General features: G+C 67.7%; 56 protein-coding genes and 1 tRNA gene (1 of these 57 running past the window's edge). 36 read left to right on the top strand and 21 right to left on the bottom strand.

The genetic code is table 11. From position 1 onward, the window contains the following. Nucleotides 1-97, bottom strand: partial view of a protease HtpX gene (gene htpX / locus ADE01S_RS25645; protein WP_062684566.1) — the beginning only. It extends 785 nt beyond the left edge of the window; 97 of the gene's 882 nt are visible here — the first part of the coding sequence; the start codon lies at nt 95-97; its stop codon lies off the left edge, out of view. Nucleotides 98-249: 152 nt separating this feature from the next. Here htpX and ADE01S_RS25640 point away from each other — a divergent pair, with 152 nt between their 5' ends. Together ADE01S_RS25640 and ADE01S_RS25635 are read left to right on the top strand one after the other, a co-directional pair. Beyond that, nucleotides 250-1,104, top strand: a complete 855-nt coding sequence (locus tag ADE01S_RS25640; protein WP_062684565.1) for a DMT family transporter — start codon at nt 250-252, stop codon at nt 1,102-1,104. Between the two features lie 37 nt (nt 1,105-1,141). Next, complete coding sequence (locus ADE01S_RS25635) at nt 1,142-1,993, top strand: sulfurtransferase (RefSeq protein ID WP_062684564.1); 852 nt, start codon at nt 1,142-1,144, stop codon at nt 1,991-1,993. Nucleotides 1,994-2,060: 67 nt separating this feature from the next. Here the strand turns inward: ADE01S_RS25635 and ADE01S_RS25630 are convergent, their stop codons facing one another. Beyond that, a complete protein-coding gene (locus ADE01S_RS25630) occupies nt 2,061-2,984 on the bottom strand; it encodes a LysR family transcriptional regulator (RefSeq protein WP_062684563.1) in 924 nt (307 codons plus the stop codon). A 114-nt stretch (nt 2,985-3,098) separates the two neighbouring features. Here ADE01S_RS25630 and ADE01S_RS25625 point away from each other — a divergent pair, with 114 nt between their 5' ends. Continuing rightward, nucleotides 3,099-4,331 (top strand): MFS transporter, encoded by a 1,233-nt coding sequence (locus ADE01S_RS25625; RefSeq protein WP_062684562.1) that lies wholly within the window; start codon nt 3,099-3,101, stop codon nt 4,329-4,331. On the opposite strand, the gene ADE01S_RS25620 is transcribed toward ADE01S_RS25625, so the two are convergent. Continuing rightward, the gene (locus tag ADE01S_RS25620) at nt 4,309-4,878 is read right to left on the bottom strand and encodes a phosphonate degradation HD-domain oxygenase (protein WP_062684561.1); all 570 of its coding nucleotides are present in this window, start codon (nt 4,876-4,878) and stop codon (nt 4,309-4,311) included. The two genes, ADE01S_RS25625 and ADE01S_RS25620, sit on opposite strands and share 23 nt — an antisense overlap. 52 nt (nt 4,879-4,930) lie before the next feature. Further along, nucleotides 4,931-5,794, bottom strand: coding sequence for a LysR family transcriptional regulator (locus tag ADE01S_RS25615; protein ID WP_062684560.1), 864 nt, complete (start codon nt 5,792-5,794; stop codon nt 4,931-4,933). A gap of 148 nt (nt 5,795-5,942) precedes the next feature. On the opposite strand from ADE01S_RS25615, the gene ADE01S_RS25610 reads away from it, so the two are divergent. The 5 genes from ADE01S_RS25610 (at nt 5,943) to ADE01S_RS25590 (ending at nt 11,966) form a co-directional block, all read left to right on the top strand. Then, the gene (locus ADE01S_RS25610) at nt 5,943-7,016 is read left to right on the top strand and encodes a putative 2-aminoethylphosphonate ABC transporter ATP-binding protein (protein ID WP_062684559.1); all 1,074 of its coding nucleotides are present in this window, start codon (nt 5,943-5,945) and stop codon (nt 7,014-7,016) included. Nucleotides 7,017-7,023: 7 nt separating this feature from the next. Continuing rightward, a complete protein-coding gene (locus ADE01S_RS25605) occupies nt 7,024-8,781 on the top strand; it encodes a putative 2-aminoethylphosphonate ABC transporter permease subunit (protein WP_167543428.1) in 1,758 nt (585 codons plus the stop codon). Nucleotides 8,782-8,808: 27 nt separating this feature from the next. Next, nucleotides 8,809-9,630: a phosphonoacetaldehyde hydrolase gene (gene phnX, locus ADE01S_RS25600; RefSeq protein ID WP_062684557.1), complete on the top strand. Its 822-nt coding sequence runs from the start codon at nt 8,809-8,811 to the stop codon at nt 9,628-9,630. A gap of 94 nt (nt 9,631-9,724) precedes the next feature. After that, nucleotides 9,725-10,747 carry a putative 2-aminoethylphosphonate ABC transporter substrate-binding protein gene (locus tag ADE01S_RS25595; RefSeq protein WP_062684556.1) on the top strand — a complete coding sequence of 341 codons (1,023 nt, stop codon included), beginning with the start codon at nt 9,725-9,727 and terminating at the stop codon, nt 10,745-10,747. Nucleotides 10,748-10,835: 88 nt separating this feature from the next. Beyond that, complete coding sequence (locus ADE01S_RS25590; protein WP_062684555.1) at nt 10,836-11,966, top strand: TIGR03364 family FAD-dependent oxidoreductase; 1,131 nt, start codon at nt 10,836-10,838, stop codon at nt 11,964-11,966. 79 nt (nt 11,967-12,045) lie between these two features. Here ADE01S_RS25590 and ADE01S_RS25585 read toward each other — a convergent pair whose 3' ends face one another. The 3 genes from ADE01S_RS25585 to ADE01S_RS25575 all read right to left on the bottom strand — a co-directional run bounded on the left by ADE01S_RS25585 (nt 12,046) and on the right by ADE01S_RS25575 (nt 15,684). Continuing rightward, complete coding sequence (locus ADE01S_RS25585; protein ID WP_062684554.1) at nt 12,046-13,194, bottom strand: aromatic ring-hydroxylating oxygenase subunit alpha; 1,149 nt, start codon at nt 13,192-13,194, stop codon at nt 12,046-12,048. A 389-nt stretch (nt 13,195-13,583) separates the two neighbouring features. Continuing rightward, nucleotides 13,584-14,594, bottom strand: coding sequence for an acyltransferase (locus ADE01S_RS25580; RefSeq protein WP_062684553.1), 1,011 nt, complete (start codon nt 14,592-14,594; stop codon nt 13,584-13,586). A gap of 121 nt (nt 14,595-14,715) precedes the next feature. After that, nucleotides 14,716-15,684 carry a Bug family tripartite tricarboxylate transporter substrate binding protein gene (locus ADE01S_RS25575; protein WP_062684552.1) on the bottom strand — a complete coding sequence of 323 codons (969 nt, stop codon included), beginning with the start codon at nt 15,682-15,684 and terminating at the stop codon, nt 14,716-14,718. 170 nt (nt 15,685-15,854) lie between these two features. Between ADE01S_RS25575 and ADE01S_RS25570 the strand changes: the two genes are divergently transcribed. The 12 genes from ADE01S_RS25570 to ADE01S_RS25515 all read left to right on the top strand — a co-directional run bounded on the left by ADE01S_RS25570 (nt 15,855) and on the right by ADE01S_RS25515 (nt 25,924). Continuing rightward, nucleotides 15,855-16,709: an IclR family transcriptional regulator gene (locus tag ADE01S_RS25570; RefSeq protein WP_062684551.1), complete on the top strand. Its 855-nt coding sequence runs from the start codon at nt 15,855-15,857 to the stop codon at nt 16,707-16,709. Between the two features lie 82 nt (nt 16,710-16,791). Continuing rightward, nucleotides 16,792-17,058 carry an exodeoxyribonuclease VII small subunit gene (locus ADE01S_RS25565; RefSeq protein ID WP_062684550.1) on the top strand — a complete coding sequence of 89 codons (267 nt, stop codon included), beginning with the start codon at nt 16,792-16,794 and terminating at the stop codon, nt 17,056-17,058. A gap of 7 nt (nt 17,059-17,065) precedes the next feature. Beyond that, nucleotides 17,066-17,977: a polyprenyl synthetase family protein gene (locus ADE01S_RS25560; protein ID WP_062684549.1), complete on the top strand. Its 912-nt coding sequence runs from the start codon at nt 17,066-17,068 to the stop codon at nt 17,975-17,977. A 53-nt stretch (nt 17,978-18,030) separates the two neighbouring features. Beyond that, nucleotides 18,031-19,893 carry a 1-deoxy-D-xylulose-5-phosphate synthase gene (gene dxs / locus ADE01S_RS25555; RefSeq protein ID WP_062684548.1) on the top strand — a complete coding sequence of 621 codons (1,863 nt, stop codon included), beginning with the start codon at nt 18,031-18,033 and terminating at the stop codon, nt 19,891-19,893. A gap of 183 nt (nt 19,894-20,076) precedes the next feature. Beyond that, nucleotides 20,077-20,874 (top strand): GTP cyclohydrolase FolE2, encoded by a 798-nt coding sequence (folE2, locus tag ADE01S_RS25550; protein ID WP_062684547.1) that lies wholly within the window; start codon nt 20,077-20,079, stop codon nt 20,872-20,874. 7 nt (nt 20,875-20,881) lie between these two features. Next, nucleotides 20,882-21,796: a DUF817 domain-containing protein gene (locus ADE01S_RS25545; RefSeq protein WP_062684546.1), complete on the top strand. Its 915-nt coding sequence runs from the start codon at nt 20,882-20,884 to the stop codon at nt 21,794-21,796. A 210-nt stretch (nt 21,797-22,006) separates the two neighbouring features. Beyond that, a complete protein-coding gene (gene rpsF, locus ADE01S_RS25540) occupies nt 22,007-22,381 on the top strand; it encodes a 30S ribosomal protein S6 (RefSeq protein WP_062684545.1) in 375 nt (124 codons plus the stop codon). A 51-nt stretch (nt 22,382-22,432) separates the two neighbouring features. Further along, complete coding sequence (priB, locus tag ADE01S_RS25535) at nt 22,433-22,756, top strand: primosomal replication protein N (RefSeq protein WP_062684544.1); 324 nt, start codon at nt 22,433-22,435, stop codon at nt 22,754-22,756. A gap of 108 nt (nt 22,757-22,864) precedes the next feature. After that, nucleotides 22,865-23,137: a 30S ribosomal protein S18 gene (gene rpsR / locus ADE01S_RS25530; RefSeq protein WP_006218308.1), complete on the top strand. Its 273-nt coding sequence runs from the start codon at nt 22,865-22,867 to the stop codon at nt 23,135-23,137. Between the two features lie 14 nt (nt 23,138-23,151). Continuing rightward, complete coding sequence (gene rplI / locus ADE01S_RS25525; protein ID WP_062684543.1) at nt 23,152-23,607, top strand: 50S ribosomal protein L9; 456 nt, start codon at nt 23,152-23,154, stop codon at nt 23,605-23,607. Nucleotides 23,608-23,705: 98 nt separating this feature from the next. Continuing rightward, complete coding sequence (locus tag ADE01S_RS25520) at nt 23,706-24,545, top strand: BUD32 family EKC/KEOPS complex subunit (protein WP_062684542.1); 840 nt, start codon at nt 23,706-23,708, stop codon at nt 24,543-24,545. Beyond that, nucleotides 24,542-25,924 (top strand): replicative DNA helicase, encoded by a 1,383-nt coding sequence (locus ADE01S_RS25515; RefSeq protein ID WP_062684541.1) that lies wholly within the window; start codon nt 24,542-24,544, stop codon nt 25,922-25,924. The genes ADE01S_RS25520 and ADE01S_RS25515 overlap by 4 nt, the downstream gene beginning before the upstream one ends. Before the next feature lie 63 nt (nt 25,925-25,987). On the opposite strand, the gene ADE01S_RS25510 is transcribed toward ADE01S_RS25515, so the two are convergent. The 5 genes from ADE01S_RS25510 to ADE01S_RS25490 all read right to left on the bottom strand — a co-directional run bounded on the left by ADE01S_RS25510 (nt 25,988) and on the right by ADE01S_RS25490 (nt 29,656). Next, the gene (locus ADE01S_RS25510) at nt 25,988-26,965 is read right to left on the bottom strand and encodes a bile acid:sodium symporter family protein (protein WP_062684540.1); all 978 of its coding nucleotides are present in this window, start codon (nt 26,963-26,965) and stop codon (nt 25,988-25,990) included. A 144-nt stretch (nt 26,966-27,109) separates the two neighbouring features. Next, entirely contained in the window at nt 27,110-28,090 is a 981-nt protein-coding gene (gene pdxA, locus ADE01S_RS25505; protein ID WP_082775897.1) for a 4-hydroxythreonine-4-phosphate dehydrogenase PdxA, read from the bottom strand. Between the two features lie 75 nt (nt 28,091-28,165). Further along, nucleotides 28,166-28,474: a hypothetical protein gene (locus tag ADE01S_RS25500; protein WP_062684570.1), complete on the bottom strand. Its 309-nt coding sequence runs from the start codon at nt 28,472-28,474 to the stop codon at nt 28,166-28,168. 42 nt (nt 28,475-28,516) lie between these two features. After that, nucleotides 28,517-28,975 (bottom strand): Lrp/AsnC family transcriptional regulator, encoded by a 459-nt coding sequence (locus ADE01S_RS25495; protein ID WP_062684538.1) that lies wholly within the window; start codon nt 28,973-28,975, stop codon nt 28,517-28,519. 75 nt (nt 28,976-29,050) lie between these two features. Beyond that, nucleotides 29,051-29,656 carry a hypothetical protein gene (locus tag ADE01S_RS25490; protein WP_062684537.1) on the bottom strand — a complete coding sequence of 202 codons (606 nt, stop codon included), beginning with the start codon at nt 29,654-29,656 and terminating at the stop codon, nt 29,051-29,053. Between the two features lie 169 nt (nt 29,657-29,825). Here ADE01S_RS25490 and ADE01S_RS25485 point away from each other — a divergent pair, with 169 nt between their 5' ends. Next, on the top strand, nt 29,826-30,071 hold the full coding sequence (locus ADE01S_RS25485; RefSeq protein WP_062684536.1) for a hypothetical protein: 246 nt from the start codon (nt 29,826-29,828) through the stop codon (nt 30,069-30,071). A gap of 227 nt (nt 30,072-30,298) precedes the next feature. Further along, nucleotides 30,299-30,532, top strand: coding sequence for a hypothetical protein (locus ADE01S_RS25480; RefSeq protein WP_062684535.1), 234 nt, complete (start codon nt 30,299-30,301; stop codon nt 30,530-30,532). A 12-nt stretch (nt 30,533-30,544) separates the two neighbouring features. Here ADE01S_RS25480 and ADE01S_RS25475 read toward each other — a convergent pair whose 3' ends face one another. Continuing rightward, a complete protein-coding gene (locus ADE01S_RS25475) occupies nt 30,545-31,117 on the bottom strand; it encodes a DedA family protein (protein WP_062684534.1) in 573 nt (190 codons plus the stop codon). Further along, nucleotides 31,114-32,556, bottom strand: coding sequence for an aminotransferase-like domain-containing protein (locus tag ADE01S_RS25470; RefSeq protein WP_062684533.1), 1,443 nt, complete (start codon nt 32,554-32,556; stop codon nt 31,114-31,116). The genes ADE01S_RS25475 and ADE01S_RS25470 overlap by 4 nt, the downstream gene beginning before the upstream one ends. 169 nt (nt 32,557-32,725) lie before the next feature. On the opposite strand from ADE01S_RS25470, the gene ADE01S_RS25465 reads away from it, so the two are divergent. The 4 genes from ADE01S_RS25465 (at nt 32,726) to ADE01S_RS25450 (ending at nt 35,405) form a co-directional block, all read left to right on the top strand. Next, entirely contained in the window at nt 32,726-33,106 is a 381-nt protein-coding gene (locus ADE01S_RS25465; protein WP_062684532.1) for a hypothetical protein, read from the top strand. A gap of 20 nt (nt 33,107-33,126) precedes the next feature. Continuing rightward, nucleotides 33,127-33,203 (top strand) — tRNA-Met (locus ADE01S_RS25460). Nucleotides 33,204-33,510: 307 nt separating this feature from the next. Next, a complete protein-coding gene (locus ADE01S_RS25455) occupies nt 33,511-33,855 on the top strand; it encodes a hypothetical protein (protein ID WP_062684531.1) in 345 nt (114 codons plus the stop codon). A gap of 272 nt (nt 33,856-34,127) precedes the next feature. Beyond that, complete coding sequence (locus ADE01S_RS25450) at nt 34,128-35,405, top strand: TIGR03862 family flavoprotein (protein ID WP_075873467.1); 1,278 nt, start codon at nt 34,128-34,130, stop codon at nt 35,403-35,405. Here the strand turns inward: ADE01S_RS25450 and ADE01S_RS25445 are convergent. Together ADE01S_RS25445 and ADE01S_RS25440 are read right to left on the bottom strand one after the other, a co-directional pair. After that, a complete protein-coding gene (locus tag ADE01S_RS25445) occupies nt 35,387-35,791 on the bottom strand; it encodes a hypothetical protein (protein WP_062684530.1) in 405 nt (134 codons plus the stop codon). The two genes, ADE01S_RS25450 and ADE01S_RS25445, sit on opposite strands and share 19 nt — an antisense overlap. A 56-nt stretch (nt 35,792-35,847) precedes the next feature. Then, complete coding sequence (locus ADE01S_RS25440) at nt 35,848-36,204, bottom strand: hypothetical protein (RefSeq protein WP_062684529.1); 357 nt, start codon at nt 36,202-36,204, stop codon at nt 35,848-35,850. Between the two features lie 189 nt (nt 36,205-36,393). On the opposite strand from ADE01S_RS25440, the gene ADE01S_RS25435 reads away from it, so the two are divergent. The 5 genes from ADE01S_RS25435 (at nt 36,394) to ADE01S_RS25415 (ending at nt 40,561) form a co-directional block, all read left to right on the top strand. Further along, nucleotides 36,394-36,525, top strand: a complete 132-nt coding sequence (locus ADE01S_RS25435) for an entericidin A/B family lipoprotein (RefSeq protein ID WP_062684528.1) — start codon at nt 36,394-36,396, stop codon at nt 36,523-36,525. Nucleotides 36,526-36,737: 212 nt separating this feature from the next. Next, nucleotides 36,738-37,169, top strand: a complete 432-nt coding sequence (locus tag ADE01S_RS25430) for a BPTD_2524 family lipoprotein (protein WP_062684527.1) — start codon at nt 36,738-36,740, stop codon at nt 37,167-37,169. 3 nt (nt 37,170-37,172) lie between these two features. Continuing rightward, nucleotides 37,173-37,586: a hypothetical protein gene (locus tag ADE01S_RS25425; RefSeq protein ID WP_062684526.1), complete on the top strand. Its 414-nt coding sequence runs from the start codon at nt 37,173-37,175 to the stop codon at nt 37,584-37,586. Nucleotides 37,587-37,684: 98 nt separating this feature from the next. After that, on the top strand, nt 37,685-38,977 hold the full coding sequence (locus ADE01S_RS25420; RefSeq protein WP_062684525.1) for an aspartate carbamoyltransferase: 1,293 nt from the start codon (nt 37,685-37,687) through the stop codon (nt 38,975-38,977). Nucleotides 38,978-39,124: 147 nt separating this feature from the next. Next, complete coding sequence (locus ADE01S_RS25415; RefSeq protein ID WP_062684524.1) at nt 39,125-40,561, top strand: diguanylate cyclase; 1,437 nt, start codon at nt 39,125-39,127, stop codon at nt 40,559-40,561. A 94-nt stretch (nt 40,562-40,655) separates the two neighbouring features. Here ADE01S_RS25415 and ADE01S_RS25410 read toward each other — a convergent pair whose 3' ends face one another. Next, nucleotides 40,656-41,555, bottom strand: a complete 900-nt coding sequence (locus ADE01S_RS25410; protein ID WP_062684523.1) for a recombination-associated protein RdgC — start codon at nt 41,553-41,555, stop codon at nt 40,656-40,658. Between the two features lie 150 nt (nt 41,556-41,705). On the opposite strand from ADE01S_RS25410, the gene ADE01S_RS25405 reads away from it, so the two are divergent. Beyond that, nucleotides 41,706-41,915 carry a hypothetical protein gene (locus tag ADE01S_RS25405; RefSeq protein ID WP_062684522.1) on the top strand — a complete coding sequence of 70 codons (210 nt, stop codon included), beginning with the start codon at nt 41,706-41,708 and terminating at the stop codon, nt 41,913-41,915. Nucleotides 41,916-42,384: 469 nt separating this feature from the next. Here ADE01S_RS25405 and ADE01S_RS25400 read toward each other — a convergent pair whose 3' ends face one another. The 3 genes from ADE01S_RS25400 to ADE01S_RS25390 all read right to left on the bottom strand — a co-directional run bounded on the left by ADE01S_RS25400 (nt 42,385) and on the right by ADE01S_RS25390 (nt 46,425). After that, nucleotides 42,385-44,046 (bottom strand): MFS transporter, encoded by a 1,662-nt coding sequence (locus tag ADE01S_RS25400; protein WP_062684521.1) that lies wholly within the window; start codon nt 44,044-44,046, stop codon nt 42,385-42,387. A gap of 197 nt (nt 44,047-44,243) precedes the next feature. Then, nucleotides 44,244-45,620: a sensor histidine kinase gene (locus ADE01S_RS25395; protein ID WP_087881479.1), complete on the bottom strand. Its 1,377-nt coding sequence runs from the start codon at nt 45,618-45,620 to the stop codon at nt 44,244-44,246. Between the two features lie 115 nt (nt 45,621-45,735). After that, a complete protein-coding gene (locus ADE01S_RS25390) occupies nt 45,736-46,425 on the bottom strand; it encodes a response regulator transcription factor (protein ID WP_062684519.1) in 690 nt (229 codons plus the stop codon). 317 nt (nt 46,426-46,742) lie between these two features. Between ADE01S_RS25390 and recA the strand changes: the two genes are divergently transcribed. Beyond that, nucleotides 46,743-47,804 (top strand): recombinase RecA, encoded by a 1,062-nt coding sequence (recA, locus tag ADE01S_RS25385; RefSeq protein ID WP_056322539.1) that lies wholly within the window; start codon nt 46,743-46,745, stop codon nt 47,802-47,804. A gap of 127 nt (nt 47,805-47,931) precedes the next feature. Beyond that, on the top strand, nt 47,932-48,636 hold the full coding sequence (gene recX / locus ADE01S_RS25380) for a recombination regulator RecX (protein WP_062684518.1): 705 nt from the start codon (nt 47,932-47,934) through the stop codon (nt 48,634-48,636). Between the two features lie 21 nt (nt 48,637-48,657). Here the strand turns inward: recX and ADE01S_RS25375 are convergent, their stop codons facing one another. Further along, the gene (locus tag ADE01S_RS25375) at nt 48,658-49,575 is read right to left on the bottom strand and encodes a LysR family transcriptional regulator (protein WP_062684517.1); all 918 of its coding nucleotides are present in this window, start codon (nt 49,573-49,575) and stop codon (nt 48,658-48,660) included. Between the two features lie 141 nt (nt 49,576-49,716). Between ADE01S_RS25375 and metE the strand changes: the two genes are divergently transcribed. Continuing rightward, the gene (gene metE, locus ADE01S_RS25370) at nt 49,717-52,014 is read left to right on the top strand and encodes a 5-methyltetrahydropteroyltriglutamate--homocysteine S-methyltransferase (protein WP_062684516.1); all 2,298 of its coding nucleotides are present in this window, start codon (nt 49,717-49,719) and stop codon (nt 52,012-52,014) included. A gap of 143 nt (nt 52,015-52,157) precedes the next feature. Beyond that, the coding region (locus ADE01S_RS25365; RefSeq protein WP_156494264.1) for a non-ribosomal peptide synthetase at nt 52,158-54,695 on the top strand (2,538 nt) is incomplete at its 3' end.

The following is a 54,695-nucleotide window of genomic DNA, read 5'->3' as shown; positions in this document are numbered from 1 at the left end:
CGGTGATGTAGCGGTCTACGCCCAGGATGCGCAGCGTGGCCGACAGCACGAGCATGACGGCCAGGTTGGTGATGACGAACAGGATGATGCGTTTCATGTTTTTTTGTTCCTCTGCGAGCGGGAATTGCCGGAGTTCGACATGGCGCAGGGCCGCCAGTTCCCCGAGCCGGCGGCACCCACTCCGGTGACGGAGAGTATAGTATCGCTTTCCCTTAGTCCTACCCACTTTCCCTTAGCGTAGATCCCCCCATGCAGGCTCTCTGGATGTTATTGGCGTCCGCCATGTTCGCCATCATGGGATCGTTCGTGAAGCTCGGTACCGAGCATGGCGCGTCGTTGCCGCAAGTCGTGCTGTTCCGCGGCCTTCCCTCGGTCATCCTGCTGCTGATCTGGGCCCGCGCCGGGCGCCAGTCCATCATCCCGACCAGCTGGAAGCTGCACCTGTGGCGCAACCTGTCCGGCGTCACCTCGATGTGGCTGGGCTTTTTCGCGATTTCGCACCTGCCCCTGGCCACCGCGACCAGCCTGAACTACACGGCGCCGCTCTTCATCGCCTGCTGGATGCTGGGCTGGGGCGGCGCGCAGCGCGATCCCGTGCGCATCGTGGCCGTGGCCCTGGGCTTCCTGGGCGTGATCGCCGTGCTGCGCCCCAGCATCAACGAGGACCAGTGGCTGGCCGCCTTGCTGGGCATGGGGGCGGGCGCCATGTCGGCGATCGCCATGATGCAGATCCGCCAGCTGGGCCGCATCGGCGAGCCCGAATGGCGCACCGTGCTGTTTTTCTCCGTGGCAGTGTGCGTGTCCAGCCTTGCCGGCCTGGCCTTCGAAGGCTGGGGTCATGCCGACTGGACGGGCTACCTCTCGCTGGTGGGCGTGGGCGTGGCGGGCCTGTTCGGCCAACTGGCCATGACCCGGGCCTTCGGCATGGGCTCGGCGCTGCTGACGGCGGCCCTGCAATACAGCACCATTATTTTCGCGGCCCTGCTGGGCATGGGCCTGTGGGGGGACCATCTCGACGCCCTGGCCTGGGCCGGCATGGGCCTGATCATTTTCGCGGGCCTGCTGTCGGTGTGGCGCACCATGCGCGACCCCAAGGCGGCATGAGCCGCGGCCGCCTTTATCCCATACAGGAGCACACCGAATGACGATGACACTGATTTCCGCGGCCGCCCTGGCCGAGCGCCTCGACGCGCCCGACGTCCGCGTGTTCGATGTGCGCCACGACCTGACCAACCACGCCGCCGGGCGGCAAGCTTACGAGGCCGACCATATCCCCGGCGCCCGCTACCTGGACCACGAAACCGAACTGGCCGCCGCCCGCACGGGCACGAACGGCCGCCATCCGCTGCCGTCCCGCGGGGCCTTCGGCGCGCTGATGGCCGCGCACGGCGTCACGCCGCGCACGCTGGTGGTGGCCTACGACGCCAGCGGCGGCATGTACGCCGCGCACCTGTGGTGGATGCTGCGCTGGCTCGGGCACGACCAGGTGGCGGTGCTGGACGGCGGCTGGCAGGCCTGGACGGCCGCCGGCCTGCCGACCACGACCGCGGCGCCCGCTCCCGTGCGCGCGGGCGAGCCGGTGGCGCCGGGGGCCTCGCTGGCCGGAACGGTGGACGCCGGGGCGGTGCTGGACAATATCTCCCGCCCGGCCTTCACCGTGGTCGATGCGCGCGCGGCCAACCGCTACCGCGGCGAGGTCGAGCCCATGGACCCGGTGGCCGGCCACATCCCGGGCGCCTTGAACCGCCCCAACGGCGAGAACCTCCAGGCCGACGGCCGGTTCAAGCCGGCCGCGCAGCTGCGCGAGGAATTCGCCCGCCTGCTGGACGGCCGCGATCCCGCGGCCATCGTGCACCAGTGCGGCTCGGGCATCACCGCCTGCCACAATCTGCTGTCCATGGAGATCGCGGGCCTGTCCGGTTCGCGCCTGTACCCAGGCTCCTGGAGCGAGTGGTGCAGCGACCCGTCCCGTCCGGTGGCCACGGGCGCGTAGTCCGGCAAGCCCGGGCGCCATGCCCGGGGGCGGATGGCGCGGCGCGGCGGCTGGATGCCGCGCCCGTTCAGCGGCCGGATCGGCCGGCGGCCTTGGGCGCCTTGGCCGGGGCGAAGACCCTTGCGCACAGAAAGTCCACCAGCGCCCGCACTTTCGGCGAGGCGTGCTTGCTCGCGGGCCAGAGCACGTGGAAGACGTTGGTTCGCTCCACCTGGCCCGCCAGGACCTGGACCAGGCGGCCGTCCGCCAGGGGTTCGCGGATGGCGAAGTCCGGCAGGCAGGCGATACCCAGCCCTTGCAGCGCGAAGCAGGAGCGCGTCTCGATGTTGTTGCAGATCATCGAGACAGGCAGCTGGAGTTCAGGCTCGCCGGCCGCCTGGGGCAGCGCCCAGGACTCCAGCTTGCCGCTGCTGGGAAAGCGGTAGTGCAGGCAGCTGTGCTGCAACAGATCGGCCGGCACCTTGGGCGTGCCCCGGGTGGCCAGGTAGGCGGGCGAGGCCACCAGCAGGATGCGGAAGGTGCCCAGGCGGCGCGCCGACAGCCGGGAGTCCGCCGGCTCGCCCGTGCGCACCACGGCATCGAAGCCTTCCTCGATGACGTCGACCATGCGGTCGGTGAAGTCCAGGTCGAGTTCGATTTCCGGATATTCGCGCATGAATTCGCCCAGCACCGGCAACACCAGCCCGCTGACCAGCGGCAGGCTGACGCGCAGGCGCCCGCGCGGCGCGGCGGCGGCGCGAGACAGCTCCAGTTCGGCCGCCTCGATCTCGGCCAGGATGCGGCGGCTGCGCTCCAGGAACAGCATGCCCTCGGCCGTCAGGGTGACGCTGCGCGTGCTGCGGTGGAACAGGCGCACGCCCAGCTTTTCCTCCAGCCGCGCCACGCTCTTGCCGACGGCGGATGCCGACACGCCGAGCAGGCGGCCGGCGGCGACGAAGCTGCGCGTTTCGGCCACCTGCACAAACACGACAAAACCGTTCAGGCTGTCCATTCTGGTCCTCGATTGCGGACATCCAGTTCCGCATAAGAAGGAAATGTAGCCTACTTTTTCTTTAATGCCGGGGCTTTTATCGTGGGCACCCAAGATGCAACGTAGGTGCAAACGATGACGGATTCCACGCTTTCCCCGCGGCAGGGCGCTACGCCCGCGCCGCATCCCGCCGACCGCGGCCGCCTGCCGCTGGCCTCGCTGCTGGCGCTGGCCATGGCGGCCTTCATCACGATCCTGACCGAGGCGCTGCCGGCCGGGCTACTGCCGCAGATGGCGCAGGGCCTGAACGTGTCCGAGGCCGCCATCGGCCAGACCGTCACGATTTACGCGCTCGGGTCGCTGGTGGCGGCGATTCCGTTGGTCGCCGCCACCCGGGGGGTGCGGAGGCGTCCGCTGCTGCTGGCGGCGATCGCTGGCTTCGCGCTGTCCAACACGGTGACGGCGCTGTCATCCGTCTATGCGCTGACCCTGGCCGCGCGTTTCCTGGCCGGCGTGTCCGCGGGGCTGCTGTGGGCGCTGCTGGCCGGCTACGCCGCGCGCTTGGTGCCGGCGCACCAGCAAGGCCGCGCGATCGCGGTGGCGATGGTGGGCGCGCCGCTGGCGTTGTCGCTGGGCGTGCCGGCAGGAACCTTCCTGGGCGCGTTCCTGGGCTGGCGCATCGGCTTCGGCATCATGAGCGTGCTGGCGCTGGCGCTGGTGGCCTGGGTGCGCCTGCGGGTGCCGGACTACGCGGGGGTGGCGAAAGGCCGGCAATTGCCGCTGCGGCGCGTCTTCCTGCTGCCCGGCGTGCGCGCGGTGCTGTTCGCGGTGCTGGCGTTCGTGCTGGCGCACAACATCCTCTACATCTACATCGCGCCATTTCTAGCCTCGGTGGGGATGGCGGGAAGCACGGACCGGGTGTTGCTGGTGTTCGGCCTGAGTTCGCTGCTCGGCATCTGGGGGGTCGGGACGCTGATCGACCGCCATCTGCGGGCGCTGACCCTGGCCAGCATCGTCTTGTTCGGCCTGGCGGTGCTGGCGCTGGGAATCGCGGGCCGGATGCCGGCCATGGTCTACCTGGCCGTCGGCATCTGGGGCGTGGCCTTCGGCGGCACGCCGACGCTGTTCCAGACCGCGCTGGCCCAGACGGCGGGCGATGCCGCGGACGTGGCGCAGTCCATGCTGGTCACCGCCTGGAATACGGCCATCGCCGCGGGCGGCTTCGTCGGAGGCACGCTGCTCGAACGCCTGGGCGTGGCGGCATTCTCGCCGGTGCTGCTGGCGCTGCTGGCGGCGACGCTGGCGGTCGTCTGGGCCGCCCGGCGGCATGGGTTTCCCGCTAGTCCTACCAGACGGCGGCCAGCTTGACCCGTCCCGATACGCTCTCGGCGATTTCCAGGAAATGATCCAGGGAGGGCGTGGCCAGGCCCGGCACCTTGGCCATGTCGTCCCAGCGCCTCAGGCGTATCGCGTCCGGCGCGCCCGGCATGCTCGCGAAATCCACCGCCTGGCCCGCATCGAAACTCCCGCCCTGCAACGCCAGGCTGCGCTTCGAATCCTCCGACAGCGACGCTTCATATTGCGGTTCCATATAGCAGAGGTAGCGCTTGGCCTCCACGTGCAGCCGGATCGGGTCCAGCACGGCGGGGCTGAACAGGCCGCGCAGGAAGGGCAGTACGAAGTACTGGTGCTTGTCGTCGATGCCGCGCAGGGTGGGCGTGCCCGGCCGGTCGGCGATGAGGTGGCCCAGGTCGTGCAGCAGGCAGGCCGTGATCAAGTGGGGGCCGGCGCCGTTGCGCTCGGCGAGCGCCGCCGTCTGCAGCGCGTGCCGCAGGTGGCTGACGGACTCGCCATGATAGGAGCGGTGTCCGCGCTCCAGGAAGATCTGTTCGATGTCTTGCAGGGTCAAGGCCATGGTCGTCTCCAGGGTGGCCGCAAAGGGGAGGGGGCGGGCAGGGACCTTGCGGTCAGTCCGCAGCCGGCGCCATCTCCAGAAAGCGCGCGATGAGCTGCACCGGTTGGCGCTCGCGCAGGCAATACAGGTATTCGTGCATCACGATGCCGGCGCCCTGGATGTCCAGGGCCGCCAGGTCGGGATGCGAGGGGATTTCGCGCGAGGGGATCAGGCTGATCCCGAGCCCGCACAGAATGGCTTGCCGGATCGATTCCCGGCTGCCGATCTCCAGCGTCCGGCGCACGGTGACGCCGGCCGCCTGCAAGGCGTCTTCCGTCAGCTGCCGGGTCATGGAGCCCGGCTCGCGCAGCAGCAGGGCGTGCTCGGCCAGGTCGTCCAGGCCGATCTGGCCGCGGCGGGCCAGGGGGTGGTCGCGATGCGTCACCACGCGGATGGGGTCGGCGGCGATCATCCGCCGGTAGAGATGCTTGTCATCCATCAGAAAGGAAGAGGTGGCAATCTCGATGCGGTAATCGTGCAGCGCCTGCAGCATGCTTTGCGAATTGCCGATGGTGAGCGTCAGGTCGATGCCCGGGTAGCGCTGGTTGTAGCTGCGCACCGTGTCCATGATGTAGTAGGGGCCGGTGGCGCCGATGCGCAGGTTGCCCTCGCGCAGGTCGCTGGCGTCGCGCAGGCGGAAGTCGATCTCGGTTTCCTGCTGGACCAGTTTCTCCACCATGGGCATCAGGCTGTGGCCGGCGTCCGACAGCCGCATGCCGCGCCCCTGCCGATGGAACAGCTCCACGCCGTAGCGGGACTCCAGCTGGCGCAATTGTCCCGTCACCGTGGGCTGGCTGACGCCCAGCTGGGCGGCGGCCTTGGTGACGGTGCCGCAGCGGGCCACGGCGTAGAAGGATTTGAGTTCGGCGACGAGCACGGTGTTCGGGGGCGGATAAAGGACGCAATGCGCAAGACCGCCAGTACACCAAAATAATTTGATGTTTTTATTACTGCATTTGCGCGAAGTGTCATAAACACTCAATACGCGCCTTCCATACTGCGTGCGTTCCCCAACCGGAGGCCCCATGGCCGAACGCGATAACGCATTTCTCTCTGCCAGGCATCTCGTGAAGCGGTTCGGCAGCCACACCGCGCTGTCGGACGTGTCGCTCGACATCCGCGCCGGAGAGCTGGTGTGCCTGCTGGGCCCCTCGGGCTGCGGCAAGACCACCTTGCTGCGCGCCATCGCCGGCCTGGAGCGCCAGGACAGCGGCACCATCGTCCTGTCCGGACGCGATATTTCGCATGCCGAGCCGCAAGCGCGCGACTACGGCATCCTGTTCCAGTCCTATGCGCTGTTCCCCAACCTGACCGTGGCCCAGAACGTGGCCTACGGCCTGAGCGGCAAGCGCGCCCACCGCAGCCACGTGGCCAGCCGCGTCGAGGAAATGCTGACGCTGGTGGGCCTGGCGGGCGCGGCGGACAAGTATCCGGGGCAGATATCCGGCGGGCAGCAGCAGCGCGTGGCCCTGGCGCGCGCGCTGGCGCCGTCGCCCTCGCTGCTGTTGCTGGACGAGCCGATGTCGGCCCTGGACGCCCGCGTGCGCGAGCACCTACGCATCGAACTGCGCGCGCTGCAGAAGCGCCTGTCGATTACTACGCTGATGGTGACGCACGACCAGGAAGAGGCCATGGTGATGGCCGACCGCATCGCGGTCATGAATGGCGGCATCATCGAACAGTTCGGCACCCCGCGAGAGCTCTACCGCCAGCCCGGGTCGGCCTTCATCGCGGACTTCGTGGGCGAGGCGAACTGGCTGCCGTTCGAGCGCGTGGATGCCCACCGTGCCCGCGTCGGCCGCCAGGAGCTGGCCGTGGACGAGGCGCTGGAAACCGGCAGCGGCAAGCTTTTCGTGCGGCCGGAAGCGGTGCGCGTGAGCACCGCCCGTCCGGAGCAGCCCAACGCCATGCTGGCCGACGTGCTGGACGGCGTGTTCCTGGGCCGGGGCTACCGCCTGGCCCTGCGCCTGGAAGGCGTGCCCGGCGCCACCGTGCACTCCGTCGTATCCCCTGAAATCGGAGACGCCCTGCTGGGCCCTCACGCCGCCAGCCGCTGCTGGGTGGAGCTGCCGCGCCATGCGATACGCGCCTACGCTTGACCCGGCCATGACCCGCTCCTCAAACCCGCCCCTGCAGGCGGCGGCCGCCGCCGCGCCCGCGCCGTCGCTGGGCCGGCGCCCCTTGCCCGCGTGGGTCGGCGCCGCCGGCCTGGCGGGCGGGCAGGGCGCGCTGGCGCTGTGCCTGCTGGTCTTTCTGGCCCTGCCGCTGGCGGCCATCCTGATCAAGTCCGTGACCGACGGAAACGGCGATTGGGCCGGGCTGTCGGTGGTCGCCGGCATCATCGGCGGCGACGGCTTCCTGGGCATGGTCGCGCGCAGCCTGGCGGTCGGCGCCGTGACGACGCTGCTGGTCGTGCCCTGCGCCTACGGCTTCGCCTATGGCCTGACGCGCACCCGCCTGCCGGGCAAGGGGCTGCTGCGCACCGTGGCCCTGCTGCCGTTGCTCGCGCCTTCGCTCCTGCCGGGCATCGCCCTGGTGTATCTGCTGGGCAACCAGGGGCTGCTCAAGGGGCTGACCGGCGGCGCCACCATCTACGGATTCTGGGGCATCGTCGCGGGCGAGGCGTTCTACACCTTCCCCCACGCCCTCATGATCCTGCTGACCGGCCTGGCCCTGGCCGACGGCCGCCTCTACGACGCCGCCCGCGCGATGGGCGCCGGCCCCTGGCGCACCTTCCTGACCGTGACCCTGCCGGGCACCCGCTATGCCGTCTTTTCCGCGTGCTGCGTGGTGTTCACGCTGACGGTGACCGACTTCGGCGTGCCCAAGGTCGTCGGCGGCGACTACAACGTGCTGGCGATGGAGGCCTACAAGGCCGTGGTCGGCCAGCAGAACTTCCCCAAGGGCGCGGCCATCGGCATCCTGCTGCTCCTGCCCGCCGTCCTGACGTTCGCGCTGGACCGCCGGCTGCGCGCCCGCCAGGGCGCCCAGATGAGCGGGCGGGCCCAACCCTACGCCGCGGGCGTCCACCGCCGCCGCGACGCCGCCTTCCTGACGCTGGCGCTCGTGCTGGCCGCGTTCCTGCTGCTGATCATCGGCGTGGCGGTGTGGGCGTCGTTCGTGAAGATGTGGCCGTACAACCTGTCCATGTCGCTGCGTTCCTACGACTTCGACAACATGGACGGCGGCGGCTGGCTGGCCTGGCGCAACAGCCTGCAGCTGGCGTTCTTCACCGCCCTGGTGGGCACGGCCGTGGTCTTCGCCGGCGCCTGGATGATGGAGAAAGTGCCGGCCCGCGGCGCGGCGGCGCGCGGCCTGCGCGGCATGGTCGGCATGCTGGCGCTGATGCCCATGGCCGTTCCCGGCCTGGTGCTGGGGCTGGGCTACATCTTCTTCTTCAACAGCCCGATGAATCCCCTGAACACCCTGTACGGCACCATGCCGCTGCTGGTGCTGTGCACGGTGGTCCATTTCTACACCAGCGCGCACCTGACGGCGTCCACCGCGCTCAATGCGCTGGATCCGGAGTTCGAAGCCGCCTCCGCCTCGCTGAAAGTGCCCCGCCTGACCACCTTCCTGCGCGTGACCCTGCCGATGTGCCTGCCGGCCGCGCTGGACGTCGCCCGCTACCTGTTCGTGTCCGCCATGACGACGGTGTCCGCCGTGGTGTTCCTGTACAGCCCGTCCACGGTGCTGGCGGCGGTTGCGGTGCTGAACATGGACGACGCCGGCTTCATCGGCCCCGCCGCCGCCATGTGCACGGTGATCATGGCCAGTTCGGCCGTCGCGGCGCTGGTCCTGCACCTGGCGAGCCGCGCCCTGGTGGCGCGCAGCCAGGCCTGGCGCCGCCCGGCGGCCCATTGATCGATTATTTTCTGAAGGATGACCCTCATGACTGTTTCGCCTTTGCCCGTCCGCCTGGAAGCGGTGATCTTCGACTGGGCCGGAACGCTGGTCGATTTCGGTTCCTTCGCGCCCACCAAGGTATTCGTCGACGCGTTCGCGCAATTCGGCATGAACGTGTCGCTGCAGGAGGCCCGGGGCCCGATGGGCATGGGCAAGTGGGACCACATCCGCGCGCTGTGCGACGAACCCGCCATCGCCAGCCAGTACCAGGCCCGGTTCGGCCGCGTCCCCACGGACGACGACGTGACCGCCATCTATGAACGCTTCCTGCCGATGCAGCTGGAGAAGGTCGCCCAGTATTCGGCGGCGATTCCCGGCGCGGCCGAGCTGCTGCGCGCGCTGCGCCAGCGCGGCCTGCGGATCGGGTCCTGCTCCGGCTATCCCGGCAGCGTCATGCGCCGCGTGGTCGAGCGCGCGGCCGCGGAAGGCCTGGAACCCGATTGCATCGTGGCCAGCGACGACGTGCCGCGCGCGCGCCCGGCGCCGGCGATGGCCCTGAAGAACGTGGTGGAGCTGGGCCTCTCGGACGTGGCCGCCTGCGTCAAGGTCGACGATACCGCGCCCGGCATCGAGGAAGGTCGCCGCGCGGGCATGTGGACGGTGGGGCTGCTGCTCTCCGGCAACGCCGCGGGCCTGACGCTGGACGAATACCTTGCCCTGGACGAGGCGGGCCGCCAGGAGGCGCGTTCCCGCGCCAGCGCCGAACTGTCGCCGGCCGCCCCGCATTACCTGATCGACACCGTTGCCGACCTGCCCGCCGTGATCGCCGACATCGAATCCCGCTTGTCCGCGGGCCAGCGCCCCTAAGCGCGCCACCCTTTATCCGCCCCATACGGGACTGGCCCGCGCCAGCCCCGGAGGACTTTTTCAGCCTTTTTTCCGCCTACCACGGAGTAACTCCATGAATCGCTACAAGCTGCTTGCACTGGCCGCCGCCCTGACGGGCGTGATGGGCGCCGCTTCCGCCGAGACCACGCTGACCGTCTACACGGCGTTGGAAGCCGACCAGATCAAGGCCTACCAGGCCGCGTTCGAGAAGGCCAATCCCGACATCAGGATCCAGTGGGTGCGCGACTCCACCGGCATCATCGCCGCCAAGCTGCTGGCCGAAAAGAGCAACCCCAAGGCCGACGTGATCTGGGGCCTGGCCGGCACGGCCCTGGGCCTGATGGACAAGGAAGGCATGCTGCAGCCCTACGCGCCCAAGGGCCTGGACCAGATCGCCGCCAACATGCGCGACGCCAAGGCCGAGCCGTCGTGGGTCGGCATGGACGGCTACGCCGCCGCCATCTGCTTCAACACCATCGAGGCCGAAAAGCAGAAGCTGCCCAAGCCCACTTCGTGGGAAGACCTGACCAAGCCCGTGTACGCCGGCAAGATCGTGATGCCGAACCCGGCCTCGTCGGGCACGGGCTTCCTGGACGTGAGCGCCTGGCTGCAGATCTTCGGCGAAGAGAAGGGCTGGGCCTACATGGACGCCCTGCACAAGAACATCGGCTCGTACACCCATTCCGGCTCCAAGCCCTGCAACATGGCTGCCGCCGGCGAGTTCCCGATCGGGGTGTCGTTCGACTACCGCGCGGCCAAGCTGAAGGCCGACGGCGCGCCCGTCGAGGCCGTGTTCCCGTCGGAAGGCCTGGGCTGGGAAGTCGAAGCCACCGCCATCATGAAGGGCACCAAGAACCTGGAAGCCGCCCGCAAGCTGGCCGACTTCTCGGCCAGCCGCGAGGCCAACGAGCTGTACAAGGCCAACTTCGCCGTGCTGGCGATCCCCTCGGTCGCGACCGTCAATCCCAACCTGCCCGCGGACCTGACGAAGCGCATGATCAAGAACGATTTCACGTGGGCCGCCACGAATCGCGAACGCATCATCGCCGAATGGACCAAGCGCTACGACGGCAAGTCCGAGCCGAAGAAGAAGTAAGCAGCGTCGACGCGGCGGCTACGGCCGCCGCTCGCCGGGGCGCCCTGGGGGGCGGCCCCGCCGCAATCCCTATCGCAATATTCCAGAGATGAAAAAATTCGACGTAGTCGTGGTGGGCGCGGGCATGCTCGGCATCGCGCATGCCTGGGCCGCCGCCAAGCGCGGCCTGTCCGTGGCCGTGATCGAGCGCAGTCGCCAGGCGCACGGCGCCACGATCCGCAATTTCGGCCAGGTCATCGTCACGGGCCAGGCGCCCGGCACGATGCTGTCGCACGCCCAGCAGGCCCGCGAGCTGTGGCTGGACCTGGCGGCCAAGGCGGGCTTTCATGTGCGGGCCAACGGCGCCCTGGTGCTGGCGCGCGACGCCGACGAGGCGGACGTGCTGCAAGAGTTCGCCGACACGCGCATGCGCCAGGAAGGCTACCGCGCCGAACTGCTGTCGGGCCGCGACGTCGCGCGCCTGTACGGCGGCCGGCTGGCGCACCACTGCGCGGCCCTGCAGGGCCATGACGACCTGCAGATCTATTCGCGCGAAGCGCTGCCGGCCATCACGCGTTACCTGGCCGAGTCGCTGGGCGTCACTTTCATTACCGGCACGCTGGCGCGCGCCGCGGAAGGCGGACGGGTCTGCACCTCGGCCGGCGAATTCCAGGGCGGGCACGTATTCGTCTGCCCGGGCCACGATTACCTGACCTTGATGCCCGAGCTGTTCGCGCCGCTGAACCTGGAGGTCACGCGCCTGCAGATGCTGCGCGCCGCGTTCGAGACCGACCCCATCGCGCTGGATCGCCCGCTGCTCACGGGCCTGTCCTGCGTGCACTACGGCGCGTTCTCCGACCTGCCGTCGGCGCTGGCGCTGCGCGACGTGATCCAGACGCGCACGCCGATGCTGCTGGAGAACGGCATCCATCTGCTGATCAGCCCCACGCCCTACGGCGAGCTGATCATCGGCGATTCACATCGCTACGGCCAGGACGCTCCGCCCTTCAACGACGAAGCGGTGGACGACGCGATGCTGGACCTGGCCTCGCGGGCCCTGGGCGCGCGCCTGCGCGTGCTGGAGCGCTGGCAAGGCGTGTACGGCGCGCATGGCCCGGCGCCGTTCTCGGTGATGCCGGTGGATGCGGCCACGACGGTGGCGGTAATGCACTCGGGCGTGGGCATGACGGTGGGGCTGGCCATCGGCGAACGCGTCGCGGCCGGCGCGCTCGGACGCTGATCCGCGCCGGGGCGGCAAGAAAAAAGGCCTCGCTTTCGCGAGGCCTTTGCGCTTGGGAGCGGGCGCCAGAGCCAGGGCTTCAGAGCTGCTCCTGCATGATGCGGCGATACCATTCGTGGAAGTGCTGCATGCCGTCTTCCATGGGCGACTGGTACGGGCCCGTCTCGTTCACGCCGCGCTGCATCAGGGCCTTGCGGCCGGCATCCATGCGTTCGGCGATCTCGTCGTCCTCGATGGCCGTTTCCATGTAGGCGGCGCGCTGCGCCTCGACGAACTCGCGCTCGAAGGCGGCGATTTCCTCGGGGTAGTAGAACTCGACCACGTTGACCGTTTCCTGCGGGCTCTTGGGGTACAGCGTGGAGAGCACCAGCACGTGCGGATACAGCTCGATCATGTGGGTTGGGAAATAGGTGACCCAGACCGCGCCGAAATCGGGGGCGTCGCCGTCGCGGAAGGACAGCAGGCGGTCATGCCACTGCTTGTAGACGTCCGAGCCGGGCTGCGCCAGCGCATTGTGCACGCCGACCTTCTGCAGGCTGTACCAGTCGTTGAACTCCCAGGTCAGGTCGTCGCAGGTGACGAAGCGGCCCAGGCCGGGGTGGAACGGCCCGACGTGGTAGTCCTCCAGGTAGACCTCGATGAAGGTCTTCCAGTTGTAGTTGCACTGGTGCACTTCGACGTGGTCCAGCACGTAGTCGCCGAAGTCGAACTCGGGCCGCGAGAACAGCGGCGCCATGTCCGAGGCCGGATCGCGCGGGCCTTCGAACAGCAGGCCGTGGCAATCGCGCAGGCGGAACTTCTGCAGGTTCATGCAGGGCGTGGTGTCGAACTGCGGCGCGCCCAACAACTCGCCCTGGTTGTTGTACGTCCAACGGTGCAGCGGACACACGATGTTGCCGCCGGTAGCCTTCAGATTGCCGTTCGTATTGCAATTGCCGGCCACATTGCCGGCCTCGCCGCCAAGCATCAATGCCTGCCGGTGGCGGCAGACATTTGAGATGAGTTCGACGCCTTGCTGGTTGCGAACCAGCACGCGCCCTCCGTTTTCCTGGACCAGCGTACGCCAGTCCCCGATTTCGGGCACCAATTTCTGGTGGCCGACGTATTGCGAGGATTGCTTGAAAATGAGTTCTTGCTCGCGGGCAAAGAGGGCTTCGTCAAAATACGCGCTGACGGGTAGCTGGGTGCGAGCTGGCACTACATGTGCCATCCGACCGATGTCGGTCATGATTCCCTCCGCTCGGATAAAAAAGCCAGGACGGTTGAGCTTTTGCCTAGCAGCTTTGGCTGGCGGCCTTGCCCGGCGTGCATGGCGGACCTGTCCGGCCGGGCCTGTAGGCCTGGCCAAATCCGCCGCTGGAATTCCGCTGGGCAAATCCGCCAAGTGAAATCCGCTGGGTGAATTCCGTTCTGGCGCGAAGAAAAATCGGTGTCTGGCCGATCAAATAAGCCGTGAATTGTACCCCAAGCCCTTCCCCCGCGCCCGCGAAGATCCGCGACCTTCGGCCGGGCAGGGGAGGAGCCGTTACGGCCGATGCCGCAAGCCGGTTTTCTTCGGTAGGACCCGCGTTCGGAGGGCGTGGTTCCCGGGGCCGCCAACCGGGCGGCGCGGGCCGTTCAGACCAGCCTGCGGGTGGCCGGATGGCGCCGCAGCAACCAGCTGCTCGCGGCCGACAGCGCGAAGACGGCGGCGGCCAGCAGGGGCAGGGTCCAGGCATCGTTGCGCGAGCCCGTCATGGCGCCGGCCCGTCGCGCCACGTCCAGGAACACCGGATGGATCAGGTAGACGCCGAAAGTCAGCGGCGCCAGCGACGCCAGCCGCGGCAGGCGCGGCGACGACACGATCCACTGGAACGCGGCCAGCGACATGAACGGCACGGTCACGCTGAAGTAGTCGTAGAAATACGTGTCCAGGGTGCGGCTGCTGGACATGGCATACACGCCGAGCGCGGTGGCAACCACGCTGGCCGCCAGCATCAGGCCGGGCCGCGGCACCCGCAACTGGCCGTCGAAGATCAGGCGGCCGGCCACGAAGTAGCCCAGATAGGGGAGGAACCAGGTGAGGAAAAAGCCGGGAGGCGCGCCCAGCGCGCGGCGGTACAGCGCGTCCAGGATGGCCAGGCCCAGGATGCCCACCACCCACAGCCCGCGCGCCCGGGGCGTGCTGCGCGCATACAGCAGCCGGGTCAGTGGGGCGAACAGGTACAGCCCCACGATCATGTACAGGTACCACAGGTGGTAATAGGGTTCGCCCTGCACGACCTTGCGCGGCCAGAACGAGAAATCGATGCGCCCGTCGTCCCACCAGTCCAGCGCGGTGCGCCACGCCAGGTAGAACAGCGTCCAGAACAGGAGCGGCGCGCAGATGCGCGCCATGCGCCGGCTGTAGAACTGGCGCGCATCCTGGGGCTTGTCGGGATCCAGCAGCAGGGCGCCGCTGACCATCACGAAGACGGGCACGCACCAGCGGGCCGCCGAATCGTACAGATTGGCGGCCAGCCAGGCTCCGCCGCCATAGGCGGCGGGATTGCTCACGATCACGGCCGCGCTGTGCAGCAGGACGACGGCCAGCGCCGCCAGCCAGCGCGCCGCGTCCAGGCGCGCGTATTTCTCTTCCAGGTACGGCATCGGACTCCCGGTTCGGTGTTTCCTTCACCTTAGCAGCCGGGAGCGCGGGGCTTGTGTATCCAGGGGTTAGGGCCTGTTAGCGCCGTTTTGCGCGCATTGGGTCACGAAATGGCGCGGCCCCTCATTGCAGGACGATGTTGGCCTGCTGGATCAGCTGCGAAACGATGGGCTGTTCGGTCTTGATCTGCTTGTCCAGTTCGGCCGGGGTGCCGGACCGCGGATCGATGCCCATGTCCAGCATGCGCTTCTTCACCGCTTCGTCCTGCAGCGTTTCGGCCAGGGCCTGCTGCAGCTTCGCCAGCGCCGGCGCCGGCGTGCCCTTGGGCGCGACGAAGCTGAACCAGGCGGTCATGTCGAATGCGGGATAGCCCTGCTCGGACAGCGTTTCCAGCTTGGGCTGCGTGGCCAGGCGGTTGGGGCTGGTGATGGCGAACACCTTGACCTTGCCCGCGTCGGCTTGCGGCATGCCGGTGGCCACCATGTCGAAGAACAGGTCCACGTCGCCGCTGATGAGGGCGGGCAGGGCCTGGGTCGCGCCCTTGAACGGCACGTGCAGGATGTCGATGCCGGCGCGCTTCTTGAAGAGTTCGCCCGCCAGGTGCGAGGACGTGCCCGGCCCGAACGTGGCGAAAGTCAGCTTGCCGGGGTTCTGCTTGGCGTACGCGACGAGGTCCTGCGTGTTGTTGAACGGCCGCTTGGGGCTGGACAGCAGGACCAGGGGGCCCACGCCCACCATGCCGATCCGGGCGAAGCCGTCCGGATCGTAGGGCAATTCCTTGTACAGGTAGCGGTTCGTCACCAGGGTGGAGTTGGTGGCCATCAGGATGGTGTAGCCGTCCGGCGCTTCGCGCGAGACGAAGGCCGCGCCGATCGAGGTGCCGGCGCCGGCCTTGTTTTCCACGATCATGGGCTGGCCCAGCGTCTTGGCCATGCGCTCGGCCAGGACGCGCGTCAGCACGTCGGTGGCGCCGCCGGCGGGGAAGGGCGAGACGACCTTGATCGGTCGGGACGGGAAGGTGTCGGCCTGGGCGCCCAGCGCCGCGGCGCCGAGGACCAGGGTGGCCAGCAGTTTGAAGCTCGTGCGTATCATGAGTTCCCCTTGATGTCGCTATAGGTGTGGATCGCCGGTCCTGGCCTTGCGCCGGGGCGTCCCGGAATGGGACATCTGCGCTTGCCAGTTCATCGAGGATGTTTTAAATTCCGTAAAATGGAATTTAATTTTGTTATTCGAAATAAACTATAAAAACGAAGCGAATAGAAATGCAATCTTTTTCTGACGCCAAGCGCATCGTCCATCCCGCCGCCAAGCCGGACGGCAAGGTCGAACTGAGCCTGCCGGCGCGCCGCAAGCGCGCCGCGGGCAGCGGGGAGGGGGCCAATTCGCCCGACTTCATCACGGCGCTGGCCCGCGGCCTGGACGTGCTGCGCTGCTTCCGGCACGGCGTCACCGCGCTGGGCAACCTCGACCTGGCTCGCCTGACCGGCCTGCCCAAGCCCACGATCAGCCGCATCACCTACACGCTGACCGAGCTGGGCTATCTGCGCTATCACCCCGATACCGGCAAGTATTCGCCCGGCTACGGGGTGCTGGCCCTGGGTTTCGGCCTGCTGGCCGGGCTGGAGGTGCGGGAGCTGGCCAAGGCGTCCATGACCGAACTGGCCCGCGCCACGGGCGGCGCGGTGGCGCTGGGCGCCTTCGACGGCGACGCCATGACCTACGTCGAGGCCATCCACGGATCCTCCGCCCTCTACCTTCGCCTGCCGGTCGGCTACCGCGCGAGCCTGGACAGCGCCATGGGCCGCGCCTACCTGGCAAGCCTGCCGGGCGCGGCCTGCGCCGACGCGCTGGCGCGCCTGGGCGAGGCGGCGCCGGCCGCGGCCGCCATCGACCGGGCCCGCGCGGAACTGGGCGAGTCCGGCTGCTGCTTCGCCATCGGGGAATGGCAATCGGGAATCCATGCGGCGGCGGTGCCGTTTACCTCCGTCACGGGCGAGGGCGTATTCGTGATGAGCTGCGGCGGGCCCGCGAGCCTGTTGCCCGAGGCGGACCTGCGCGAGCGCGTGGCGCCTTTGTTGCGGGCGGCGGTCGCCGGGCTGGCGGGGGCGCCCGCCTGAGACGCGCGGCGCATCGGGACAGGGCTTGGGTATCTCGTACAATTCACGGATTGATCCACCCCTAGCGTCCTCGGAGACCCGTTTGGCCAAACCCTCACAAGCCGACCCGCAGGCTGATGACCGTCCCTTGCCCCAGGATTTCGAAACGGCGCTGGCCGAGCTCGAATCGCTGGTCGCGGCCATGGAAGACGGATCGTTGCCGCTTGAGCAATCGCTGGCCGCCTACCGGCGCGGCGTGGCGCTCACGCGAGTCTGCCAGGATCGCCTGGCGCAGGCCGAACAGCAGGTGAAGGTCCTGGAGGGCGACTTGCTGCGCCCGTTGGATCCGGCGGCGCTGGATGACGAATAAGAATCCGATGAAGCAAATCCAACTCCCCTTCCCGGAGTGGCTGCAGGGGCGCGTGCGGCATGTCGAGGACGTCCTGGACGATCTCCTGCCTCCCGCGGACGCCTTGCCCTCCCGTCTGCATGAAGCGATGCGGTACGCCGTGCTGGGCGGCGGCAAGCGGGTGCGCGCCGCCCTGGTCTACGCGGCCGGGCAGGCCTGCCCGGTCAGCGGCAGCGTCCTGGCCATCGAGGCCTCGCTCGACCGCGCCGCGGCTGCCGTGGAACTGATCCACGCCTACTCGCTGGTGCACGACGACCTGCCTTGCATGGATGACGACACGCTGCGCCGCGGCCGGCCCACCACGCACGTGCAGTTCGACGAAGCCACCGCCATGCTGGCGGGCGACGCGCTGCAGCCGCTGGCCTTCGACCTGCTGGCCTCCATGCCGATCGCGCCCGCGCTCATCGTGCAGGCGACCCAGTCGCTGGCGCGCGCCGCGGGCAGCCAGGGCATGGCGGGCGGGCAGGCCATCGATCTCTTCAGCGTCGGCCGCGCGCTGTCGCGCGATGAACTGCAGACCATGCACAGCATGAAGACGGGCGCCATGCTCGCCTGCAGCGTGGCCCTGGGCGGGATCGTCGCGGGCGCCAGCTCGGCCTCGCGCCAGGCGCTGGACGCCTACGCGCAGGCCGTGGGCCTGGCGTTCCAGGTCGTGGACGACATCCTCGACGTGACCGCCGACACCGCCAGCCTGGGCAAGACGCCGGGCAAGGACGCGGCGGAGAACAAGCCCACGTACGTGTCGCTGCTCGGGCTTTCCGAGGCTCGGGCATTTGCCGAAGAATTGCGCGAAGATGCGCTGGCCGCGCTGGCGCCCCTGGGCGACGCGGGCTCGCGCCTGGCCGAACTGGCCAATTTCATCGTCCTCCGGGACCGCTGAGCCGAGACAAGCCCGGGCTGGAAACAGGCCGGGCCAACGAACCATATAAAAGCATGACGACAGATTTATTGGACCGCATTCAATCCCCGGCAGACCTCAAGCGCCTGGATCGCCGCGAGCTCAAGAGGCTCGCCGACGAGCTGCGAGGCTTCGTGCTGGAATCGGTATCCAAAACGGGCGGGCACCTGTCGTCCAACCTGGGCACCGTCGAGCTCACGCTGGCCCTGCACCAGGTCTTCGATACGCCCCATGACCGCATCGTCTGGGACGTGGGCCACCAGTCCTATCCCCACAAGATCCTGACCGGCCGCCGCGCCGGCATGGCGCAGCTGCGGCAGCAGGGCGGCATTTCGGGCTTCCCCAAGCGCAGCGAATCCGAGTACGACGCCTTCGGCACCGCGCACTCGTCCACGTCCATCTCGGCCGCGCTCGGCATGGCGGTGGCCTCGCGCAATGCCGGCGTGCAGCGCCAGCACATCGCCGTCATCGGCGACGGCGCGATGTCCGCGGGCATGGCGTTCGAGGCCATGAACAATGCCGGCGTCACGCCCAACATCAACCTGCTGGTGATCCTGAACGACAACGACATGTCGATCTCGCCGCCGGTCGGGGCGCTGAACCGCTATCTCGCGCGCCTGATGTCGGGCCGTTTCTACGCCGCGGCCAAGAACGTCGGCCGCGCCGTGCTGCAGCATGTGCCGCCGGTGCTGGAACTGGCGCGCCGGTTCGAAGAGCACGCCAAGGGCATGGTCACGCCGGCCACGCTGTTCGAGGAGTTCGGCTTCAACTACGTCGGCCCCATCGACGGCCACGACCTGGACGCCCTGGTGCCGACCCTGCAGAACCTCAAGGCCCTGGAAGGCCTGCAGTTCCTGCACGTCGTGACCAGGAAAGGGCAGGGCTACAAGCTGGCCGAAGCGGATCCCGTCCTCTACCACGGTCCGGGCAAGTTCGACCCGGCGGTCGGCATCCAGCAATCCAAGGCGCCGGGCAAGCGCACGTTCACCCAGGTGTTCGGCCAATGGCTGTGCGACATGGCCGAGCAGGACCCGCGCCTGGTCGCCATCACGCCCGCCATGCGCGAAGGCAGCGGCCTGGTCGAGTTCGAAAAGCGCTTCCCGCAACGGTATTTCGACGTGGGCATCGCCGAGCAGCATGCCGTGACCTTCGCCGCGGGCGTCGCCTGCGAAGGGCAGAAGCCCGTCGTGGCGATCTACTCCACCTTCCTGCAGCGCGGCTACGACCAGCTCATCCACGACGTCGCCCTGCAGAACCTGGACGTCACCTTCGCGCTGGATCGCGCCGGCATCGTGGGCGCGGACGGCGCCACGCACGCCGGCAACTACGACATCGCCTTCCTGCGCTGCGTGCCCAATATGGTGGTGGCGACGCCGTCGGACGAAAACGAAACGCGCCTGCTGCTCTCGACCTGTTATCAGTACCCCGGCCCCGCGTCGGTGCGCTATCCCCGCGGCGCCGGCTGCGGCGCGGCGGAGGCGCCGGGCCTGGAGACCGCCGAGCTTGGCCGCGGCGTGGTGCGCCGCGAAGGCGCCCGCATCGCCATCCTGGGCTTCGGCACCCTGGTGCAGGCTGCCCTCGGCGCCGCCGAAAAACTGGATGCGACGGTGGCCGACATGCGCTTCGTCAAGCCGATCGACCGCGAGCTGGTGCTGGACCTGGCCGCCCGGCACGATGCCCTGGTCACGCTGGAGGACGCCTCCATCATGGGCGGGGCGGGCAGCGCCGTGCTCGAAACGCTGAGCGCCGCCGGCGTGCAGGTCCCGGTGCTGCAGCTGGGCCTGCCCGACGAGTTCATCGACCACGGCGAACAATCGGCCCTGCTGGCCGGCGTCGGCCTGGATGCCGCCGGCATCGAGCGCTCGATCCGGGCACGCTACGCCGACCTGCTGGGCTGAGGCGCCTGCCCGCGGGTCCGCGTAGCCGGACCCGCGCGGATGCAACACACTGTTCCGGCCCCGCTAACCTACGAAGAAAAGGGTTTTCCCTGGCGATTGCCGGAGTATGGGCGATAATGGCCCCCTTCTCTAGATTCCTAGGCCCGTGCGTATCCACGACCAACGCCTAGACAGGTAAGCGAAATGAATTCTCCGATCGACCCCGCCATCGTGATGCCCGACGTCCAGAGTTCGGCGGACACCCGGCACATCCCGATTCAGCGCGTGGGCATCCGTGGCGTGCGCCACCCCATGCTGGTTGAAAGCGGCGACGGCTCGCCCCAGGGCACCGTGGCCAACTGGACGCTGACGGTGGCGCTGCCCCCCGAAGAAAAGGGGACGCACATGTCCCGCTTCGTGGCGTTGCTGGAAAAGTACCGCAGCACCCCCATGACGCCGGCCCTGTTCCGCGCCATGGCGTCGGACATGCTGCCGCTGTTGCACGCCGAGCGCGGCGACATCACGGCATCGTTCCCGTACTTCATCAACAAGTCCGCCCCGATCTCCGGCGTGCAGAGCCTGCTGGACTACGAAGTCCAGTGGATCGCCCGCGCGCAGGGCGAGGCGGTCGAGTTCGAACTGATCGTGCAGGTGCCCGTCACCAGCCTCTGTCCCTGCTCCAAGGCCATCTCCGAGTACGGCGCGCACAACCAGCGCTCGCACGTGACCGTGTCCGCCATCCTGAACGGCGACATCGGCATGGACAGCGTCATCCGCCTGATCGAAGAGGAAGGTTCGTGCGAGCTGTGGGGCCTGTTGAAGCGCCCCGACGAAAAGTACGTCACCGAGCGCGCCTACGACAATCCCAAGTTCGTCGAAGACCTGGTGCGCGACGTGGCGGCTCGCCTGAACGCGCACCCCGGCATCGCCCGCTACCGCGTGGAAGCCGAGAACTTCGAATCGATCCACAACCACTCGGCCTACGCCGTCGTGGAAGGCTGAGCCTCCCGTGCGTCATCCGGCGGCCAGCGACTGGCCGCTCATCGCCAGGCTGCAGGACAGGGAATCGCGGCTGGCCAGTCATCTGGCCGGCCGCGGCCGTTTCGGCGTGGCGCTGTACGAGTTCCTGCGCTTCGGGGTGAAGCAGGCCTGGGTCTGCCTGTTCGGCGGCCTGATGTGCGCGCTGCTCCTGGGCACCCACTGGTGGTATCCGAAGGACGTTTTCCTCGCCCGCTACGATTTCCTGACCCTGGCGGCGCTGGGCATCCAGGCGCTTTTGCTGGCGCTGCGCATGGAGACCTGGAGCGAGGCTCGCGTGATCCTCATGTTCCACGTGGTGGGCACGGGGATGGAATTGTTCAAGACGGCGGCGGGTTCCTGGATCTATCCCGAGACCAGCGTGCTGCGCATTGGCGGGGTGCCGCTCTTCACGGGCTTCATGTACGCGGCGGTGGGCAGTTATCTGGCGCGGGTCTGGCGGCTGTTCGACTTCCGCTTCCGGGCGCACCCGCCGCTGGCGGCCACGGTGCTCCTGTCCGTGCTGATCTACGTGAACTTCTTCGCCCACCACTTCATCGTGGATTTCAGGGTGGCGCTGTTCGCGCTGACGGCCTTGCTGTTCGCCCGGACCTGGGTGTACTTCCGGATCTGGCGCGACTACCGCCGCATGCCGCTCCTGCTGGGCTTCGTCCTGGTGGCGTTGTTCATCTGGTTCGCCGAGAACATCGGCACCTTCGCCAACGCCTGGCGCTACCCCAGCCAGTCCGGCGGCTGGGAGTGGGTGTCGGTCGCCAAGCTGGGCTCGTGGTTCCTGCTCATGATCATTAGCTACGTGATGGTCAGCGTGGTCAACCGGCCCCGCGACATCGAGCCCGCCGATCTCGCCCAGGGCCCGGCTCCGGCGGGGGAAATGGCACGTCCCTGATTATTCAGGGGATTGCGGCTTGCGTCGAACCGCCCGATCGGCGATAATCGAGAGCTTTCTTGCTCGACCGCCCATGGTTTTTGGGTAGCGGGCTGCCCCTTGCGGGCCGGCGTCACCTCCAATAGCGCGTGAAAACGCAGCGTACATCCGTGATGGAAAGCGCGGATGCGGGACGCCAGGCCGGCGAGACATCCTCAAGGAGTTTTACTCATGCGTCACTACGAAGTGGTGTTTATCGTTCACCCCGACCAAAGCGAGCAAGTGCCCGCCATGGTCGAGCGTTACCAAGCGCTGGTCACGGGCCAAGGCGGCTCGGTTCATCGCCTGGAAGACTGGGGCCGCCGTCAACTGGCCTACCCGATCCAGAAGCTCGTCAAGGCTCACTACGTCTGCCTGAACATCGAGTGCGGCCAAGCCACGCTGGATGAGCTGGAACACTCGTTCCGCTACAACGACGCCGTTCTGCGCCACCTGGTCATCAAGACCAAGAAGGCCCAGACCGCTCCCTCGATCATGATGAAGTCGGTCGAGCGCGAAGAAGCCCGCAAGGCTTCGGCGGAAGCAGCCGCGGCTCAGGCCGAGTAAGCAGGGCTCACGCAGAGCTCATTCCATGTGGTCCCCTCGGTGCCTGGCAGGATGAACAAGCTGGAACTCAGCGCCCGCGTTCTCGAATGCGAGCCTTTGCGCCACACTCCCGCCGGACTGCCAGCGCTGGAAATGCTGCTGGCCCACGAGTCGGAAGTCATCGAAGCAGGCCTTCCGCGCCGCGTCGAACTGACCATCACGGCCGTGGCGTTGGGCGATCTGGCGCTGTTGTTGAAGAACACCGCTTTAGGGTCTGAATTGCTGGTGCAGGGGTTTTTGGCTCCCGTCCGCAAAGACTCGGTGAAGATCAAGCTGCATCTGCAGCAGGCGCGCAAGATCGGCGGCAGCGCGGGACGCGATCCGCAGGTGGCCTGAAGGGAATGAGCAAGAGGTGCGAAAGCGCCTTCTGAATACGGATAGGTTATGGGGATTCGGGCCCGATTCGGGTAAAACCCAGTCCCCTCAAACAAAGAGGCACATATCATGGCTTTCTTCGGAAAACGCAAGGAAAAACGCAAATTCACGCAGCAGAACCCGCTCTTCAAGCGTCGTAAGTTCTGCCGCTTCACCGCTGCCGGCGTGGAAGAGATCGACTACAAGGATCTGGACACCCTGCGCGACTTCGTGCAAGAAAACGGCAAGATCATCCCGGCTCGCCTGACCGGCACCAAGGCAATCTACCAGCGCCAGCTGGACACCGCCATCAAGCGCGCGCGCTTCCTGGCTCTGTTGCCTTACACCGACAACCACAACTAATCCGGGGCACTGAAATGCAAGTTATTCTGCTCGAAAAAGTCGTCAACCTGGGTAACCTCGGTGAAGTCGTCCGCGTGCGTGATGGCTACGCCCGCAACTTCCTGATCCCCCAGAAGAAGGCCCGTCGCGCAACCGACGCCGCCATGAAGGAATTCGAAGCTCGCCGCGCCGAGCTGGAAAAGGCCCAGGCTGAAAAGCTGGCCGCTGCCCAAGCCCTGGGCGAGCGCCTGTCCGGCTTCCAGCTGAAGGTCGTCCAGAAGGCTGGTGTCGACGGCCGCCTGTTCGGCTCGGTCACCAACGCCGACGTCGCCGACGGCCTGCGCAAGGCTGGTTTCGAAGCCGTGGAAAAGGCCCAGGTGCGCATGCCCACCGGCCAACTGAAGTCGGTTGGCGAGTTCCCGGTCCAGGTCGCCCTGCACGCCGACGTGCTGGTCGACATCACGGTTCTGGTCGAAGGCGAACTGTCCTAAGCCGGTACCGGCAGTAAAAAGAAGCCGGCCCGCGCGCCGGCTTTTTTTTGCCTGGTTTTTTGCCTAGTATCAGGCGCGGCGTATCTTCAGAGGACCCCTTGACCCAGCCCCCCGTTCATCAAAACGCCCCGGCCGGCCTGCGCGCCTGGCTCGACAGCGTGGACGCGCCGCGTGAACCGTCGGTGCGGGATGTGACGATAGATGGCGTGCGCTGCATCATCAAGCGGCGGCGCCCGAGCATCGGCCGGGGCATCAGCTACGTCATGCGCTATGCGCGCGCGCTGTTCCTGGGCATGGGCTGCAAGGTTTTCCTGGGTGAGTTCCCGAGGCCCGGCGTGCTGTTGCGCAACGGCCTCGCGCATGAATCGCAGCGGCTGGAACAGCTGCTGGAGGCCGGTTGCCGCGTGCCCGAGGTCTGGTGGCAGGAGCAGGGCCTGCTCGTGCTGGAATACGTGGGCGAGGACCTCGCCGACCTGATCCGGAACGAGGACTCCACCTCCCGGCTGTGGCTGGCGCGCGCCGCCGCGGCCGACCTGGCCGCCTTCCATGTCCGCGGCATGTGGCATGGCGGCGCCCAGATCCGCAACGTCACGCTGCGCGACGGCGAGCTGTGGCGCATCGATTTCGAAGAGAACATCGGCTCGACCCTGTCGCGCCCGCTCGCCCAGGCCTATGATCTGTTCCAGATGCTGGCCTCCCTGGCATCCCTGCGCAAATTGCCGGACGACGCCGCCCGGAGCCTGGGTAAACTGGCGCTTGATGTCTATTTCGAGCACAACCCGGATCCCGAGGTCCGGGCCCGCCTCACGCGCCTGGCGCGGCTCCTGTGCAATACCGCCGCTCCCCTGCGCGCCGTGCTGGGGCGCCTGCCCTCGCGCGATATCCAAGGGTTCTTCCGCGTCGCGGATATCCTGCAGCCGTTACTATTGAAGCCATGACCACACCTGCCGATCCCCAACTCGAATACCTGCGCGTTCCCCCCCATTCCATCGAGGCGGAGCAGTCGGTTCTGGGGGGCCTGCTGCTGGACAACGCGGCCTGGGACCGCATCGCCGACGTGCTGGTGGAAGAAGACTTCTACCGCCACGACCACCGGCTGATTTGGCACCACATCGCCCGCCTGATCGGTCTGGCGCGCCCGGCCGACGTCATCACCGTCCACGAATCGCTGGTCAGCGCCGGCAAGGTCGAGGATTCCGGCGGCCTGGCCTACCTGAACGCGCTGGCGCACAACACGCCGTCTGCCGCCAACATCCGCCGCTACGGCGAGATCGTGCGCGAGCGGGCCATGCTGCGCAAGCTGGTGTCCATCGCCGACGAGATCTCCTCGGCCGCCATGAACCCGCAGGGCAAGGAAGCGCGCCAGCTGCTGGACGAGGCCGAATCCAAGGTGTTCCAGATCGCCCAGGAGGGCGCGCGCGGCGCCGCCGGCTTCCAGGAGATCCAGCCGCTTCTGACCCAGGTGGTCGAGCGCATCGACGAGCTCTATCACCGCGAGAGCACCTCCGACGTGACGGGCGTGCCCACGGGCTTCACCGACCTCGACAAGATGACCTCCGGCATGCAGGGCGGGGACCTGATCATCGTGGCCGGCCGCCCGTCCATGGGCAAAACCTCGTTCTCCATGAACATCGGCGAGCACGTGGCCATCGAGGAAGGGCTGCCGGTGGCGGTGTTCTCCATGGAAATGGGCGCGGTGCAGCTGGCCATGCGTATGCTGGGCTCGGTCGGCCTGCTGGACCAGCACCGCATGCGTACCGGCAAGCTGATCGCCGAAGATTGGCCGCGCGTGACCCACGCGGTGCAGCTGATGCAGGATGCGCAGGTCTACATCGACGAATCGCCCGCGCTCAGCCCCATGGAAGTGCGCGCCCGCGCGCGCCGGCTGGCGCGCCAGTGCGGCCAGCTCGGCCTGATCATCATCGACTACCTCCAGCTCATGTCGGGCAACGGCTCGGGCGAGAACCGCGCCACCGAAGTGTCGGAAATCAGCCGTTCCCTCAAGGGCCTGGCCAAGGAACTCAACTGCCCGCTGATCGCGCTGTCGCAGTTGAACCGAAGCCTGGAACAGCGTCCCAACAAGCGGCCCGTGATGAGCGACCTGCGGGAATCGGGCGCCATCGAACAGGACGCGGACGTGATCCTCTTCATCTATCGCGACGAGGTCTACAACCCCGATTCGCCGGACAAGGGCACGGCCGAGATCATCATCGGCAAGCAGCGTAACGGCCCGATCGGTTCGGTGCGCCTGACGTTCCAGGGCTCCAGCACGCGCTTCCTGAACTTCTCCGGCGCGCAGCCGCGGGACATGTACTGATCCGCGTCGCGAAAGAAAACCGCGCCATCGGGCGCGGATTTTTTTCGGGCGGCGCGAACGGCTTCAGGCCTGCGCTTCGGGCCGTTTGCCGAACTTCGCGGCCAGCACGCCGCAGACCATCAGCTGGATCTGGTGGAACAGCATCAGCGGCAGCACGATGGCGCCCACCGCGTGGCCGGCGAACAGCACCTGCGCCATCGGGATGCCGCTGGCCAGGCTCTTCTTCGAGCCGCAGAACAGCAGCGTGATGCGGTCTTCGACGTTAAAGCCCAGCACCTTGCCGGCCAGGGCCGACAGGCCCAGCGCCAGGGCAAGGATGATGGAGCAGACCACGACCAGGCCGACCAGCGCGGGGATCGGGGTCGAGCTCCACAGGCCTTCGTTGATGGCTTCCGAAAAGGCGGTGTAGACCACCAGCAGGATGGAGCCCTGGTCGACGAACTTCAGCATGGCCTTGCGCTTGTGGACCCAGGCGCCGATCCAGCGGCGGGCGAACTGGCCCAGCACGAAGGGCAGCAGCAGCTGCAGCATGATCTTGCCGACGGCGTCGAAAGAAATCGGCGCGCTGCCCGCGTTGGCCACGACGGTGCCCACCAGCAGGGGCGTCAGGAAGATACCCACCAGGCTGGACGCGGAGGCGCTGCACACGGCGGCCGGCACGTTGCCGCGCGCCATCGAGGTGAACGCGATGGCCGATTGCACGGTGGCGGGCAGGCAGCACAGGAACAGGATGCCCAGGTAGAGCTCGGGCGTGACCAGCGGTTCCAGCACCGGCTTGAGCGCCAGGCCCAGCAGCGGGAACATCAGGAAGGTCGCCGAGAAGATCGTCAGGTGCAGCTTCCAGTGCGTCAGGCCGGCGATGATGGCCTCGCGGGACAGCCGCGCGCCGTGCAGGAAAAACAGCAGGCCCACCGCGATGTTGGTGATCCATCCGAACACGACCACGCCCTGCCCGTGGGCGGGCACGATGCTGGCGATGATGACGGTGCAGATCAGGTAGAGAGTGAAGCGGTCGGGAAGAAGGCGGGCAAGGCGTGACATGGACGATCGGGGGGAACGGACGGAAAGCGCCGCGGGGCGCCGGAAACGGGGCGTATTGTAGACCCGGCCCGCCGGAGTTTCCTGACGGGAAGGTGTCGGCCCTCGGCGCGCAACGCGGAACGCGGCGGGCAGGGGCCGCCGCGTTCAGGGCGTCATGGCGAGCGCGAGGTCGAACGCCGCCACCAGCGAGGCGTGATCGGCCAGCCCCTTGCCGGCGATGTCGAAGGCGGTGCCGTGGTCCACGCTGGTGCGCACGAAGGGCAGCCCGACCGTCACGTTCACGCCATGGTCCAGCCCCAGATACTTCACCGGAATGAGGCCCTGGTCGTGGTACTGCGCCACCACGATATCGAATTCGCCGCGCCGGGCGCGCATGAAGATCGTGTCGCCGGGCCAGGGGCCGCTGGCGTCGATGCCTTCCGCGCGGGCCGCGGCGATCGCGGGCTCGATGATGTCGATGTCCTCGCGGCCGAACTTCCCGCCTTCGCCGGCGTGCGGATTCAGGCCCGCCACGGCGACCCTGGGGTGCGCGATGCCCATTTGCCGGCAGGCCCTGTCGGCCAGGCGCATGGCGGTGAGCTCCGCTTCCGGCGTGATGCGCGCGATCACGTCGGCCAGCGCGACGTGTATGGTCACCAGCAGCACGCGCAATTCTTCGTTGGCCAGCATCATGGCGAAGTCGCGCGTGGCCGAGCGCTCCGCCAGGATCTCGGTATGGCCGGGGTAGTCGATGCCGGCGGCGTGCATGGATTTCTTGTTCAGCGGCGCGGTGACGATGGCGCGGATGCGGCCGGCCTGGGCGTCGTCGATGGCGGCGCACACGTAGTCGTAGGCGCCGCGCCCGGCGGCCGCGTCGACGCGCCCCAGGGGCAGGTCGGGAGGCAGCGCGGGGCTGCAGGCGATGACGTCGATATGGCCCGCGCCCGGCCGGGCCTGGCCGACGTCGGCGACCTCGTTCACCGTCAGCCTGGCGCCGAGCTGCTCGACGGCGCGGCGCAGCGCGGCCGCGTCGCCATAGACCACGCTAGGCGCGCCCAGGCCTTGCGCGCATGCCTTGACGACGATTTCGGGGCCGATGCCGGCGGCATCGCCCATGGTGATTCCCACGGGCAGGGAGGTATTCACGGTGCTTGGAGTCGGGGTTGCGATGCCGATAATGCTACACCCGTTCGCGGGCGCCGCCCGGGGCGGTGGCCGGGCTTATTGCTTGTCTTGCTTCGGCGGCTCGATGACGCCGCATTCGAAGGTGACCGTGGCGCGCTTGGAGCCCAGGCCGGTCGCGTGGTTGGAGGTGATCTTCGGCTTTTGCAGCTTGCGTCCGCTGGACTGGCAATATTGTTCGGCGCGCTGAAGCGTCTGGTTCTTGATTTCGACCCAGGTCAGCAGCTGCGTGCCGGAGCTGTAGGTGACGCTGTACGTGTCCTTCCCGACGGAGGTGACCTCGCTCATGCTGGAACAGGCGCCCAGGAGGGCGAGCAGGGCGGCGGCGGAGGCAAGACGAGCAAGCATGGAGGGTCCTGAAATCACGGTAGGCACCATTACACCATCATTTCAGGGCGCGCCCACCGCGCCGCGGCGGTCGACCTTGCGGCTGAGCACGATCGAAGTCTGGGTCTGTTTGACGCCATCGATCAGGCCGATGCGGTCCAGCAGTTCGTCGAGCTGCTCATGGGTTTCGCAGCGCAGGAAGATCAGGTAATCGTACGGGCCGCTGACCGACGAGACTTCCTCGACCTCCGGCATCTTCTCCAGTTCGCGGATGACGGCGGCCGGTGTCTTGGGCAGCACGCTGATGAAGCAGTAGGCGCGCACCGCGGCCTCTTCGAGCAGGCGTCCCAGGCGCACGCCGTAGCCGGCCACGATGTGCTCGCGTTCCAGGCGGGCGATGCGCGCCACCACCGTCGTGCGCGCCAGCCCGAGCTTGCGGGCCAGGATGGCCGCCGGCTCGCGCGCATTGGCTTGCAGCAGGCTGAGCAGTTGCCGGTCGATGGCGTCGAGTCGTTCGTTCATGCGGTAGGCGGGGGCGTGGGGCGCAAGGAGGCGAGTGCCGACGGTACAGGCCCCGGCCTCCCCGCGTCAACACGCCTAGCCGTCCGATTCGGGCGGGATGCCGCCTTGATAGATGCGCCCGTCGAACTCGAAACGGGTAATGGTCTTGCGCGCGGCGTCGAAGATGCGGTCGCGGCTCGCGGCGTCCAGACCGTCGTGGTCGGCGAAGCTGAACCGGCAGAGGTCGATGTCGCTGTCGTAGAAGGCGGAGTGCACGAACCGGCTGACGTCGAGTTCGTGCGCGAAGTGCGCGAATTCGCGCAACTGCTCCATTTCGTGGAAAGAGCCGTTGCGGCTGACCAGCAGCATGCCGAATTTGCGCTCTTCGTCTGCCACTAGTTCGGGGGCCGCCTCTTCGCCGGCGGACGGCGGGTCCGCGTAGTCGAAGCGGGCGCCGAACTCGTGCATGGCGGCCAGCACGCGCTGCCAGGCGGCTTCGTCCAGGGTGAGGCGGGCGGCCACGAAGAACAGGCGCTGGCGGCCCAGGGCGCGGGGTTCCGGGCCGCCGATATAGCTGGACCAGGGGTTCGCGGCATCCAGGCCGGCCAGCTCCGCCATGCGGGCGTCGCCGTATCCCAGCCTTTCCTGCAGGCGCCGCATGGACTGGGCATCCGGGGGGACGTAGTTCTGGATCGTCTTCATGAGCGCGCTCCGTGGTTCGCCGGGCGCCGCGGGACGCGCCGGCGGCGTGCGCCGGGGCGCCCTTGCGGCTACGCTTTCATGCTAGCGCGCCGCGCCGGGCTTGCCTAGCGCCCGCCGCCGGGGGCCATGCTAGGATTTGCGCCGACTTTCATTGCCAGGAGGATTACCCATGGACATCCAGGAACAAATCGCCGTCATCGTGCATACCATATCGCACCAGGGCGGCCGTATCGACGCGCTGAACTCGACCCTGCTGTCGATGCTGCACCTGGCCAAGGCTTCGCCCGGCCTGCGCGAGGCGATCGAGGCCCAGCTGGAACAGAACTACTCCAGCCTGTTGGCCCGCTCCGAAAACCCGCAGTACGTGGCGGGATTCGAGAGCGTGCGCGATATGGTCGCCGCGGCCCTGAAATAGCCGCGCAATCTGGGCGAGTTACCCACAACTTCTGTGGACAAGCCTTGGGATAGCGCGGGCATAGCTGCGCAAATCCCTTTGATTACAAGGGCTTGCCGAAGGCGGTCAAAGGAGGCTCCCGGCGCGCATCGCGACGCCATGCCGAAGTGATCGTCAGGGCATGCCCAAGCCGGGTAATATGCGCCCCCATGCGGAATCAGTATTCATCGGAACGCCGGAATGCAGCGATGGCGGCGCGCGTTTCGGAAGCGGCAAAGCTGGCGGCTTTCGACCCCGGCAAACTCTCGCCCGAGGCGCGCCAGAGCTGGGAGCGCATGGGGCATGGCTTCAAGGCCTGGCATGACTTCGACCAGCGCCATCCCATCCTGCGCCGCCTGGCGCGCCTGCCCCTGCTCGGCGGCTGGTACCGCAAGGCCAGGCGCCGCCACGTGCTGCGAGCCAGCGGACAGCTGGTGTTCTGACGCGGCCCGCCGTTATTTCCTGCGCCTCGCATGCCTCGCGTACAGGTGGTACGCCAGCCATATCGCCACGCCGATCCCCGCGGCCACGGCCAGCTTGGTCTCGACGCCATGCAGGCGGCCGAGCATGGATTCGATCGTCTGCCCGAACACATAGCCCAGGGCGCTGAAGCACACTGCCCAGATGGCGGCCGCGACGGCGTTGAGCGCCAGGAAGCGCAGCGGCGAAACGCGCGACACCCCGAGTGCCACGGGCCCGACCGTGCGCAGGCCATAGAGGAAGCGCAGCGCCAGGATGAAGCCGTGAGGGTAGCGGTCGACCAGGTCCAGCGCCTTGCCGAAGGCCGGTTGCTCTCGGATCCGCCGCACGTAGCGATGTTCCCGATAGCGCCGGCCCAGGTAGAACAGCAACTGGTCGGCCACGAACGAGCCGGCGAAGGCGCACAGCATGACCTCGGGCAGATGCAACAGGCGCTGGTGCGCCAGGAAGCCGGCCAGCACCACCACGCTTTCTCCTTCCAGGAAAGTGCCGGCCAGTACCGCCCACAAGCCGTAGTCGACGATGAATTGATGCAGTGCCGGGTTCATTTCCTGGGCCGCTCGCTCACGATGCGCGCCAGGGTCTGCAGCGCCTGGGTGATGGCGGGCGTGGTGCGCTGCCCGCAGCTGATGCGCAGGAAGTGGTCATAGCGGGTGCCGTTCGAGAACATGGAGCCGGGCGCGACCCGTATGCCCTGGCGCAGCGCGGTCTCGAACACGTCCATGCCCGAGCGGCCGTCCGGCATTTCCACCCACAGCAGCATGCCGCCCTGCGGCACGCTCAGCCGGGTGCCGGACGGGAAGTGCGCGGCGATGGTTTCGGCGGTCTGGTCGCGCTGGGTCTTGAGGTGCCGGCGCAGCCGCGACAGGTGGCGGTCGTAGGCGCGCGATCCCATGAACTCCGCCACCGCCATCTGCGCGAGCGGCTCGTTGGGGCGGCTCTGCGCGAACTTCAGCATGGCGATGCGGGCCTTCCAGCGCCCGCCGATCAACCAGCCCAGCCGCATGCCCGGCGCCAGCGTCTTGTGCATGGAGGAGCAATAGATGACGTTGCCGGTCGCGTCCCAGGATTTGGCGGCGGCCAGCGGTGTGTCGTCGTCGGTCAAGGCGCCGTAGGTGTCGTCCTCGATCAGCGGCACCTGCTGGCGTTCGCACAGCGCAACCAGGCGGGCCTTTTCCGCGTCGGGCATGACGCAGCCCAGGGGGTTCTGAAAATTGGGCACCACCACCACCGCGCGGATGTTGCCGTGGGTCTGGAAGGCCAGGTCCAGCGCTTCGATCGAGAGGCCGTGCTGGGGGCTGGTGGGGATCTCCAGCGCCCGCATGCCCAGGCTTTCCAGCACTTGCAGCAGGCCGAAATAGGCGGGGGATTCGACGGCGATGGTGTCTCCGGGCCGGGCGACTGCGCGCAGCGCCAGATTCAGCGCCTCGATGCAGCCGTGGGTGACGATGACGTCGTCGGGCGTTGCGTTGATGCCGTTGGCCAGCGCCCGGCGGGCGAGCACGGTGCGCAGCTCGGGATGCCCTTGCGGCGGCACCGAGCTGACCAGCACTTCGGGCGAGAGCCGCAGGGCCCGGGTCATGGCCTGTTTGAGCGCTTCCATCGGATAGGCTTCGGGCACCGCCGCGGCCAGCGCGAAGTTGGCGCTGACGGGATGCGCCTCGCACTTGGCCACGAAGTCCGAGACGCGGTCGTGAATGCCCACGTACTGCGCGGCGCCCAGCGATTGCCGGATGTCGGGTTCGCCCACCGGAGGAATGGTGTTGCGGCGGGGCTTCAGGACGAAGTAGCCGGAACGGGGCCGGGCTTCGATCAGCCCGTCGTCTTCCAGCTGGCGGCAGGCCTGCAGCGCGGTGGAGAGGCTGACGTGATGGGTGCGCACCAGCGTGCGCACGGAGGGCATGCGCTGCGCCGGCGCCAGCACGCCCGCCTGGATGGCGCGCCGGTAGTGGTTGGCCAGGCGTAGATAGAGCGGTTGCGGATCCATGCGCCGATCATGCTCCCCAAGGTTGGAATGACGTTAGGCACAGATTCTTGAAAAGTACACCATAACAGCTGGTAAATCGAGCATCTGCATCGATACAGAAAGCCGGATTGTGTGGCTGTTGCGCATAGCAGCGGCGGCGTAGCCTGTAGTGGTCCGACAGGAGATGACGATGCGCTCGAATTCCGCCCCAGATATGCAGGCCCGCCGCTTGGCGCTTGCCGCCGGTGCCAGCCGCCAACTCGTGCTGCGCGCCGGCTCCGCCGTCGTCTGCGTCAGCGGCAGCGTCACGGTCGACGAACCCGTGACCGGCCCGGAAGCCGCGGGAAACCTGCCTGGCGCCGTTTCGGTGCGCATCAACGCGGGGGAGGGGCACGGCCTGGGCTACGGCGGCGTGGCGCGGTTGACGGCCATCGGGTCGGCCGAAGTGATTTGCCTGGAGCCGCCCGGCCTGTCCGGCCGGCTTTTGCGCCAGGCCAGCGCTTTTTTTCGTGCCGCAATGGCGAAAAACCAAAAAAAACCGCTGGGTGCGCTGCACAAGATTTCAAAATGATGTATGATTCACACATCAGACGCGGGGTGGAGCAGTCTGGCAGCTCGTCGGGCTCATAACCCGAAGGTCGTAGGTTCAAATCCTGCCCCCGCAACCAGTTTCAAGCAGGACCCGGGCATCCGGGCGGCGCATCCAGTGCGCCATTCCTCACGAAAAGCCGCGATCCTCTCGCGGCTTTTTTGTTTTTGCCGTCAGGCCGCCGGGCGGCTCCCCTCCGCGAGGCTCCTTCCCTCGAAAATCATGGCCGGCATGCCTCGCGCATGCACCGGCGCGGCGCTTTCCCTTGCCCTGGGTCAAACCTTTGTTCCAGCCCGGGCTTTCCCGGGGGCCCGCGGGCGCACACGCCCGCGGCCCTGCGCTACGATGGGCTACGCGCGCTAGGTTGCCGCATTCGAGGAGGGGCCATGGGAACAGCAAAATACGATCATCCCGGCTATGTCGCCGATACGGGCGCCGAAGGCAAGTACCACGTGGGCATCTGGTGCCCCCACGGCTATCCGGCCCACATCCACATCGGCCGCCCGGCAGAGCAGGGCGATCCCCAGGCGCTGCTGCGGCTGCGCATCCCGGACGGCGTGTTCCAGTCCCTGCCCGACGATCCCGAAACCCTCTGCCGCCGCGCGCTCGGCCAGGCGCTGGACGCCGGGCTGCTGCCGTCGGTCTCGGTGGACGGCGAGTACCAGGAGCTGCGCTTCCAGCTGGATGCCGAGCCTTGGTCGGGGCCCATGCAGGCGGCGATCCCGAACTAGGACGTCGGCCGGCGGGCCTTCCCGGGCAAAGTTGCCCACAGCGATTGTGGACAAGCCTTGGGATAGTCCTTGTGCATGTCCGGTTTTCCTCGCCATATCAATGGCTTGGCGCTTGCGCGCAATAAACGCCCTACGGGGCGTTTTTCGTGCCCGGAGGCGCCGCCCCGCTATGCGACAATCCTTGCCCGCGCCACTTCCGCATTCCCTCTCGATTCCTGTCCCATGCCGCGTGCCACCGTTGTCCCTCCCATCGGCCTGAAGGCGCCGGCGCCATGAGCGCGGTCGTCAAGCGCGTTGCCATCATCGGCGGCGGTCCGGCGGGTCTGATGGCCGCCGAAAGCCTGAGCGGGCATGCCGTGCAGGTGGACGTGTTCGATGCGATGCCCTCGGTCGGCCGCAAGTTCCTGATGGCGGGGCGGGGCGGCCTGAACCTCACCCATAGCGAACCGGCCGGCCCGTTCCTGGCGCGCTACGGCGCCCGCGCCCCGCAAGTGGCGCCGTGGCTGGCAGCGCTGGACGCGGCCGGCTTGCGCGAATGGGCCCATGGCCTGGGCATCCAGACTTTCGTGGGCTCGTCCGGCCGGGTGTTTCCCGAGGAGATGAAGGCGGCGCCGCTGCTGCGGGCGTGGCTGGCGAGGCTGCGCGCGCGCGGCGTGCGCCTGCATATGCGGCACCGCTGGCTAAGTTGGCCGGCGGACGCGCATGCCGCCGCCGGCGCGCTGCGCTTCGATACGCCGGAGGGCGAGCAGGCGTACGCGGCCGACGCCGTGATCCTGGCGCTGGGCGGCGGCAGTTGGGCCAAGCTCGGATCCGATGGCGCCTGGCTGGCCGGCCTGCGGGCGCATGGCATCGAGGTCGCGCCGCTGCGGCCGGCCAATTGCGGTTTCGACGTGGCGTGGTCGGAGCATTTCCGCGAGCGCAACGCCGGGCAGCCGGTGAAGTCGGTCGCCATGGCCTGCGCGGGCCCCGACGGGCTGCGGCTGGCCCGGCAAGGCGAATTCGTGATTTCGGAAACCGGCATCGAAGGCAGCCTGGTCTATGCGCTGTCGGCGTCCCTGCGGGACCAGATCGAGGCCGGCGGCGAGGCAATCGCGATGCTGGACCTGCTGCCGGACTGGCCGCAGGAAAAAGTGACGGCGGCGGTGATGCATCCCCGCGGCGCGCGCTCGATGTCCAGCCATTTGCAGAGCCGGTTGGGCTTGAAGGGCGTCAAGGCGGGCCTGCTGCGCGAATGCGCGACGGCGGAAGACTTCCGCGATCCGGACCGCCTCGCCCTGCGCATCAAGGCGCTGCCGCTGAAGCTGGCGCGGCCGCGTCCCATCGACGAGGCCATCAGCACCGCGGGCGGGGTGTCCTTCGACGCGTTGACGCCGGGTTTGATGCTGCAGGCGGCGCCGGGCGTGTTCTGCGCCGGCGAAATGCTGGATTGGGAGGCGCCGACGGGCGGCTACCTGCTGACGGCCTGCATGGCCAGTGGGGTTGTCGCGGCGGCCGGAGCCATGGCGTTCCTGGGCGGCGCCCAGACGCGGGATCAGGAACTCGACGGGTAGGGCGTCATGCCGGCGGGGGCGCGCGGCGCCAGGTCGCCGACGACGTGGCCCACCACGGGCGGGCCGCCTTCGGGTTGGGTGATGATGCCGATCACCCGGGTGATGGAGCTGGCGGGAATGCCGGTGCCCTGGGCGGGATCCTGCACCAGTTGCCAGATGGCGGCATCCGCCACGCCGGTTTCCTGGTCGGTTTCATTCGTGGTGTCCAGACAGCTGCGGGCAAAAGCGGACCAGTCGGCGGCGCTGCACGGCAGGCCGTGCGCCGTGGCCAGCCGCGCCAGGGCCTGGGGCGCGTCGGCCTGGCTGGCGGCGTGCTGGGCGGCGGCGCCCAGCGTGACGTCCAGCGACAGCAGCCGGAGAAACTCTACGACGTTGTCCGTGTTCATTTGGGTCTCCAGCTATTGCTGTTCTGGTCCTGATCCCGCAAGGGCCCGGCGGCGTATCAGCCGGCCTGGCCCAGCATCGATACCAATGACTGTTTCAGGCGCGGCGAAAAAATCGGTACCGTATGGGATACGCCATTGCGATCCACGCCCTCTTTGAGTTCGACAGATTGTCCAAGGAAAATATCCGGCGCGGCGGCGATTTCGTTGTACCGGGCCAGGAGTTCGTTCACGTCGCGCTGCGCGTCGGCCAGCGTGCTGCTGTCCGCGAGCTTGCCGGCAGCGTGGGTTTGCAGAATTCGATGCAGATCGTCGATGAACAGCGCCAAAGCCGCCTGTCCGCGGCATTGAGGCTGTTCCCAGCCCCAGCCTTGAGGAGAGGAACCGGCGCTCTGCGATACATGTTTCTTGATCATTTGCGCATCCTAATCCATTGCCGCCAATTTCGCGACAGGCGCAGCCATGCCGGAGCAGCCGCCCCAGGGGGATATGCGGGTTCTTCCGTAATCGCCGGCGCTGCCCTTGCGGGCTCCGCGGGTGATGCCCAAATCGTAGGCTTTGCGGTATGCTGGGTTTCGATTTTCTCGGCCAGACAGGAGATATTCATGAAAAACAGAGTCTTTCTCGTCATGCTGCTCTCGATCGCCGCGCTGTCGGCGGGCTGCAACACGGTTGCGGGCGCGGGCAAGGACATCCAGCGCGGCGGGGAAAAGATCGAAGGCGCGGCCACCAAGTAGGCCGCGGCATCAGCCGCGTTCCCGGCCCGAGGCCGCGCGTGAAATGCCCCGCATTTCACGCGCGGCTTTTTTGTTTTGGGTGCCCCAAGACAAAAGCACCCCTCCGGGGGCAGCAAGCAAGCGGAGCTTGCGGCTACGCGCGGCGAGACTATTTGCCGCCTCTTCGGCTGGGGCATAATCTCGGAAATCCGAATCTCGAAGCGGGAAGTGTCATGCGCAAGTCTGTGTGGGTGGGAGTGGCGGCCGTGGTCGTATTGGCCGGCTGCGCGAGCAGGGGGGTCTACGAGTCCGATAGCGTCGTGAAAGAGACCTTCAGCGTCAATACCAACTACGAGGCCGCGTTCCGCCGCGCCGGCGAGTACGTGCGCGTCTGCCACGTCCAGGTGCAGCACGCCTATAACGTCGCCTATGCCTGGCGCCACGTGAAGGGCGAGAAGGGCGCGCCGGACGAAGTGCAGCTGTATAAGGTGACGGAGCCGGCCAAGGTGCTGGAGCTGATCTCCGCCGAGACCGACACGCCCTCCACCTCCAAGGTGACCATCACGGTCCTGGGCGAGAGCCCCTGGGACGCCGCGGAGATCGCCGCCGCCAAGGCATCGATCCAGAGCGCTACGCCCACGTGCCGCAAGGGCGCCGAAGGCTGATCCATGGATCCCCGCTCTCAGCAGATCCGCGCCAGCGCCGTGTCGTTCTCGCTATTCGTCGGGGCGTTCCGGTTCCTGGGGTGGCTCAACGGGGGCGCGGCGCTGATCCTGACGGCATTTCTGCTGGGCATCGTCGGCGGCGACATCGCGGCGCCGCCGGATCTGCAACTGCCGCTGGCGCTGCTGCTCGGCGGCTTCCTGGCGACCTGCCTGGGCGCGGTGTTCGCCTACCTGGCGCAGGTCAGCCTGTTGCGTCAAGGCTACACCGGGCATCTGACGCGCGGCCATTGGCCCGCGCAGCTGCTGGCCGTGTTCTGCTATCTCCTGGGCGCGCTGGCCTTCTGCGCGGCCTGCTGGCTCGCGGCCGGGCAGGCGGTGACGGACCCTCCTCAGATGACGGCCTATGTAAGCCGTTGATTCCGGGTAAACCCATGTGCGCAAAAGTGTTGGACTTGCGTTTGTGTTGAGAATAATATGCGCACTGCGTATATAAATCCTCCTCTTTGGGGCCCGTCATGACCATTTCCCAGCAAGCCTTCCTGCGCGACGCCATGCGGCGCCTGAACCTGACGCGCGATGTGTTCGCCACCCGCATCGGGGTCAAGCGGCGGGCCTTGGATACCTGGCTGCTCCCCGAGGGGTCGCAGGAATTCCGCGCCATGCCGGAAGTGGTGCAGCGTTTCGTCAGCGAAATCGTGCAGAACGGCGTTTTGCTGGAAAAGTATACGCAAAGCGTACAAGAAGGCCCCTTGCGCGACCGCATCGCCGTGGAAGGCAAGCATCAGTTGCTGTCCGTGGACCAGTTCACGCGCGAATCGGTCGAGGACCTGTTCCGCGTGGCCGACATGATGCAGCCGATCGCGCGCCGCCAGAAAGTCTCGCGCGTGCTGGAAGGCGCGGTGCTGGGCAACCTGTTCTTCGAGGCCAGCACCCGTACCCGCGTGAGCTTCGGCTCGGCGTTCTGCCGCCTGGGCGGCTCCGTGTGCGACACCACCGGCTTCACGTTCTCGTCCATGGCGAAGGGCGAATCCATCTACGACACCAGCCGCGTCATGAGCGGCTACGTCGATGCCATGGTCATCCGCCATCCCGACCAGGGTTCGGTCGCGGAATTCGCGCGCGCCACCAATATTCCCGTGGTCAACGGCGGCGACGGCCCCGGCGAGCACCCCAGCCAGGCCCTGCTGGACCTGTACACGATCCTCACCGAGTTCTCGCGCCTGGGCAAGCTGCTCGACGGCGCCCACATCGCCATGGTCGGCGACCTGAAGTACGGCCGCACGGTGCATTCGCTCATCAAGCTGATGGCGCTGTACAAGAACGTGAAGTTCTCGCTGGTGTCGCCGAAGGGGCTGGAAATGCCGTCCTACATCGTCGAGCAGGCCAGCCGCAACGGCAATGTGATCGAGCAGAAGACTTCACTGGCCGAAGGCCTGGCCGGCGCCGACGTGATCTACGCGACGCGGGTGCAGAAGGAGCGTTTCGCCAACGAAGAGAACGAAGGCTACACGCCCGATTTCCAGATCAACCGCGCCATCATCGACGCCTACTGCAGCCCCGAGACCATCGTGATGCACCCGCTGCCGCGCGACAGCCGCCCGGGCGCGAACGACCTGAGCGTGGATCTCAACCACGATCCGCGCCTGGCGATCTTCCGCCAGACCGACAACGGCATCCCTATCCGCATGGCGATCTTCGCGGTGCTGCTGGGCGTGGAAGGCCTGGTGCAGCATTCGATGCGCGACGTGACGTGGCAGCATCCGTCCCACGTCGGGCCGGACGATTCGACCTTCCACGGCCTGGACTGAACGCGACGCAGGTCCGAATACCCCTGCGCGGGCGGCGCCTGGCCGGCCTGCGCAGGGGGTTTTCAAGCATAATCCGCGCTAGCTTTTTCTGTCGCTTGTCGCGTGTCGCTCTCCAGGCACGCCTTGGAGCCTTCGGGCGGATTATCTATGTCTTCTAGCAGCCTTGGCTTCCCGTCTTCCCCCGGCCAGTCCGAGGGCCTACCCGGCCCGGCGTGCTACCTGACCGCGTCCAACGAACAGGCCTGGGAGGCGGTCTACCGGTCGGTCGATGCCTACACCCGCGGCCAGGTCGCGGCAGTGGTGGCCGACAGCGTCGGTCAGCTGGTGGATACCTTTTATTCCGTCCTGCTGGCCGATGCCGAGGCGGGGCCGCGGCTGTCCCATGAAATCGTGGCCAGCCGCCTCCACAGCGGCATGACCCGGTGGCTCAAGGGGCTGCTGTGCGTGCGCGACCAGGGCGACATCGGCGCCCTGATGGCCACGCAGAAGAAGGTGGGCGAAGTGCACGCCCGCGTCCATATTCCCATGCACCTGGTGATGACCGGGGCGCGCATCCTCAAGAACGAAATCGCGATGCGCCTGCGCGCCAGCGACCTGGACGGCATCGCCGCGTCCGTGGCGACCCAGTACGTGTGCAACCTGTTCGACCTGGCCGTCGAGCAGATGAGCCGCGCGTTCATGCGCGACATCAGCCGCGGCGCGCGCAACGACGAGGCCTACCGGCTCTTCGCGCTGGGGCAGAACATTTCCACCGAACGCGAGCGGCAACGCGCCGCGCTGCTGGAATGGAGCCAGGCCGTGCTGATCGGCCTGCACTACCGCGCGCCCGGGCAGTCCTTGCCGCGGCTGGCGGCCTCCGAGTTCGGGTTGTGGCTGCAGCACAAGGGCGGAGCGATGTTCGAGAGCGCGCCGGCGCTGCTCCAGATCACCGAGGCCGTCGCGCGGCTGGACCAGGAGGTCTTGCCGCAGTTGATGCGCGACGAGGCGCAGGGCCAGGCGTCCTCCATGCCGGACCACGTGCGCGAGCTGCAGGAACTGGTGGCGCGCATCAAGCACCTGCTCAACGGGCTGTTCGACATGGTGGCCGAGATCGAGAGCGGCAGCGACCCGCTGACCAACGTGCTGAACCGGCGCTTCCTGCCGTCGGTGGTCGGGCGTGAAATCTCGATCGCGCGCCGGCAGCGCAGCGAATTTTCGGTGCTGCTGCTGGACATCGACCATTTCAAGGCCATCAACGACGAGCACGGCCACTCCGGCGGCGACCAGGTGCTGCGGCAGTTCGCCGAGGTGCTGCACCAGTCGTGCCGCTCCAGCGACTTCGTCTTCCGCTACGGCGGCGAGGAATTCCTGGTGGTGCTGGTGGATGCGGGCCGCGATGCCGCGCTGGCCGCGGCGCAGAAACTGGGCGCCGAGATCCGGCGCCACGTGTTCTCCATTGCCGAGGCCGGCCCGCAGCACATCACGGCCAGCATCGGCGTGGCCACGTTCGACGGACACCCGGACTACGCCTACCTCATCGATCGCGCCGACAAGGCGCTCTACCGGGCCAAGCAGGCCGGCCGCGACCGCAGCGAGGCGGCGTAGCCGCGGCCCGCGGCCCGCGAAAAATGAAAACGCCCCGACGGGGCGTTTTCATTTGGGGCGCGGCGGGCAGGGCGGCCGCCTCGCCTGCCGGGGCTTAGACCTTCTTTTCGCCGCCCAGGGCTTCGACCAGCTCGGCCATCATCTTGGCCAGCTCGCCCGTCATCAGCATCATGTCGGAATCGAACTTCTCGTCGTCGTTGGAGGCCATGCTTTCGTTGCCTTCCTTCAGCACGTCCAGCGGCGCGACGCGCTTGATGTCCAGGCCTTCGGTCAGTACGAACGACACGCGGTCGGCCCAGGTCATGGCCAGGCGGGTGCACTGCTTGCCCGACTGGATGTGACGGCGGACGTCGTCGGCGTCGATCGAGTGCTTGACGTAGCGGATGGCCGCGCCGCTTTCACCCGACGAACGCAGTTCGGTGTCCTGGTCGATGGAGAAATTCGACGGCGCTTCGTCTTCGGCCAGCCAGCCGGTCATGGCCGAGGCGGGCGATTGCGCCACGTACAGGTTTTCCAGCGGGAAGGGATCGATGCACTTGGCCAGCAGGCCGATGACTTCGTCGGCCTTGGCCGAGGCGGCGGCATCGACCACGAGCCAATGGTTTTGCGTGTCGATCCACACGCGGGTGTCGCGGTACACGCTGAAGGCGCGCGGCAGGAGTTCGTCGGTGACGCGCTCCTTGATTTCCTTCATCTGCTTGCGGCCGGGCTTGTAGCCCTGCTGCTCTTCGATTTCCTGGGCGCGCGCCTTGGCGACCTGGTTCACGACGGTGCCGGGCAGGAGTTTCTTTTCGGCGCGCAGGCTGAGCAGGATCTGTCCATTGACCACATGGGCCAGCCCGCCGTTTTCACGCGGCGGGACCCAACCCAGGCTTTGCATTTCCAGGTTGTTGCCGGACTGGTAGGCGTGCCGCGCCAGCGTTTCTTCAAGCTGGTCGCCGACCAGCGTCCACGGCGAGGAGAGGCGATAAATCTTGAGATTCTTGAACCACATGAGCGTCGGCCAAAAGGGGTGATTCTATACGACGCGCAGGCATAGCCGAAGTGTTGCAATACGGCAGCGCGATGCGACACCTTCTGTCACTGACACCGGCCGCCCTATGCGCTACTGTCCGCGGCAGCAACGTCGAAGTGGAGATAACAAATGAAGATCGTTGGCATCATCCTGATCGTCCTGGGCATCGCCGCCCTGGCCTACAAGGGCTTCAACTACAAATCCGAGGAGACCGTGCTGCAGATCGGATCGGTGAAGGCTACCGCCGAAACCGAGAAGTCGGTGGCGATCCCCGCCTGGGCCGGCATCGCGGCCATCGTGGCGGGCGTGGTGGCGATCGGCGTGGGCATGCGCCGCTGATACCGCCGGCCGGCGGGCCCGAGAATGGCGACCGCCTCGCGGTCGCCATTCTTGCGTTTGCCGGACCCCACGGCAGGCACAAAAAAAAGCGGCCCGGCTCAATAAAGGCCGGGCCGGTACGGGAGCACACAATACCGCGTCATAAAAGGCTCGCGGGGAACGCGGTATCGGTGTCAGAACACTGGCCCTGCAATCGTCCGACAGGGGGATCAATCGTCGTCCGATCTGGCGCAAGGCCGTAATCTGAGCGCCCAGTCTAATGTCCAGGGTCTGACATGGTCCTGAATCCGCGAAATACATTGATCTGCCTCGTGGCGACCCGCAAGTCGCTTCACGGAAAAGCCTGCCTCGCCGTCGGGCCGCGTCCTCGACGGGTGGCAAACGCATTGCGCGGGCAAAAAAAAAGCTCCCAGAGGAGCTTTGAAAGGCCGGGCGGGCGCAGCAGTCCCGTCCGGCGGGGGATGGAAGGTTAGGCGTTGATGTCGTTGTCCTTGGTTTCGCGCACGAACAGCGTGCCGATGACCAGGGTCATGACCGCGATGATGATCGGGTACCACAGGCCGTCGTAGATGTTGCCGGTTGCGGCAACCACCGCGAAGGCCACCGGGGGCAGGAAGCCGCCGAACCAGCCGTTGCCGATGTGGTAGGGCAGGCTCATCGACGTGTAGCGGATGCGCGTCGGGAACATTTCCACCAGCATGGCGGCGATCGGGCCGTACACCATGGTCACGTAGATCACCAGGATGGTCAGCAGCACCACGACCATGACGTTGTTGGTCTGCGCGGGATCGGCCTTGGCGGGGTAGCCGTGGCTGCGGATCGCGCCGGTGAGCGCCTTGTCCAGTTCCGCGGCCTTGGCCTTGAAGTCGGCCGGAGCCATGGCCTTGCCGTCGAACGAGGCGAACTCGTCATTGCCGATCTTGACCTTGGCGACCGAGCCCGCCGGAGCGGCTTCGTTCTTGTAGTTCACCGAGTTGCGCGCCATGAACGACTTGACCACGTCGCAGGAGCTGGTGAACGACGAGGTGCCCACGGGGTTGAACTGGAACGAGCAGGTGGCCGGGTCCGCGATCACCGTGACGGGCGCCGTGGCCTGGGCCTTCTCCAGCGCGGGGTTGGCGAAGTGCGTGAGACCCTGGAAGAGCGGGAAGTAGGTGACGGCGGCGATCAGGCAGCCCGCCATGATGATGGGCTTGCGGCCGATCTTGTCCGACAGCGCGCCGAAGATCACGAAGAACGGCGTGCCGATCAGCAGCGCGAGCGCGATCATGATGTTGGCGGTGTTCGCGTCGACCTTCAGCGTCTGCGTCAGGAAGAACAGGGCGTAGAACTGGCCGGTGTACCAGACCACGGCCTGGCCGGCGGTCAGGCCCAGCAAGGCCAGGATCACGACCTTCAGGTTCTTCCACTGGCCGAAGGATTCGGCGATCGGGGCTTTGGAACCCTTGCCTTCTTCCTTCATGCGCTTGAAGGTGGGCGATTCGCTCAGTTGCAGGCGGATCCACACCGAGATGCCCAGCAGGACGACCGAGATCAGGAACGGAATGCGCCAGCCCCAGGCCTTGAAGTCGTCTTCGCCCATGAACGTGCGGATGCCGAGGATGACCAGCAGCGACAGGAACAGGCCCAGGGTCGCGGTGGTCTGGATCCAGGACGTATAGAAGCCGCGGCGGCCATGCGGCGCGTGCTCGGCCACATAGGTCGCGGCGCCGCCGTACTCGCCGCCCAGCGCCAGGCCTTGCAGCAGGCGCAGGACGATCAGGATGGCGGGCGCGGCCAGGCCGATGCTGGCGTAGCTGGGCAGGACCCCGACGAGGAAGGTGGACAGGCCCATGATCACGATCGTGACCAGGAACGTGTACTTGCGGCCGACGAGGTCGCCCAGGCGGCCGAACACCAGCGCGCCGAAGGGCCGCACGGCAAAACCCGCCGCGAAGGCCAGCAGCGCGAAGATGAAGCCCGCGGTGGGGTTCACGCCGGAGAAAAAGTGCTGTGCGATGATGGCCGCGAGCGAGCCGTAGAGATAAAAGTCGTACCACTCGAAAACCGTTCCCAGCGATGACGCAAAGATGACGCGGCGCTCATCCTTGGTCATCGGGCGCGGATCCGCGGAGGGGCCGCGGCCTGCCATGGTTGTTGTGCTCATGATGTCTCCTCGTTTTTGTTGCCGACGGTGGTCCGCCGTGCACCGCCCTCCGCCGGCGACACCGACACCGAGAGCTATACGCAACATTGGGGGGCGAGGCTGACGAGGTTCTGACGGGATCCTTACTTGAATCTTAAAATTGAAACAGTATGTTTCTTTCCCTGGGAGAACTAGGGATAGTCCTAGCTGTCCACGGGTTCCGGCGATTCGGCGTAGAGGGGGAAAACGACACGCACGCGCATGCCGGGCAGCGACGAATGCGCCGTGGGATGGTCGTGGATTTCGACGCTGGCCTGGTGCTTCTGCGCGATCTCGCGCACGATGGCCAGCCCCAGCCCGCTGCCGTCGGACAGGGTGCCGAGCACGCGGTAGAAGCGGTCGAACACGCGCTCGCGTTCTTCGGGCGGAATGCCGGGGCCGGAATCCTCGACCTCCAGCACGGCGCGGCCCTGCAAGGCCTGCACGCGCACCGTGATGTGGCCGCCGCGCGGCGTGTAGCGCAGCGCGTTGTCCACGAGATTGTTCAGGAGCTCGGCCAGCAGCAAGGGGTTGCCGTTGATCTCCACGGGCGCGTCCGCGCCTTCGAAGCCCAGGTCGGTGTTGAGCGACAGGGCTTGCGGCACCCAGTGCATGGCCTGCTCGTAGGCGATGGCGTTGATGTCGGTGCGGGCCAGCCCGATGGCGCTGGGGTTTTCGGCGCGGGCCAGCAGCAGCAGCTGGTTCACGAGGCGCGTCGCGCGTTCCGAGCCGGTCACGAGCTGGCGCAGGCTGGACTGCATTTCCTCGGGGCTGGCGTCGCGCAGCGCCAGTTCGGCCTGCGTGCGCAGGCCGGCCAGCGGCGTCTTCAGCTGGTGCGCCGCGTCGGCGACGAAGCGGCGCTGCGCCTGCACGTTGGAGGACAGGCGGTCCAGCAGGTCGTTCATGGCGGCCACCAGCGGCGCGATCTCGGATGGCGCGGCGCGCTCGTCGATGGGGGAGAGGTCGTCGGGCCGGCGCGCGCGCAGGCGCTGCTGGAGCGCGTTCAACGGGGCGACGCCGCGCGACAGGCCGAACCACACCAGCAGCACCGCGATGGGCAGCACCACGAACTGCGGAATGATCACGCCCTTGATGATGTCGTTGGCCAGCTGCGTGCGCTTTTCGACCGTCTCGGCGGCGATCAGCAGCGCGGGCTGCGTGTTCGGCAGGTGCAGGTCCACCCAGGTGAAGGCCAGCCGTATCCCGAAGCCGCGCAGCGTGGCGTCCTCGTACTGCACTTCGCCGGGCCGGGGCTGGCCCACGGTGGAGGGCAGGGGCAGCGCGCGGTCGCCGCCCAGGTATTCGCCGCGGCTGCCCAGCGCCAGCCAGAACACGCTATCGGTTTCGTCGGCGTGCAGCACATCGCGTGCGGCGTCCGACATCCTCAGCACCGCGCGCCCGTCCTGGGCATGGACCTGCCGGGTCAGCACGTGGAGATTGTTGGCCAGCGCGCGGTCGTAAGGCACGTTGGCGATGTTCTGCGCCACCACGTAGGTGATGGCGACGCTCATCGGCCACAACAGGAACAGGGGCGCCAGCATCCAGTCGAGGATTTCGCCCAGCAGGGACCGCTGCGGCGGCGCGAAGCTCGGGCCCTTGGACCCGGCCTGCATGACATCCAGTGCTTCCTGGTTGAGCGCCTCCGGATGCGCGGGTTCAGCTTGCGAGGTACGCCGCACCCTGGTCTCGTTCAAGACAGTAGCCCAGGCCGCGCACGGTCACGATCTTCACGCCGCTGGGCTCCAGCTTCTTGCGCAGGCGGTGGACGTAGACCTCGATGGCGTTGGTGCTGACTTCCTCGCCCCATTCGCAGAGGTGGTCGACGAGCTGGGTCTTGCTGACCATGCGGCCGCTGCGGGTCAGGAGGATTTCGAGCAGGCTGACCTCGCGGGCCGACAGGTCCAAAGTCTGGTCGTCCACCATGGCCACCCGGCCGGTCTGGTCGAACAGCAGCCGGCCGTGCTTGAGCAAGGTTGCGCCGCCGCCGGCGCCGCGCCGGGTCAGCGCCCGCACTCGGGCTTCGAGTTCCGACAGCGCGAAGGGCTTGGCCATGTAGTCGTCGGCGCCCAGGTCCAGGCCCTTGACGCGTTGTTCGATGCTGTCGGCGGCCGTCAGGATGAGCACGGGCAGGGCGGAGTTGCGGGCGCGCAGGCGGCGCAGCACTTCCAGCCCGGCCAGCTGCGGCAGGCCGAGGTCGAGGATGAGGAGGTCGAATGCCTGGGCCGCCAGCGCCGAATCGGCGGCCAGCCCGTCGCGCACGGCATCCACGGCGTAGCCATTGTGGCGCAACGAGCGGGACAGGCCGTCGGCCAGAATGCTGTCGTCTTCGGCGATCAGGATACGCATGGGCTACAGTAGAAGATGATCCCGCGCCGCGCGCGCTTTGCGCGCTTGCCGCCCCCCGGGGGGAAGCGCGATGGCTGGGGGCGGTCCGGCGGCGGTACGGGGACGAAACGCCGGGCTCGCTCTGGATTCTGGCATATGGCGCCCCGCTTGCCACTCAGGGTATACGTGCAAAACAGTGGCACACTGGTTTTTTGTACAGTATAATCCGATGCCATAATCTGATCCGTAGCTCAAAGCACCCGCCAGACCAGGCCCGCCGGGCACGCCGCGCGCGCAATCCCCTTCGACACCCAGATACGTTACAGACAGGACTCTACATGGACGACAAAACCACCAAGGCCGCCGCATCGGAAAAGGCCAAGGCACTTGCCGCCGCGCTTTCGCAGATCGAAAAGCAGTTCGGCAAGGGCTCGATCATGCGCTACGGCGACAACGAAGTCTCGCACGACATCCAGGTGGTTTCCACGGGTTCCCTGGGGCTGGACATCGCGCTGGGCGTCGGCGGCCTGCCGCGCGGCCGCGTGGTCGAAATCTACGGTCCGGAATCCTCGGGCAAGACCACGCTGACCCTGCAGGTGGTCGCTGAAATGCAGAAGCTGGGCGGCACTTGCGCCTTCGTCGACGCCGAACACGCGCTGGACGTGCAATACGCCTCCAAGCTGGGCGTGAACCTGGCCGACCTGCTGATCTCGCAGCCGGATACCGGCGAACAGGCCCTGGAAATCACCGACGCGCTGGTGCGCTCGGGTTCCGTCGACCTGATCGTCGTCGACTCGGTGGCCGCGCTGGTGCCCAAGGCCGAAATCGAAGGCGAGATGGGCGATTCGTTGCCCGGCCTGCAGGCCCGCCTGATGAGCCAGGCGCTGCGCAAGCTGACCGCCACCATCAAGAAGACCAATTGCATGGTCATCTTCATCAACCAGATCCGCATGAAGATCGGCGTGATGTTCGGCAACCCGGAAACCACCACCGGCGGCAACGCGCTCAAGTTCTACGCATCGGTGCGCCTGGACATCCGCCGCATCGGCTCGATCAAGAAGGGCGACGAAGTCGTGGGCAACGAAACCCGCGTCAAGGTCGTGAAGAACAAGGTGGCCCCGCCGTTCAAGCAGGCCGAGTTCGACATCATGTACGGCGCCGGCATTTCGCGCGAAGGCGAGATCATCGATCTGGGCGTGGCCGCCAACGTGGTGGACAAGTCCGGCGCGTGGTACAGCTACAACGGCAACCGCATCGGCCAGGGCAAGGACAATGTCCGCGAGTACCTGAAAGAGCACAAGGACATGGCCATCGAGATCGAGAACCGCGTGCGCGAGAACCAGGGCATCGTCAGCCGCGCCGCTGAATTCGTGCCCACGGCGGAAGACACCGCCGAATAAGCCCGGGGGCTGGCGGGCCCTCGTTCAGGGCCCGCCGCAACAGGGCGCGGCAGGTCCGGGCCCGGCCTGGTGAATCGCGGCAGGCGCCAGGATGGGCCTGCCGTTATGCATAGCAAGCAGGAAACGCATGAGCTGGAAACCGCCCCACGCGTCAGCCGATCGTCTTCGCGCCAAGCTGGATGACGAGTTCGAAACCGTCGCCAGGCCCGAGGGCCTGCGCCGCACGTCGGACGCCCGGCGCGAGGGCGGCGAAGCCTCGGCCGCGGAGGCCGAAGGGCAATGGCGGCGCAGCTCCGAGGAGCGGAGCGCTGGCCGCGGCCGCCGGGCCGCCGCCGCAAGCGCCGGCTTCGCGGGCGGCCCCGATGACGCCGCCGCAGGCAAGCCCGCGCGCAGCGGGCCCTCGTTGAAAATGCGCGCCGTGGGCTATCTGTCGCGGCGCGAGCACGCCCGCGGCGAACTGGCCCGCAAACTCGCCGCCCATGCGGAAGATCCCGCCGAAGTCGAGGCCGTGCTCGATGCCCTGGAGAAAGAGGGCTGGCTGTCCAACGAACGTTTCGCCCAGGGGCTGGTGCATCGGCGCGCCTCGCGCCAGGGCACGGCGCGCATCGTCCAGGAGCTGCGCCAGCACGGCGTGGACGACAACCAGGTCGCCGAATTGCGCGACCAACTGCGGGCCACGGAGTACGACCGCGCGCTGGAAGTCTGGAAGAAGCGCTTCCATGCCAAGCCGGAAGACCGCGCGGCCTACGCCAAGCAGGCCCGCTTCCTGGCCAGCCGCGGCTTCGCGCACGACGTGATCCGCCGCATCCTGGGCGAAGGCGACGAGGACTGAGCGCGCCTGCCGCCGGCCCGCCTATTTCGCCGACTTGATCCCCGACAGCGTCTTGAAGCAGACGTCGCGGGTGATGCTCAGGAATTCGTCGATGTACGACGCGTCCGTGTCTTCGCTGCGCACCGTGGCGTACAGCGTGCGCCACACGCCTTGCGGCCCCAGCCGGCACAGGCGCAGCCATCCCTGGTTCATGTATTCCGTCAACGCCCAGTTGGGCAGCGCGGCCACGCCCCGGTTGCTGGCCACCAACTGCGCGATGATCGGCGTCAGTTCGGCCTTGCGCACGGCGGCCGGCTCCACGTCGGCCGGGTCCAGGAAGGCCGTGAAGATGTCCAGGCGCTGTTTATCCACCGGGTAGGTGATGAGCGTCTGGTCGGCCAGCTGTCCGGGCAGGATGAATTTGCTGCCGGACAGCGGGTTGGCGTCGGACACGGCCAGCACCAGCTCGTACTTGAACAGCGGCAGGTATTCGACGGCGTCCAGCGGCTGCGGGTCCGAGGTGATGACGAGGTCCAGGTCGCCGCGCACCAGCGCGGGCAGGGGAGCGAACGAGAACGCGGCCGACAGGTCCAGCGCCACATCGGGCCATTGGACGCGGAAGGCGTCCAGGGCCGGCATCAGCCACTGAAAGCAGGAATGGCAGTCGATGGCCAGGTGCAGCCGCCCCGTGCGCCCGGCGGCCAGCCGCTGGAGATCGCGTTCGGTCGAGCGGATGCGGGGCAGCACTTCGTCGGCCAGCGCCAGCACGCGCAGGCCGGCGGTGGTCAGGCGCGCGGGCCGGGTGCGGCGGTTCAGCAGGGGCGTGCCCAGCCGGGTTTCGAGGTCGCGCAACTGATGCGACAGCGCGGACTGGGTCAGGTGCAGGCGTTCGGCGGCCTCTTGCAGGCTGCCGCCTTCACGGATCGCCGTCAGCGTCTCTAGATGGCGGATTTCGAGCATGGGAATCCAGGCATGGGAGAATGAGCTTGTATTCTATGAGATATGCTCATGTTATGGATGTAGACATTGATTTTGATTCATGTTGATTTGGCGTCAGAATAACCGTCACGTGAACAGATTTTGTCTAACGGCGGTATTTCCATGACTATTATTCATAACCTGGGGTTCCCCCGCATCGGCGCCCAGCGTGAATTGAAGCGCGCCGTCGAGGCCTATTGGGCCGGCAAGCAAACCGCTGAAGCGTTGGAGCGGACCGGCCGCGAACTGCGTGCCCGGCACTGGAAGCTGCAGGCCGACGCCGGCCTGAAGTTCGTGCCCGCCGGTGATTTCGCCTGGTACGACCAGATCCTGGAATGGACCACGCTGCTGGGCGCGGTGCCCGCGCGCTTCGGCCAGAAGGACGGCGAAGCCGTGTCGCTGGACACGCTGTTCCGCATGGGCCGCGGCCGCGCGCCGTCGGGCAAGCCCGCCGCCGCCTGCGAAATGACCAAGTGGTTCGATACCAACTACCACTACATCGTGCCGGAGCTGGTGCCGGGCCAGACCTTCCGCATCGCCCGCGAATCGCTGTTCGAGCAGATCCAGGAGGCGCAGGCGCTGGGGTACGCCGTCAAGCCCGTCATTCCCGGTCCCTTGACCTGGCTGTACCTGGGCAAGGGCGACGCCTACGCCGAGGGCGCCGCCGATGCCGGCAAGCTGCAATTGCTGGCCGCGCTGCTGCCCGTCTACCAGGAAGTGCTGGCGCGCTGCGCCAAGCTTGGCGTGCAATGGGTGCAGATCGATGAGCCCATCCTGGCGCTGGATCTGCCGCAAGCCTGGCGCGACGCCTTTCGCGAGGCCTATGCCACCTTGTCCGCCAACCCGGTCAAGCTGCTCGTGGCCACCTATTTCGACGGCTTGAGGGACAACCTGCCGACGGCGCTGGGCCTGGACGTGGCCGGCCTGCACGTGGACCTGGTCCGCGCGCCCGAGCAACTGGCCGAGGTGGTTTCAGGCCTGCGCGGGGACCAGGTGCTGTCGGCCGGCGTCATCAACGGCCGCAATGTCTGGCGCACCGATCTCGACGCCGCCATCGCCACGCTGGCGCCGATCAAGCAGCAACTGGGCGATCGCCTGTGGCTGGCCCCGTCGTGCTCGCTGCTGCACGTGCCGGTGGACCTGGCCCACGAAACCGAACTGGATGCCGAGCTCAAGAGCTGGTTGTCGTTCGCCGCGCAGAAGCTGGACGAACTGAGTCTGCTGGGCCGCGCGCTGGACAACGCCGCCGACGCCTCGGTCCAGGCCGGGCTGGCTGCCCAGCGCGCCGCGCTCGCCTCCCGCCGCTCGTCGGCCCGCATCCACAATCCGGTGGTCGGCCAGCGCATGGCCGCCGCCGCCGGCGTGTCTCGCGACCGCGCGCCGTTCGCTGGCCGCATCGCCAGCCAGCAGGCGCAACTCGGCCTGCCCGCCTATCCGACCACGACGATCGGCTCATTCCCGCAGACCGCGGAAATCCGCGCGCTGCGCCGCGACTGGAAGGCCGGCGCCCTGACCGACTCTGCCTACGAATCGGCCATCCGCAAGGAAATCGAGGAAGTGATCCGCTTCCAGGAGAAGGTGGGGCTGGACGTGCTGGTGCACGGCGAGCCCGAGCGCAACGACATGGTCGAGTACTTCGGCGAGCTGTTGGCCGGCTTCGCCTTCACCAAGAACGGCTGGGTGCAAAGCTACGGCTCGCGCTGCGTCAAGCCGCCGATCATCTTCGGCGACGTGGCCCGCCCGGCGCCGATGACCGTGGGCTGGTCGTCCTACGCGCAGTCGCTGACGGACAAGCCCGTCAAGGGCATGCTGACCGGTCCGGTCACGATTCTGCAGTGGTCCTTCGTGCGCGACGACCAGCCGCGCGAACAGACCTGCCGCCAACTGGCGCTGGCGTTGCGCGACGAAGTCGTGGACCTGGAGGCGGCGGGCATCGGCGTCATCCAGATCGACGAGCCCGCCATCCGGGAAGGCCTGCCGCTGCGCCGCGCCGACTGGCAGGCATACCTGGCCTGGGCCGTGGATTGCTTCCGCCTGTCGACCGCCGGCGTTCGCGATGAAACGCAGATCCACACCCACATGTGCTATTCGGAGTTCAACGACATCATCGAGTCCATCGCGGCGATGGATGCGGACGTGATCACCATCGAAACCTCGCGCTCCAACATGGAGTTGCTCAAGGCCTTCGAAGACTTCCGCTACCCGAACGATATCGGTCCCGGCGTGTACGACATCCATTCGCCGAACGTGCCCGACGTGGACTGGATGGTCGGTTTGATGGAAAAGGCGGCCGCCCGCCTGCCCAAGGAACGTCTCTGGGTCAATCCTGACTGCGGCCTGAAGACACGCGCCTGGCCTGAAACCGAAGCCGCGCTCATCGGCATGGTGCAAGCGGCCCGCGCGCTGCGCGAAGCCGCCTGATCCCGGGCGCGCGGAGCGGCAGCTCCGCGGCGCCGGCGCGGAGTGCCCCTGAGGGGGCACTTTTTTTTTCGGCCGCTTGAACGAAATGGCGCGGCGCCGGTCCATAGGCAAAAAATCCTCCTTGCCGGATCGTTGCCGCTCACATGATTCTCCACGGCCCTTATCGGGCGGACCTGCTGCGTGCCGAAACGCTGCCCGATATTCTCGAAGCCACGATCCGCCGGCATCCCGCCGCCATCGCCATTCACTGGCAGGATCAGATCCTCACTTACGACATGCTGGGCCAGCGCGCCGACCTGGCCGCGCACCACCTGATCCAGGCGGGCGTGCGGCCCGGGCAGGTCGTGGGCCTGTGCCTGCCGCGTGGGGCCGAACTGCTGGCGATGCAGGCCGCCATCGCCAAGGCGGGCGCCGCCTGGCTGCCCTTCGAATCCGATACGCCCCCCGACCGCATGCGCGACTGCCTGCTGGACGCGGGCGCCCAAGGCCTGATCGCCGGCGGCGACGTCCGGCTCGACGGGCTGGAGACCTGGACGCCCTGGCAGCTGTCCGATCCCGTGGAAGGGCCGCTGCGCGCGAGGGAAGGGCTGCTGCCCACGCATCCCGCGTACGTGATCTATACCTCCGGCTCCACCGGCAAACCCAAGGGCGTGGCCATCAGCCATGCCAGCATCTGCCATTTCCTGCGCAGCGAGAACGAGGTGCTCGGCGTGCGCCACGGCGACAAGGTCTACCAGGGCTTTTCCGTGGCCTTCGACATGTCGTTCGAGGAAATCTGGATCAGCTACCTCGCGGGCGCGGCCTTGTGGGTCGCGCCCAAGATGCTGACGACCGATCCGGAAGCGCTGCCGCTGGCGCTCGCGCGCGAAGGCGTCACGGTGCTGCACGCGGTGCCGACGCTGCTCGCCCTGTTCGCGCACGACGTGCCCGGACTGCGCATCGTGAACCTGGGCGGCGAGGCCTGTCCGGATTTCCTGGCACGGCGCTGGGCGACGCCCGGACGTCGGCTCTTCAACACCTATGGCCCCACCGAGACCACGGTGTCGGCCAGCCTGGCCGAGCTGTTTCCTGGCGAGCCGGTGACGATAGGCGCGCCCCTGCCCAACTACGGCATGCTGATCCGGGGCGAAGACGGTTCGGTGCTGCCCCAGGGGCAGGTGGGCGAGCTGTGCATCACCGGCCCGGGCGTGGCGGACGGCTACCTGGGACGGCCTGAGCTGACGGCCGAGAAGTTCCTGGCCAACCCCCGCCCCGGCGGCGATCACGACACCCGGATGTACCGCAGCGGCGATCTGGCCCGCATCGACGACGCGGGGCGGATCGTCTGCCTGGGCCGCAGCGACGACCAGGTCAAGGTTCGGGGGTTCCGCGTCGAACTGGGCGAGATCGAGGCGGCGCTGTACCGCCAGCCCGGCGTGGGCGCGGCCGCCGTGGTGCTGCGCGACCTGGCCGGCATCGAGCAGCTGGTCGCCTTCGTGGCGCCGGAAGGCGACGTCCGGCTCGATGCGCACGCGCTGCGAAGCGCGCTGGCGGCGGATCTGCCCGCCTATATGATTCCGGCCCGCTTCGAATCGACGGCCGAGGTGCCGCGCCTGACGTCGGGCAAGATCGACCGCAAGGCGCTCAAGGCGCGGGAACTGGAGGCCGCCGCCGGCGGACCCGGCGCGGAAGACGATGCGCCCGCCACGCCTGGCGCGCAGGCGCTCTTCGAGGCGCTGCGCCCCTTGTTCCCCGGGCAGCCCCTGCGCCTGGCCAGCGATTTCTTCCGCGACCTGGGCGGCCATTCGCTGCTGGCGGCGCGGCTGGTGTCGTCGCTGCGCAAGCATCCGCGCTACGCCGCGCTCACGATGCACGAGTTGTATCAGCACCCGGAGCTGGGCGCGCTGGCGACCCGGATGGACGCGCTGGCCCCGGCCGGAACTCAGGCCGAGACCCGGGCCGAGGCCCAGGCCGAGGCCTCCGCCGACATACCGCCGGCGCCGCCGCGCTGGCGGCGCTGGACTTGCGGCATGGCGCAGCTGGCCGCCTTGCCGCTGCTGATCGGCGTGCGCATGCTGATCTGGCTGACGCCATTCTTCACCTATCACTATTGGACGGGCGACGAGGGCGATTCGGTCTGGCGCGCCGTGGCCCTGTCCATCGCCAGCTACCTCGCCTGCAACCTGCTGAGCTTCGGCGTGGCCGTGGCGTGCAAGTGGGCCATCCTCGGGCGCCTGCGAGCGGGGCGCTACCCGCTCTACGGCTGGACGTTCTACCGCTGGTGGCTGGTGGACCGGATCCTGGACATTCCGCCGGCCCACCTGCTGGCCGGTTCGCCGCTGCAGGTCTGGTACCTGCGCGCGCTGGGCGCGCGGATCGGCCGCGACGCGGCCATCGGCCGCATCTCCGTGCGCGCGCCCGACCTGCTGGCGGTGGGCGACGGCGTCAGCATCGGCGCGGCCGTGAACCTGGAGAATTTCTCGGTGCGGGGCGACGTCTGGGAAGTGGCGCCGATCACGCTGGAGGACGAGGCCTACATCGGCTCCTACGCCGTGCTCCAGGGCGACGTGGCCATGGGGCGGGGCGCCCGGCTGGGCGGCTTGTCGTCGCTGCCGCGCGGGACGCGGGTGCCGGCCGGGCAGTGCTGGACGGGCGCGCCGGCCCGCCACGACCCGCAGGCCCGCCCGTCGGAACTGCCGCCC

The organism is Achromobacter denitrificans NBRC 15125, assembly GCF_001571365.1.
GTDB lineage: Bacteria > Pseudomonadota > Gammaproteobacteria > Burkholderiales > Burkholderiaceae_B > Achromobacter > Achromobacter denitrificans.
This window is presented reverse-complemented; position numbering and strand designations above follow the sequence as displayed.

Excerpts from the sequence above, each read along its gene's own strand:
- ADE01S_RS25640 (WP_062684565.1), top strand. The coding sequence starts at position 250 with ATGCAGGCTCTCTGGATGTTATTGGCGTCCGCCATGTTCGCCATCATG.
- ADE01S_RS25635 (WP_062684564.1), top strand. The coding sequence starts at position 1,142 with ATGACGATGACACTGATTTCCGCGGCCGCCCTGGCCGAGCGCCTCGAC.
- ADE01S_RS25630 (WP_062684563.1), bottom strand. The coding sequence starts at position 2,984 with ATGGACAGCCTGAACGGTTTTGTCGTGTTTGTGCAGGTGGCCGAAACG.
- ADE01S_RS25625 (WP_062684562.1), top strand. The coding sequence starts at position 3,099 with ATGACGGATTCCACGCTTTCCCCGCGGCAGGGCGCTACGCCCGCGCCG.
- ADE01S_RS25620 (WP_062684561.1), bottom strand. The coding sequence starts at position 4,878 with ATGGCCTTGACCCTGCAAGACATCGAACAGATCTTCCTGGAGCGCGGA.
- ADE01S_RS25610 (WP_062684559.1), top strand. The coding sequence starts at position 5,943 with ATGGCCGAACGCGATAACGCATTTCTCTCTGCCAGGCATCTCGTGAAG.
- ADE01S_RS25605 (WP_167543428.1), top strand. The coding sequence starts at position 7,024 with ATGACCCGCTCCTCAAACCCGCCCCTGCAGGCGGCGGCCGCCGCCGCG.
- phnX (WP_062684557.1), top strand. The coding sequence starts at position 8,809 with ATGACTGTTTCGCCTTTGCCCGTCCGCCTGGAAGCGGTGATCTTCGAC.
- ADE01S_RS25595 (WP_062684556.1), top strand. The coding sequence starts at position 9,725 with ATGAATCGCTACAAGCTGCTTGCACTGGCCGCCGCCCTGACGGGCGTG.
- ADE01S_RS25590 (WP_062684555.1), top strand. The coding sequence starts at position 10,836 with ATGAAAAAATTCGACGTAGTCGTGGTGGGCGCGGGCATGCTCGGCATC.
- ADE01S_RS25585 (WP_062684554.1), bottom strand. The coding sequence starts at position 13,194 with ATGACCGACATCGGTCGGATGGCACATGTAGTGCCAGCTCGCACCCAG.
- ADE01S_RS25580 (WP_062684553.1), bottom strand. The coding sequence starts at position 14,594 with ATGCCGTACCTGGAAGAGAAATACGCGCGCCTGGACGCGGCGCGCTGG.
- ADE01S_RS25575 (WP_062684552.1), bottom strand. The coding sequence starts at position 15,684 with ATGATACGCACGAGCTTCAAACTGCTGGCCACCCTGGTCCTCGGCGCC.
- ADE01S_RS25570 (WP_062684551.1), top strand. The coding sequence starts at position 15,855 with ATGCAATCTTTTTCTGACGCCAAGCGCATCGTCCATCCCGCCGCCAAG.
- ADE01S_RS25560 (WP_062684549.1), top strand. The coding sequence starts at position 17,066 with ATGAAGCAAATCCAACTCCCCTTCCCGGAGTGGCTGCAGGGGCGCGTG.
- dxs (WP_062684548.1), top strand. The coding sequence starts at position 18,031 with ATGACGACAGATTTATTGGACCGCATTCAATCCCCGGCAGACCTCAAG.
- folE2 (WP_062684547.1), top strand. The coding sequence starts at position 20,077 with ATGAATTCTCCGATCGACCCCGCCATCGTGATGCCCGACGTCCAGAGT.
- rpsF (WP_062684545.1), top strand. The coding sequence starts at position 22,007 with ATGCGTCACTACGAAGTGGTGTTTATCGTTCACCCCGACCAAAGCGAG.
- priB (WP_062684544.1), top strand. The coding sequence starts at position 22,433 with ATGAACAAGCTGGAACTCAGCGCCCGCGTTCTCGAATGCGAGCCTTTG.
- rpsR (WP_006218308.1), top strand. The coding sequence starts at position 22,865 with ATGGCTTTCTTCGGAAAACGCAAGGAAAAACGCAAATTCACGCAGCAG.
- rplI (WP_062684543.1), top strand. The coding sequence starts at position 23,152 with ATGCAAGTTATTCTGCTCGAAAAAGTCGTCAACCTGGGTAACCTCGGT.
- ADE01S_RS25515 (WP_062684541.1), top strand. The coding sequence starts at position 24,542 with ATGACCACACCTGCCGATCCCCAACTCGAATACCTGCGCGTTCCCCCC.
- ADE01S_RS25510 (WP_062684540.1), bottom strand. The coding sequence starts at position 26,965 with ATGTCACGCCTTGCCCGCCTTCTTCCCGACCGCTTCACTCTCTACCTG.
- ADE01S_RS25500 (WP_062684570.1), bottom strand. The coding sequence starts at position 28,474 with ATGCTTGCTCGTCTTGCCTCCGCCGCCGCCCTGCTCGCCCTCCTGGGC.
- ADE01S_RS25495 (WP_062684538.1), bottom strand. The coding sequence starts at position 28,975 with ATGAACGAACGACTCGACGCCATCGACCGGCAACTGCTCAGCCTGCTG.
- ADE01S_RS25490 (WP_062684537.1), bottom strand. The coding sequence starts at position 29,656 with ATGAAGACGATCCAGAACTACGTCCCCCCGGATGCCCAGTCCATGCGG.
- ADE01S_RS25485 (WP_062684536.1), top strand. The coding sequence starts at position 29,826 with ATGGACATCCAGGAACAAATCGCCGTCATCGTGCATACCATATCGCAC.
- ADE01S_RS25480 (WP_062684535.1), top strand. The coding sequence starts at position 30,299 with ATGGCGGCGCGCGTTTCGGAAGCGGCAAAGCTGGCGGCTTTCGACCCC.
- ADE01S_RS25475 (WP_062684534.1), bottom strand. The coding sequence starts at position 31,117 with ATGAACCCGGCACTGCATCAATTCATCGTCGACTACGGCTTGTGGGCG.
- ADE01S_RS25470 (WP_062684533.1), bottom strand. The coding sequence starts at position 32,556 with ATGGATCCGCAACCGCTCTATCTACGCCTGGCCAACCACTACCGGCGC.
- ADE01S_RS25465 (WP_062684532.1), top strand. The coding sequence starts at position 32,726 with ATGCGCTCGAATTCCGCCCCAGATATGCAGGCCCGCCGCTTGGCGCTT.
- ADE01S_RS25455 (WP_062684531.1), top strand. The coding sequence starts at position 33,511 with ATGGGAACAGCAAAATACGATCATCCCGGCTATGTCGCCGATACGGGC.
- ADE01S_RS25450 (WP_075873467.1), top strand. The coding sequence starts at position 34,128 with ATGAGCGCGGTCGTCAAGCGCGTTGCCATCATCGGCGGCGGTCCGGCG.
- ADE01S_RS25445 (WP_062684530.1), bottom strand. The coding sequence starts at position 35,791 with ATGAACACGGACAACGTCGTAGAGTTTCTCCGGCTGCTGTCGCTGGAC.
- ADE01S_RS25440 (WP_062684529.1), bottom strand. The coding sequence starts at position 36,204 with ATGATCAAGAAACATGTATCGCAGAGCGCCGGTTCCTCTCCTCAAGGC.
- ADE01S_RS25435 (WP_062684528.1), top strand. The coding sequence starts at position 36,394 with ATGAAAAACAGAGTCTTTCTCGTCATGCTGCTCTCGATCGCCGCGCTG.
- ADE01S_RS25430 (WP_062684527.1), top strand. The coding sequence starts at position 36,738 with ATGCGCAAGTCTGTGTGGGTGGGAGTGGCGGCCGTGGTCGTATTGGCC.
- ADE01S_RS25425 (WP_062684526.1), top strand. The coding sequence starts at position 37,173 with ATGGATCCCCGCTCTCAGCAGATCCGCGCCAGCGCCGTGTCGTTCTCG.
- ADE01S_RS25420 (WP_062684525.1), top strand. The coding sequence starts at position 37,685 with ATGACCATTTCCCAGCAAGCCTTCCTGCGCGACGCCATGCGGCGCCTG.
- ADE01S_RS25415 (WP_062684524.1), top strand. The coding sequence starts at position 39,125 with ATGTCTTCTAGCAGCCTTGGCTTCCCGTCTTCCCCCGGCCAGTCCGAG.
- ADE01S_RS25410 (WP_062684523.1), bottom strand. The coding sequence starts at position 41,555 with ATGTGGTTCAAGAATCTCAAGATTTATCGCCTCTCCTCGCCGTGGACG.
- ADE01S_RS25405 (WP_062684522.1), top strand. The coding sequence starts at position 41,706 with ATGAAGATCGTTGGCATCATCCTGATCGTCCTGGGCATCGCCGCCCTG.
- ADE01S_RS25400 (WP_062684521.1), bottom strand. The coding sequence starts at position 44,046 with ATGGCAGGCCGCGGCCCCTCCGCGGATCCGCGCCCGATGACCAAGGAT.
- ADE01S_RS25395 (WP_087881479.1), bottom strand. The coding sequence starts at position 45,620 with ATGCTGGCGCCCCTGTTCCTGTTGTGGCCGATGAGCGTCGCCATCACC.
- ADE01S_RS25390 (WP_062684519.1), bottom strand. The coding sequence starts at position 46,425 with ATGCGTATCCTGATCGCCGAAGACGACAGCATTCTGGCCGACGGCCTG.
- recA (WP_056322539.1), top strand. The coding sequence starts at position 46,743 with ATGGACGACAAAACCACCAAGGCCGCCGCATCGGAAAAGGCCAAGGCA.
- recX (WP_062684518.1), top strand. The coding sequence starts at position 47,932 with ATGAGCTGGAAACCGCCCCACGCGTCAGCCGATCGTCTTCGCGCCAAG.
- ADE01S_RS25375 (WP_062684517.1), bottom strand. The coding sequence starts at position 49,575 with ATGCTCGAAATCCGCCATCTAGAGACGCTGACGGCGATCCGTGAAGGC.
- metE (WP_062684516.1), top strand. The coding sequence starts at position 49,717 with ATGACTATTATTCATAACCTGGGGTTCCCCCGCATCGGCGCCCAGCGT.